Genomic DNA, 57,671 nt, shown 5'->3' with positions numbered 1-57,671 from the left:
TAAATATAAAAGGGTCTATTTCCATAAATCTATTTTATTAAAGTTTTCTCAATTATCTCATCTTCTAAATTAATATTAATCTTTTTATTTTCTTTATCATATAAATTGGATACAAAATTAAATACATTTTTTGAATATAAGTTTGAAGAAGAAACAGGAAGCTTATTTAAAATATTTGTTTCACCCATAATCTTTACTCCATTTTTAACTACAACTTTATCAACTTCAGTAAATTCTGCATTTCCACCCTGAACTGCAGCTAAGTCATAAATAACTGATCCAGAATTCATATTATCAATCATAGAACCTTTAATAATTAATGGAGCTTTTTTGCCTGGAATTAAAGCAGTACATATTACAATATCAATTTTCTTTAAAGTTTCTGCTAAAAGATCCTCTTGTTTTTTTTTAAATTCTTCTGAGGCTTCTTTTGCATACCCCCCTTCAGTCTCTAAATTTTCAGATCCCTCAACAGTTAAAAATTTTCCACCTAAACTTTCAACTTGTTCTTTTGATGCCATTCTAACATCTGTTGCAAAAACTATTGCACCCATTCTTTTCGCAGTTGCAATAGCTTGAAGGCCAGCCACACCCGCACCAACCACCAATACTTTTGCTGCTGGAATAGTACCAGCTGCCGTCATCATCATGGGTATTGCTTTTTCAAAATTTGCAAAAGACTCTATTACTGCTTTATAACCAGCAAGGTTAGCTTGAGAAGAAAGTATATCCATTGATTGGGCTCTAGTAATTCTTGGTAACATTTCTAAAGAAAAAACATTAATATTTTTTTTAGACAAATTTTCTATTTTTTCTTTATTAGCATAAGGATTGAAGACTCCAATAAGTGTTTGGTTTTCTTTTAAATTTGAAAGATTTTCATCAGATAATAAGCCTAACTGAATAATAATATTAGCTTTACTTAATATTTCTGTTTCATTAGAAGAGATTTCAACACCCAACTCTTTGTAGTCACTATCCTTAAAACCTAGATGCTCACCATATTTCTCAACTAAAGTAATTTCAAATCCAAGAGCTACATATTTTTTTACAATCTCAGGAGTGATTGCAATTCTTTTCTCAATATTTTGATTTTCTAAAATTGAAACTATTCTCATAGGAGAACTCTATAGCAAGAATATTGCCATTAAAACTAAAACACCAATAACAGCGACAGTTCCCCACAACACAAACTTTGTGAAATTATTCCAGGTATTTTTATGGTCTTGATTATCCATAAAAATTACTTCTGTCTTGCTTTAAATTTTGGGTTTGTTTTATTAATTATATAAACTCTACCTCTTCTTCTAACTAATTTAGAATTCAGGTCTCTTTTTTTTAATGATTTTAACGAGCTTTTAATTTTCATAACATTTTTTTATAGCCGGCAATGTCCTACTCTTCCGTGTCTTAAGACAAAGTACCATTGGCGCTGAAGGGCTTGACTTCCGAGTTCGGAATGGGATCGGGTATAACCCCTTCGCAATAATCACCGGCAAAAGTGTTATACCTTTTTAATCTATAATGTAAACATAGAAATAATTAAGTTTTATCTGTTATTAACTATGTTTTTTATATATTTGTTTAGTTGAATAGAACCAAATAATTTATAAATTTTATTCGATAAATTCATATTTGCAAGAGCCGAAACATGCCTCTCACCAGGTCTAGCTGGTAAAAACTTTACTTTAGATTTAAACATTTTAGCCACCTGTATTATGCTATAACTCTTCTTATTGGATATGCTGTAATGCCTACATTTATTTTTTTTCCAAGCATGAAAACAAGCATCTACAGTGTCATTAATATGTGTAAATCTTCTTGTTTGCGTTCCAGGCTTTACAATAGTTAAAGGTTTCTTATTATTAAATTGGTTTTCAAAAATTCCTATTACTGTTGCCATATTTCCAGTACCAATCTGTTTTGGTCCATACACATTGTAAAAGTAAATAACTTCATATTTAAAATTAAACCATTTTTTTAAATTTTCTAACATTTCAAGATTTTTAGCTTTTGTAAAAGCATATGGTGATAGGTTTTGGTCTTTTCCTTTATTTCCTAAACTTGCAGATGTGGCTGAATAAATTAATTTAACTTTATTTTTTAGACAATAATTAAAAACTGCCTGAGTTCCTATAATGTTTGAGTCAATACAGTCATTAATGTGTGAAAAGCTTTGATATATTCTAGCAAACTCACCAAAATGAAAGATAGTTTTAATCTTATTTTTATAAGGTTGTAAAATTTTAAAAATATTTTTTGTGTGTTGATTTATATATTTAACTCTTTTATCTTTAATATGATTCTTTTTCTTGCCTGAGGTATAGTTATCAATACTTATTATTTGAAATTTAGTTTTATAAACCATTTGCTTTATTAAATTAGATCCTACAAATCCAGCACCCCCTGTTATAACAATATAATCTTTCACTATTAAATATTCTCTTTTTGTTTTTTTTCCCATTCTAGGGCTGATCTAATTATATTTTCTAAATCATTAAATCTAGGTTTCCATGAAAAATATTTTTTAAATTTACTTGAGTCTGCAACAACAGATTGGCTGTCCCCTGGTCTTCTTTTTCCAATTCTAGTTGTAATCTTAAGTTTTAAAATTGAATTTAAATTTTTTATTACTTCATTGACTGAAAATCCTCTACCATATCCACAATTAAAAATATTTGATTTTTGATTTTTGATTAAATCCTCAGCACACAAAAGGTGTATATCCGCTAAATCACTTACATGAATATAATCTCTCACTGGAGTACCGTCAATCGTATCATAATCATCTCCATTAATAATCAATTCATCTTTTATACCTAATGCCACCTCGCATGCAATTTTAATTAAATGAGTAGATTTTTTTGATATCAAGCCTGTTCTCATTTCTTGGTCAGCTCCAGCTACATTAAAATATCTAAGTATTACGTATTTAATTGGTAGTTCTAATGATTTCTCTTGTAAAAATTTTTCAATCTTTAATTTTGATAAAGCGTATGGATTTAATGGGTTTAGTTTGTCTCTCTCTGATACTTCATTTTTATTTGAAGAGCCGTACACTGAAGCTGTTGACGAAAAAATCACATTATTTAATCCATGCAAAAAGCATGTATTTAAAAATATCTTTGATTTATTAACATTGAAATCATTATATCTTTCAGGTTCATTTACAGATTCTTCGACACTAATTAAGCCAGCAAAATGCATTACTAAATCAAAATTGCCCTCTTGAATAATTTTAGATACCATTTTTTGGTCAGCAATATCGCAAATTATTAGTTTTGCTTCATTTGGAACCAGCTCTTTGTGCCCAGTAATTAAACTATCTATAACCGTGACTGAATGACCATTATCAAGCAATAAATTTACTACATGACTGCCTATATAACCTGCACCACCAGTAACTAGAAATCTATAATTTTTCATAACATTAGATATAATAATAAAACAAAATTTTCATACCTATTTATCTTTATACTTCAACAAGATCTATTAAATATAACAATATTTTCAAGATATGTTTTGTATTAAAGATTTAGTTGCTAGTTATAAAAAAAAACTTAGCTAAATTAACAAATAAACAAATATATAATAATTTTTATACATTATGATATTAATTAAATTAAACATTATATAGACTATCTATAAATTCTCATAAAAAAAATGAATTCCTTAAAAAAAAGCATTAGATCTAACAAATTTTTTATACTAGCCAATATCTTAATCTTAATATTTCTTTTTAGTAATGCTTGGAAATTTTATCCAATTTATGGATCAGATTTATTTATTGATTGGTTGTACATATTCGACTTTAAAAATTGTGAGGACAATACCATGATAACTCCCAAAAATTTATGTGCAAATATATTAGCGAGTGAATTCGTTTATCCAAAAATTTGGCTTATCCTATCAAAAATAACAGATAGTAGATCAAATTTTCAATTTTTAATTTTGCCATTTATATTTATGTACACTTATATTGTTGATTATATTATTCAGAATGAAAATATAATTATCAAAATACTATTTTTATCATCTTCTGCTTCTGTATTATTGCTACAAAGAGGTAATAATGATTTAATTATATTTGTACTAATTTTCATATTTTTTATCACAATGGAAAATAAAAAATATAATTTTTTTTTAGTACCTTTACTAGTTGCTATAAAAGCTAAAATATACCCAATAGCTCTTTTTCCTATTCTATTATTTAAAAAAAATATTAAAAATAAAAAAAGTTATTATTTATTTTTGGCTATTTTATTTTTTATAGTGCTTATATTTTCAGATTATTTTGAATTAAACCAAAATTATAACAGATCTGGTTCTGTATTAGCTTTTAGCTCTTCAATGATATTTAAAATTATTATATTTTTGACGAATATAAAGTTTAATTACACTCTAGTGAGTTTGTTTATATTATTTTTTATTATCATTATATCTTTCTTTGCTAAAATCAATTTGCCAATTATTCAAAACTTTAAAGAAATCAGTTTTTTGATTGGTTCATCGATAATAGTTTCTGGATTTTTTTTAAATGAAGGTTATATATATAAGTTAGTTTTTACAATATTTACGTTTCCACTAATTTTAGAATATAAGAAATTTATCAGTTATAAGTTATATTTATATTTATTATTCACAACTTTAATGGCATTGTGGGCTGAATTCCTGACATTCGGGGTAGAAAATTTATTAAACATAAATCATTCTCATCCAAAAGAATATCCTGGATATAATTTTAACAATATTGTCTATGGAATATCAATAATTTTAAAGAATTTAATTTATTGGGCCTTAAATGTTAATTTGATTTTAATTTCTACAAAAATTTTTATAAAAAAAATTAAAAGTTAAACTTGTATATTTTTTGAAGTATTTAAGTGCCTTGCAATGTCATATTCTTTCGTGTCTTAAGACCAAAGTACCATTGGTGTAGGGCTTGACTTCTGAGTTAGGAATGAGATCGGGTATAGTCCCTTCACAATATTTACCAAACACGTTTATCTATTTAGTTTAGTATCAAAAATAGGTAAAATAATTTTATCTACTTGAGTAATAAAACGTTAACTTTATGAAGAAGTAAGGTCTGTTTAAAGTAAATTTATATGTTTTTTTTTGATGAAATTTTTAGATAACACAAAGCAAGACCCATATTAAACCAAAAGAATGATGCATTAAATGTAGTAAAAAAACTACCTGAGGTTTTTATTGGCCACACATAGATCAATAATATTAAGATATTTCCGTAAAAGTGAAATAAAAAATTATTCTTAATGTAATCGTAGTTATAAATTTGGCTCAATTTAATAAGTAACAAAATAAAAAAAATATAAAACATTACCGTCCCTGTAATTCCTGTTTCGCTTAACATTTCTAGTAAGAAATTATGTGGATGTGTTGAGCAAAATTGTGCTGGGTGCTCAGGTCTAGGATCAATCTGATAGTCACAATCAACTCTATAGTTTTTTAATCCAACACCTGAAATAAAATTATCCATAAATAACATATGGCTAGACTCCCAAAGTCTTCCCCAGCTAGAGTCATGAACATCCATTAATATATTTCCCATATCATTTACTCTATTTTTAAAAATATTATTTGAATTATAGATAATTGTAAAAAAAGTTATAAAAAATAAAAAAAATAAAAAAAATTTTTTGTAGTCAAAAAAAAATAAAAACATTACAAGTGATGAGCCGATGAAAGCCAGTAAACTTATTCTCTCACTAGTCAAAACTATTGCAAGCAATATGATTATATAGACTAATAGATATATAGATTTTTTTTTGAAATTTATCTTATTAAAATTTTGTACATAATAGAAGAAAATGGGTATTGATATATAGGTAAGATATGCGCCAGAAACAACCTCTTCCCCAAAAAAGCTCGAGGGTCTAGATGAGATTGAAATGGGTAAACCAAACAAACTATAAGAAAAAAAATTTTGAAAAATAATATCAATTGCAATAAATAAAATTAGTAATAACCAAATTTTAATCATTGTATCTAAATTTTTTAAACTTTGAATATAATACAATAGAAATATAGAAAAAAAAATAAAACGGAATTGACCGATACTTCCTCTTAAAGCATTGTATTGGTCTGTAGAAAAAAAAGCATTCAATATATTGTAAAAAATAAATAGAATACAAACGAAAAACCATTTAGTCTTTACTAATTCTAAATTAATTTTTTTAAAAATAAAATCTTTTAACAATATAAAACTTGTTAATATTAAAACAAAATTTATTACAATTGGCCCAATGACTAATGCAAAGGGAAAAAATAGAATTAAAAGTTCATTAATTGAAAATTTTTTTAAATCTTTGTAAATACTCAAGCTTATCCTTTATTTGTAAATATTTTATATTTTACTAATTTTCAATAAATTAGACGCAACATATTCAGCCAAATTTGAATTTATTTTTGATGTGTGTAACCCTATGAAAAATCCTAAATTTTCTAACAACTGTGCATTTTTAAACTTTTCTTTTTTTTTATCTAGCCCATATAGTTTTATTGCAGGTTGATTCATAAAATTTCCACTTATGATGGGCCTTGTTTCTATACCTTTTTTTGCTAAATAATTAAGATATTTAAATTTTTGAGCTTTGTATTTATTATCAATAAATACCGCTAAACCAAACCAGCTTGGATACATATTTTTTTCAACATCCAAGAAACTAATTTGATTATTAAAGTTTTTATTTTTATAAGCTTTTTTTATTATTAAATTTCTATTAAATTCTCTATTTTCCTTAAAAATATTTTTTCTTTTAAATTGGCTTAATCCTATTGCTGCTTGAATTTCTGTAGGCCTTAAATTGTACCCTGAATTAACAAATAAAAATCTTGGGTCTAAATTAGCATAATTTTTTTTATATTTTTTCTGAATAAATTTTTCTCTTGCCCAACCATGTGATCTAAGAGAAAGTAAAATTTCATAATCTTGCTTATTGTGACATACAATCATTCCACCTTCCCCTGACGTAATTTGATGTGAATAATAAAATGAATATGTGCCTGCTTCACCAAATGTTCCTAAATATTTATCATTATATTTAGACCCAAATGACTCACAAGTATCTTCAATAATCATTAATTTTTTTTTTTGGGCGATATCTTTTATTTTACGCATGTTTGCAGATAGCCCTAAAACATGAACACAGAAAATAGCTTTTGTTTTTTTTGTAATTGATTTATTTAGTTTATCAATACTGATATTTATATTCTTTAAATCTATATCTACGAATACAGGTTTTAATCCATGCTGTATAATTGGCCACAACGATGTTGACCAACAAACAACAGGAATGATTACTTCATCCCCTGGTTTAAGTTTTTTTTTTCTTAGAGGATTTGTCAATAAGGATAAAGCTAATAAATTAGCAGATGATCCAGAATTAACCATTAATGCATATTTGCTACCAACATATTTTGCAAATTTTCTTTCAAATAATTTTGTTTTAACAGACATTGTTATCTGTTTACTTTTAAGAATTTTTTGTCCCTCTAAAATATCTTGTTTTGAAAAGGCATTTGAAAGTAAAGGATATTTCATATATTGAATAATTTAGTTTATAACAAATTTAATAATACACTAGTGCAATATTTACCTTAAGTAATTTGGTATGTGCTCTAAAAAAAATTCCATTGTGTTTTTAGCTTTTTTTCTTTCATTAATACCAATGTTGCAATCTCTTCTACTCTTAAAAACATCTATACTTTCTTTATTAAATGTTTTTTTATTCATTTTAATTAGTGTATTATTAAAATAATTCCAATAATAAATTTCTTCATAATCATTTAAATTAAATTGAAAAATATGAATTGACAGAATTTCGTTTTTATCGACAGATAATTTCCAGTCCTGAATTGGTAGAAAATTATTTTTTGATAATTCCGGATATAGAAACCTTATTGCAGAATTTAAATCCCAAGTTGCATTAAATATTTCAACTCCATTAAAATAGCATGGACCCTCAAAAAATATTATATAATCATTTTTTGCAACTAAAGCCCCCCACTCTTTGTGCATCACCTTTGCCTAAACCATTATCTAAAATAAATTTCACAGAATTAATCAAGCAAATTTCTTTGGTATTGTCTTTAGATCTACCATCTACAACTACTATATCGTTAGATTTTTCTTTTAATATAGGCAATATATTTTTTAAGTTTTGCGCTTCTTCTTTTGCCGAAACAATAATTGAGAGATTATTAAGCATAATTTTTATCTTAAATATTTTTGTAGGTAAAATTTTTTGAGTATTTTATTAATATCTGAATTCGGTTTCCAATTTATTATTTTTTTAATTTTAGTAATATTTGCTATTATATTATTATCATCATTTATTATATTATTAAGTATTATCTTTTTACTTTTGGTTATTTTATGTATTTTTAAAACAATATTTTTAAGTGATGCTGGTTTTCCTGATGCAATATTAAATATACCTTTACTTTTTTGCATATAAAGCATTCCAATTAGAGAAGTTATCTCATCTACAGATATAAAATCTCTTAACCCGTTATAGTTAGACAGATTAATATCTAATTGTTTGGTATTTAAAATTTTCCTAAATGTATTTGGTATAAAAAATGATTTATCTTGCTTTATGTCTGTAAAACTAAATATTCTACCGATACAAAAAGTGATTATTTTTTTACTCTTATTTTTAATATATTTTTCAGATAATAATTTAGTTTTTCCATAATAATTATGTGGTGACAGCTTATCATTTTCACTGAAAGGTCTTAAATTTTTCCTTACCCCATAAACATGTGATGTCGATGAATAAAAAAACCAAACATTTTTATTTTTATAAAAATTAATTGCATCAATTATATTTTTTGTACCATTAAAATTAATTTTTAAAGCTCTTTTTTTATTACCTTGAACTTTTTGAACTGGAACTATTGCTGCTAGATGAATAAAGGCATCAAATTCATTGTCCTTAATCCATTTAAAAACTTTTAGTCTATGTGTGATATCAATATTGCATTTTATAAATGTATTTTTTTTAAATTTATTTATAAAATTGGTTCCAATTATACCAGTGTGACCTGTTATAGCGATTTTTTTATTAATAATACCTTTTAAGAAATTATTTCTCATGGATAAAAATTTTATTTTTGATCAACCAATTGTCAAAAAAATTAGTGAGATAAACGCTACCTTCTTGACTTAAATGAATTTTATCTCTGAAATATAAAATATCATCATTGTGGCTATAAATACTACATGTATCATGAGGGCACAAATAATCTAAATAGTTATAAATATAAAGATTTTTAAATTTTTTTTCTAAACCCTCTAAATAAAATTTTTTATATTTATTATTTATTAAGATGTTTTCTTTTTTTATTTCACAGTACCTATTACTTATTATGCATGCTTCTGGCGTGTTTTCAAATTCAATATCTGGATATACAATAATGATTTTTATAGACCTATCTATTCTGGTAACTAATTTTTGTAAAAGTTTTTCATACCCAAAATTACTTTCAGAATAAAATGAAACAAATAAGATTTTACTTTCATAATTTTCCTTCATTATTTTTTCACTTATCTTTTTAAAATCACAGCTATCCAGAGTGAAAGAAGAGCAATATTCATTTTTTTCATTCACAATATACTCAACATTATCAGTCATATTGCTCTCATTAAGCATTGGTACATAGTGCAAAATTAGACTGTCTCCTATTAAATATATTTTTTTCTTACTTAGTTTATTAATTTTTTTAATTTCAATATCCATCTTAGATCTTTCACTTATTTTATATTTGTTTTCAAAAAGGTTAAAGTTACTTGAAAATAATTCAATTTTTTTATTAAAAATTGAGAGAACTATTACAATAATTATTGGGACCATGAAAAATGGAATAAGCTGATAAAAAGTTTTTTTTTGATAGGGGTGTTCAACAAATTTAAAGGTCAAATATGAAAAAATAATTGTAATTATAAATGATAATATTTCATACTGATAATTTCCTAAATAATAAAAACTAAAATATAAAACTGGTATGTGCCATAAATAAAAAGAATAAGAGATATTACCTAAACTACAAATTAATTTATTATGAATAATCTCATATATTAAATTTTGCTTTGCATTAATGTTTACTAATATTAAAAAAATTAAAATATTATTTAAAATAATTTTTAAATGAAAATTTAGATCTTCAAAACCTATCGCTACATTGAAGAATAGCAAAAAATATAATATATATAAAATATTATTATCTAGGATAATTTTTCCATGTTTGAATAAAAAAAAACTTAAAACACCTAATCCTAATTCCCAAAAACGTGTGATGATGCTATAAAAAATAAATTTTTCGCTATAAAAACTAGCACTAAAAAGACAAATTGAAATTATTGATAGAACAAGTACTGTTATAATAAAGCCTTTATTTTTTAATTTTAATATTTTAAATAATGAATAAATTAAAATTGCATAAATGAAATAAAATTGTTCTTCTACCCCTAAGGACCATGAGTGATAAAATGGATTTAGCATTTCAATATCAAAATAGTCATGTTTTGAAAAAAGCAAAAACCAATTTGATAATCCAAATAATGATGCTACATACGTTTTTATAACTCCTTTACCCTGAAATAAAAAACCGTATAAAAGATAAACAATAAGTGTAATCGTAAAGATAAAAATTAAAGCTGGCAACAATCGTTTTATTCTTCTTAGAAAAAAATTTTTGATATTAAAATTTATAATAGACTGATCATAGATAGATTTTGTAATTACAAAGCCTGATATTAGAAAAAAAATATCTACACCAAGAAATCCATTTAAGAATAGATCAAGATTTAAGTGGTACAAAAAAACAAATAAAACTGCATAACCTCTTAAAGACTGAATAAATAAAAAATGCTTATTTTTTTTCATTAAAATTTCATTTAATTACACTGTTTTCATATTTTTGGTGTTTGCAAACTTTTTATTGTAACTTATAAGCTGTATTTTATGCTTAAAAACAAATTACTAGTATTTATTGTAACTTACAATTCTTCGTTCAGATTAAAAATAATATTAAGCAAATTAAGAAAAATTCAAAGTCATACTAGTTTTGACATCTTAGTTAGTGATGATTGTTCTAATGATGATACAATTAAGTATTTCCCTACAATAAACAAACGTATTTTTACAAATATAAATAAAAAAAATTTAGGTTATGGTGGCAATGTTAAAAAATGTTTAAAATTTGCAATAAAAAAAAAATATTCTCATGCAGTAATGATACATGGTGATAATCAATATGATGCTCGCTATATTAAAGACCTCTATAACAAAATAAAAGATTCAAAGGTTGATGCTGTTACCGGGTCTAGAATGATCAATCCAATAGATGCTTTAGGGGGTAAAATGCCAATTTATAAATTGATTGGAAACCTAACCTTAACAAAAATTTTTAATTTACTATTTTCAACAAATTTTACTGATGCACATACAGGTTTATGGCTTTACAATATTGCTACAATTAAAAAGATAAATATAAAAAATATAGATAATAAATATAATTTTGATAATCAATTAAGAATTAAACTAATAAAACAAAAAAAAAAATAATTGAAATTCCAATAAAAACTTATTATCGTAATGAAAAATCTTCTTTTCATATAATGTATGCAATTAAATTCATACTAGATATTATAAAACAAAAATTTGTATGAAAAAAATACTAGTAACAGGTGGATCAGGCTTTATTGGAACAAATTTAGTAAATTTCTTGTTAAAAAAAAAAAATAAAGTGACAAATATTGATAAATTATCCAATTTATCAACACCTGAAAGATTTAAAAATAAAAGCGATAATTATAGTTTTCACAAATTTAATATTTCAAATGAAAAAAAGCTTAAGACTGTTCTTTTAAAAAATTTTGATACAATTGTTCATCTGGCAGCTGAAAGTCACGTAGATAGATCAATTGATACACCTAAAAAATTTTTCTTAGAAAATACAAAATCTACTATTTTTTTTTATGATCAAATAAAAAGCCTTGTAGTCAATAGAAAAATTAAGAGTCCTAATATAATTCACATTTCAACTGACGAAGTATATGGCTCAGTAAAAAAAGGTTCTTCAAAAGAAAATTCAAAAATTTATACTAGTTCACCTTATTCTGCCTCTAAGGCATCTAGTGAAAATATTGCTCAATTTTATACGGAAACATTTAAATTAAAGATATGCATATTGAGAATAACAAACAATTACGGTCCTTTTCAATTTCCAGAAAAGTTTGTACCTAAAACAATTCTAAGAATTTTTGAAAAAAAAAAGATACCCCTTTATGGTAATGGTTTAAATATTCGAGAATGGATGTACGTTGAAGATACCTGCGTAGCGATAAATATATTAATAAATAAATTCAAAAATAAAAAAATATATAATATTGGTAGCAATGAAAGACTAAATAATTTGAGTGTGCTTCATAAAATGTTTGAAAAATTGAATTATAAAAAAAATATGATAAGCCTTGTTAAAGACAGACCAGGTCATGATTTTAGATATGCCTTAAATTCTGACTTTTTTAGAAAAGAATTTAATTGGAAACCTATAAATGACTTTAATTCCGGTATAAACAAAACAATTGAATGGTATAAAACTAATCACTCATGGATTAATGAAATTAAAAAAAAATATAAGGACTATAGATTGGGTAATACGTGAAATTTAAAGGGATCATTTTAGCGGGCGGAAAAGGGACAAGGTTAAACCCATTAACAAAATCTGTAAATAAACACTTGCTCCCAATATATAATAAACCATTAATTTTCTATCCACTCTCTATCTTAATGTTGGCAAACATTAAGGAAATATTGATCATTGTTAACGAGGAGGATTATGATTCGTATAAAAAATTATTAGGCAATGGAAGCAGAATGGGTATTAAGATAACCTACAAGATTCAAGAAAAACCAAATGGAATACCTGAGGCTTTCACAATAGGTAAAGATTTCATTCAAAATTCAAATGTTGCCTTAATACTTGGAGATAATTTTTTTTATAGTCAAGGTTTAACTGAAACATTAATACAATCGCAAAAAAATTTTAATGGAGCTAAAATTTTTTGTTATAAAGTAAAAAATCCAAATGAATTTGGTATTGCTGAAATTAAAAATAAAAAGATTATTTCACTCAAAGAAAAACCAAATTATAGTAAATCTAATCTTGCTATCAGTGGCTTATACTTTTTTGACAAACATGTCTCCAGATTAGCCTTGAATTTAAAGAAATCTAAAAGAAAAGAAACAGAAATTATTGATTTAATTAAATCTTACCTAAAAACTAATAAACTAAAGTATCATTTACTTGGTAGGGGTGCGGCATGGCTAGATACAGGTACGCCCGAGGGAATTTTTGAAGCAGGAAACTTTGTATATAATGTAGAGAAAAGACAAGGCTTTAGTATTGCTTGCATTGAAGAAATTGCGTTTATAAAAGGTTGGATTAAAAAAGATGGTATAAAAGATGCGATTAGATTTTATGGAAAATCAAGTTATAGCAAGTATCTTGAAAGTCTAATTTAGTGAAAAATATTTTATTAACAGGAGGTACTGGGTTTATTGGAAAAAATTTTACTAATATTTTAAAAAATAAATATAAAATTTTTCTACTAGTAAATAAAACAAAAAAAAACTTATCTTTTAAAAATGAAAAAAATATCAATTATTTATTTTTTAATGATGTTAATGAAATTAAAAATATTCTTAAAAAAAAAGGATTACATACTTTGTTAATCTAGCAACTCATTACACTCTAGAGGATAAGGATAAAGATATAATTAAAATCATAAATGCTAATGTACTGCTACCAAGCATAGTAATAAGTTCATTGAATAAAAAATATTTAAAAAAAATAATAACTATCGGTACTATGATGGAACACTATAATAATAGTAAATACTATCCATCAAGTTTTTATGCAGCAAGCAAAAGATCATTTGAAGCCTTAATAAAATATTATAAATTGAGATATCCACTTTTAAAAGTCTTTAATCTCAAATTTTATGAAACCTTTTCAGATAAAGATGAAAGAAATAAGATAATACCAACTATAAAAAAAAATTATACAAATAATAAAATTACTAAAATTTCTTCAACTAAACTTTCACTTAACTTTTTGCATGTTGAAGATATCATTAATGCTATTGAAATTATTTTAACAAAAAAAATTATACCAGGAAATTATCAGATTAAAGCTAAGAAATTTACAAAAATTAAAGACCTAATTGAAAAATTTAATAAAAAAAATTTTAAAAAAATTAACTGTAAGTTTGGTAATGAAAAGCTTTTTCAAATCAATTATAATTTGAAAAAATTACCTTATTGGAGGCAAAAAACTTTTATAGAGATAAAGTTTAATAGTATTATTAATGGAAAAAATTAAAACTAATTTCAAGGATTTGTATATTATCAAAAGTGATAATCATGAAGACTCAAGGGGATATCTAAGAGAAATTTATAAAAAAAATTTATTTAAACATCAGTTTATTTTTGATTATTACTCATTTTCAAAAAAAAATGTTATAAGGGGAATGCATTTTCAAATAAGTGATCAGCAAGATAAACTAATAACTGTTATTAAAGGTCATATAAAAGATTTTTGTATAGACTTAAGAAAAAATTCAAAAACCTTTTTAAAAACTTTTGAATTAAATTTATCTGCAAAAAATGGGATGTCACTTTTGATACCTAAAGGCTTTGCTCATGGGTTTTTAGCTCTAAATAAAGAAAATATAGTGTTATATAAAAACTCAAAATACAGAAAATCAGCAAAAGAAATGGGTATAAATATATTTGATAAAGATTTGGGTTTAAGATTAAAAAAAATGAATTATATAGTATCGGACAAAGATAAAAAAAATTTAAATTTAAAAATATTTCTAAAAAAATATAAAAGTTTATGAGAAAAGTGTATTACGCTAAAGCTGTCTATGGTAAAAATGAAATAAATGCTGTCACTAATGTTTTAAAAAATAGTGCCTTATCTCTTATGGATGGCAAAAAAGTTAAGGAATTTGAAAAAAAAGTTTCTGATTTATTTGGAAAAAAATATGGATTAATGGTTAATTCAGGCTCTTCAGCTAATCTACTGGCTTTTGCTTCATTGAATTTAAAAAAGGGTTCTGAAATAATTACACCTACGTTAACTTTTTCAACCACAGTAGCACCTATTTATCAATTAGGATTAAAACCAAAATTTATTGATGTGCAACCAAATAAATATGTTGCTAATATTGATCATATAATTAAAGCGATTACTAATAAGACTAAAGCAATAATAATTCCTAATCTTTTAGGTAATATTCCAGATTGGAAAAAGATACATAATATTTGTAAAAATAAAAAAATTTTCTTGATTGAAGATTCTGCAGATACAATTGGATATAAAATACATGGTAAAACCACAGGACAATATTCAGATATAGTAACCACAAGTTTCTATGCCTCCCACATTGTTACAGGTGCTGGGTTTGGTGGTATGGTTTGTTTTAATGATAAAAACTTTTATAAAAAAGCTAAGATTTTAAGAGCTTGGGGAAGATCATCAGCCACATATAATGAGAGTGAAGATATTAAAAAAAGATTTAAAAAAGATAAGTTTAATTTTAATTATGATAAAAAATATGTTTTTTTAGACTTTGGCTATAATTTTATACCTTCTGAAATATCTGCTGCTTTTGCATTAGAACAAGTAAAAAACTTAAAAAAAAATTTTAGCAGTAGAGTAAAAAATTTTAAATATCTTAAAAAATTTTTATCTAAATATGAACATTATTTTGATCTTCCCATTCAAGATAAATTTGTTAAAACATGTTGGCTAGCATTTCCATTAATAATAAAAAAAAATAATTTTTTTAACCGAAATGATCTTCAAGTTTATCTAGAAAAAAATCAAATCCAGACCAGAGTGATATTTTCAGGAAATATTTTAAAACAACCATTAATGAGAAATAAAATTTATACTAAAATAAAAAATTGTGACATAGAAAGTAACCATGTGATGCAAAATGGGATATTAATTGGGTGTCACCATGGCTTAACTCTTAAAGATTTAGAATATATTACAAATACTTTTAAAAAATTTTTAAAAAGCAAAAAGATAAACTAATATTAACAAAATTTTGTTTAATCTAAAAAAAATAAGTACTAATAAAAATCTGTTAATTGTATTCTTTATTGTAGTTAGCTACAAAATTTTATTATTAGAAAGTCATAATGTAACTTACGACGAGTTGTATTCTTTAATAAACTATACTAATTATTACACATTATTTCTTAAAGATAATTTAAATAACCATATAATTAACTCAATATTTGGAACACTTATTGGCACTTTTTCTTTTGAAATTGTTAATTTAAGATTCATTTCATTTATATTTTTTATATTAGGTTTATTTTATTTAGATAAAACTACAAAAAGTAAGGCTACATTAATTATATTTTTATTATTATTTTTAATTGGAAACAATTTATATGTTTATTCATTTTTATACCGTGGATATCCTTATAATTTTTTTCTATTCGCACTAGCGTTTTATATTTTATTTCAAAAAAATACTAAAAATGATTATCTAGTATTATTAATATTTTCTGCTTTAACTTTTTTTGCTCCATCAAATATATTATTAATTTGGCCATTATTATTTGTTTACAAAAAACAATTTAATATAAAAAAAATATTTTTTTATTACCTTATCCCTGTAGGTATTTTATTAATGATTAATATATTAGTTACTGGCATCTATGAACTGAGGGGTGAAGTGCTTCTTGAAACTATCAATTATCATTTCTTATTCAATATTAATAATTTATGGTTAATTTTTACAAATGGACTAAGCGCTTATGTAAATTTGATATTTGGATTCTATGAAAAACAATCTTTACTAGATCATTATAACATCTTTCTAAGAGATGATAAAATTTTTTTATTAATAACTTTTTTGAATTTAATTTTTTTAATTTATAAATTTTATGAAAAAAAAATTGATAAGTTTGACAAGGTTTTTTTTCTTTTTTTGGTCTTATTTATTTTTTTATCTAACGCACCTTTTGCAAGAGTATACTATCCTTTTTATACATTTTATTTTTTATACTTGGATAAAATAATAAATGAATTAAAAATTGGATATCTCTACAAAAATAATTTTAAAATAATAAGTTTAATAGCAATTATAGTTTTTGTTACAAATATTAGTTTTGATACTAAATTAATAAATAATATTGACATTAATTATCATTATTCAAAAATGAAAAATATAACAGCTAAACATAATGATAGAATATCAAAAGATTGTTCTCTTGATTATTCAATTATCAGCCCTTTAGAAAAAGATTTATTTTATTATAATCGTCTAATAATATGTAATAAAAAACTTGATATTTTTGAAGTTAAAGAATTTCAAAAGCTAAGTGAATAATGTTTATTTAAAGATATTTAAAATTTTTGAAGCTGATTTATCGTTCATAATGTTCATTCTTTTTAATAAATCAAACAATCTCAGTAAATAATTTTCAAAATTAATTAATGCTTTAAACAAAATAGTGTCATTTTTTTTCGAAATATATTTTGTAGATTTACTGTTTATGATTTTTCTTGTATCAACGTAATAGTACAAAGCTAAAGATTTTCTACTAACATTTTTTGGTAATTTCAATTTTTTAGTATGTCCATGATAACTTGTGTTATTTGTAATAAAAATGACAGCTCGATTAAACTTTGGTGATATTGACTTTAAAATTTTTTTTCCATGTTTGTCATACAACTCTAAATTTCCTCCATATTGATCTTTCCAATCATTATTAAAATAAATCAATAAATTTATAACTCTTTTCCATTTTAAATTCTTATGATGAGAGGCAAAATCAGTATGAATATTTAAATAGCCTTTATTGTATACTTGATGTAGTCCAGCACCATCCAAATTATGATCTAGAAATAAATCATTTATATTTGTTATTTTAGTTAAAATTTTTAAAAATTTTTTTTCTCCTAGTTCGCCAATTGTTCTAAGGAGATCTTTTGACATTACACTTTTATCATTTAGTCCATATTTTTTATAGTTATTGATTAAACTATAATTGGTCCATTTTGAATTAAGCTTAAAATTAGATTCAATTTTTTTCGCGACGTCTTTTTTTAGAAAATTATCAATAACTACATACTTAAATTTAGATTCAGTCATGAAATTAGAGAGTTTACTTACTGAGGAATTGGTTAATTTCTTGTAATTAATTTTATTCATTTGTTAAACTTTATTTTATTATTGCTAAACCTTGCTTATAAATTTGTTTTAAAATGAATAAATAAAATATTATTTTATTTAAAAAATTTGTTTTAGGGTTTCTTTTGATCTTATTAATAAATAATTCCTTTAAAAAAGGAATATGCCAAATATTTAATTGTTCAAATTTTGCAATATCTTGCTTCTTAAAAAAGAGACTAAATTTTTTTTTCCAATATATGCTATTAACTTTATTTATCTCTTTTAAAAATTTAATATTAATATGTTTTTGCCACATGAACTTAATTTTCTTGGTTGATGGGTAATTTTCAAAATAAGTAAAAAAATGCATTCTATTAATTGCTGCTAATGATTTATTCTTATTATCAATGTCATTTTTTTCATTTGATATCGCTGAATGACACATATACCAAGCTTGTTTAAATTGATAATATTTCCAATTTACAAATTGAAAATGCATTACTGCACCTTCTTCTCTACTCAACTGTTTAAAGTTATTATTTAATTTTCCAGGTGTTCTACTATAATAAAGATAACTATTTAAAAATTTATCTTTTAAATTATCACAATATACGAAGTCTTTAGACAAATTACTCCAAATACTTTTTTTATCACATCTGTAATGATCAAATTTTTTCCACATTGAAATCCAATCCATAACTAATTTTTCACCTGGCTTCATATTGCTTACATATTTTCTTATATTTTTCATCAATGGATATGTGAAGGCCTCGTCTGAATCTAAAAAAATAAAATGTGTTCCCTTATGTTTTCTACCAAGTTTTAAAACTTCTGCCACAGGTGCATTTGTAATTTTTTTCTTTCTTTTTGAAAAATAAATTGAAATTTTTTTTTTCTTAAAATACTTTAGCAATCTATCATTTTTATTATTTGGAGTATCAAATAAAATTATAATCTCATCTACTGTGTCATATAAACTGGCAATACTAATCTTTAATAAATTAATATTTAATTTATCTTGAAGAGCGCCATATAGAGCGATTAATTTCATAATTTTTTAAATTGATATAACATTAAAGTAATTTTAATAATATATTAATAATTATTATAAAGTAGAAATTCTGAATGAGTCATATTAATGCAATTTTTTTAGATAGAGATGGAGTTTTAATCAAAGCTCCTTTATCAAAAGATCGAAAACCAATTTCAATCAAAAATGTAGAACAAATAACATTTATTAATGGTATTAAAAAGTTTTGTAAAACATTTAAAAAGAAATATCTTTTAATTATCATAACTAATCAGCCTGAATTTATAAGAAAAAAAAATTCTAAAAAAAATATTGAATCTATTAATAATTATATAAAAAATAAATTAAATATAGATGATATATTCACATGTTATTCAGATGATGAAAAAAATATTAATAGAAAACCAAATCCTGGAATGCTATTTGAAGCAACAAAAAAACATAATATTAATTTAAAAAAAAGTTACTTCATTGGAGACAGGTGGAGAGATGTTGATGCTGGTAACAAATCAGGCTGCAAAACTATTTTTATTAATAGGAATTACAACGAGAAATTAAATACAAAACCAGCGTTTATAGTTAAAAAAATATCAGAAATATATAAATGTATTAAGTGATATAACTTCTTCTAAATGACACTATATTTCCAAGATCATATTAAAATTTATTTGAAAAATCAGCATATGAATAATTTTAAAAAATTAATTAAATTTAAAAAATAGCTCATGTTAGCTATAAAAAATTATATCTTTAATTTTTTGTAGTTGAAATGAATTCTATTTTCATTTTATTTTCAATTTTAAATAAAACCCTCATAATTTTATAAGCTAAGTGAATATCATTTCTGTGGTATTTTTTTTTTAAACTTAAATAAAATAATCTTAATAAGTTTTCAAGAGAATCAATTTTACTATAAAAAACCCTCTTAAAATATTTATTATTATTTTTTTTTACAAATATTTCTCTTTTATATCCGTCATATAATAATATTGCTTTTGAACCTTTTATGATTACTCGTTTTTTAGGAATAAGATAACTGTTTGAAAATTTTATATTCACAACTTTATCTTTGCAATATAAATCTATATTGCTCTTTTGAAATAAATATTTTTTTTTTAAGGACAAATTATTTTTTAAGATTTTAATTTTTTTTGGTACTCCAGCTAGTCTAATGGCTATAGCGAGCGGGTGAGGCATCCAATCAAATGATGGTAAAAAAGAATTATTTTTATTAAGAGTATTAAATCCCTTAATTTCTTGATATTTGCCAAAAAACATTTCAATTTTTTTATATTTCCCAATTAATTTTATATTTTTTAAAAAAAATAAAAAAGCTGGATTATATAAATCTGAATGATTAATAAAAATTGATTGTTTGTAATTTTTACATTTCTTATAAAGCTTTTTTAATTCTACAAGATTTGCAACAAGTGGTTTTTCAATAACAAATGGTTTGTTTTGTTTTATAATTTTTCTAGCATATTCATAATGACTTTCTAAAGGTGTGGCTATTATATAGCCATCATTTTTTTTACTTTTTGTAAAAGTTTTAAAATTCGTAAAAAATTTAACATTTAACAATTTAAGATTAGTTATTTTTTTTTTTAGTATTTTATTAATAGAAAGATTTTTTTCTTTTAATGATTTATTAAAGATTTTTTTGCCAATATTGCCATAACCTATTAGAGAAATATTTTTCACTTTTTATTAATAATCTTAATTTTAGGGAAGGGTACTATAAATTTTCCTCCAGAATTAAAAAATTTGTTATGTATTTTAATTATATGATCTGAGTAATTCCAAGCTAAGATTATGATATAATCTGGTTTTGATAAATATATGTGGTTACTTGCTTTTATAGGAATATGAGTCCCTGGCGTAAATTTTTTTTGCTTTAGTGGGTTGTCATCAATTATTGTTTCAATTGAATTATTTTTTATATTAAAATAGTTTAATAAAGTTGTTGTTTTTGCAGCAGCACCATAACCAATTATTTTTTTTTTATCATTTTTTAACTTATCTAATAATTTATTTAATTCTTTTTTTACTTGTATGATCTTCTTTTCAAATATTATAAAAGTCTTGATATTAAAAAGTTTTAATTTATTTCTTTCAAATAATATTTGTTTATTAATCTTATTTTTATTTACTATATGTTTGCCAGTGTGACCAACATATATTCTAATTGAACCACCTTGAGCTTTGACAATTTTAAAATCAAATATTTCTAAATTAAATTTTTTTATAAATTTTATTAATGGGTATAAAGAATGATAATCAGCATGTTCATGATAAATAGTATCAAATGTTTTTTTCTTTATTACGCTTCCAAGATAAGATACTTCAAAAATAAACATTCCCTTTTTGTCTAATAAGTTTGGTATCCCTTTAAAAAAATCATTTAAATCATCAACATGAGCACAAACGTGATTTGCAGTAATAATATCAAATTGGCCATATTTTTTTTTTATTTTAATACTATTATCTAAAGTAAAATACATTACTTCCTGTTTTATTTTTAACTTTTTAGAATATTTTGATAAATTTTTAGCTGGATCTATACCTAACCTATCAAATTTTTTATTATTAAAAAAATTTAGAAAAGTACCATCGTTTGAGGCAATATCTAATATAGAAGCTTTTGACTTAGATATTTTTTTTTTTATCTGGTTCGCATATTCTTCAAAATGATCTCTATTTTGTTTTGATGTGTTTGTTAAATAAAGATAATTATCAAACATTTTTTTAGCTTTAACAATATGAGATAATTGTAGATGAAAGCAATTATTACAGAAGTTTACTTTTAAGGGATAATATTTTTCTTTTTTTGACAGTTCTGATTTTTTTAAAAAGGAATTAGCCAGAGGTGTTGAATTTAAATTTATGACTGTAGTGAGTTTTTTACTATTACATAATCTACACTTCTTTTGACTTCTGCAATCTTTAGTCATGTTTAAAATTACTTACTATACTTTAATATTGCTTTTCTGACATCTGGATAGTTTTCCATTTTAACTCTTATTAAATCATTCTCGTAATCGAATTGTGTTCTCTTTCTTGTACTAAATGCCAAAAAATGTGTTTTTTTTAAAAAGAATGCCATATGTTCTTGCATAGCAGGTGTGAAAAAAAGATCTCCTTTTTTCATTTTTTTAATTTTGACTTTTGAATTTTTTTTTCTATCTTTATATGAGTAAAGTAACTCTCCACTAATTATATACATAAAATGCTTATCTTTTTTATGGTAGTGATTTGCTCTTGTTGTACCTTTTTTTGAATGTACCTCAATACAAGAGGAAAATTCTCCTTCAAGAATTTTTTGCAAGGATCCTCTTTTATCTATAAAAATTTTACCCGTTTTATGTGTTAGTTTAAATTTTTTCATTCACAATTTTTATATAAGGTTAAATTATTCCTATACCATTCAATAATTTTTGGTAAATCTTTAAATAAATTATATTTTGGTTTCCACCCTAGATGTCTAATTTTTTTCGATGACACAGAATATCTTTTATCATTATAAGGTCTATCTTTAACGTAGCTGATAAATTTTTTTGGATCTTTTTTTAAATGTTTACAAATTAAATTTGCTATTTGTGCATTTGAATAAAATTCATTACTACCAACATTATATACACCTTTATTTTTTTTCTTAATTAATAAGACAACAGCTTTAGCAAAATCTATTGCAGATAAATAAAATCTCTCATTTTTACCGTTGCCATGAATTGGAATTTTTTTATTTCTTAATAAGTTAATTATACATCTTGGAATTAATTTTTCAGGATATTGTTTTATGCCGTACACATTATTGCCTCTAATGGTAATTATTTCTTTTTTATATGAGTATTTATAACTATTTATAAAAATCTCTGCTGCGGCTTTTGAAGCAGAGTACGGGTTTGTTGGTTGAATTTTTTGATTTTCATCACAACTGCCTTTTAATTTTTCACCATAAACCTCGTCAGAACTTATGTGGATTAATTTTTTTACTTTTAATTCGATACATTTTAATAAAAATGCATGAGCTCCCACTGTATTTGTAAGAGAAAATGAAAGTGGTGCCTCAAAAGAATTATCAACATGACTTTCTGCTGCAATATTTATTGCAAGGTCAACATTATTGAGTAATTTTGAATAAGTTTTAGGTTTTGTAATATCTACTTTGTAAAACTTAACTCTTTTTGAATGAAGTATGTTTTTTAGATATTTCTTATTTCCTGCATAAGTTAATTTATCAAGTATAATAATTTTGCTTGTAGGAAACATATTATAAATTTCCTCACATACGTGTGAGCCAATAAATCCTGCTCCACCTGTTATTACAATGCTTCTCATGCTCATAAATTATACTTATAGATTAAAAAAATATCAAAAATATAAATGTATTAAGTGACATAATCTCATCTAAATGCAACTATATTTCCAGAATCAAATTTATATTTTTTTTTTATTTTAGTAAAGTTTTCAATATTGAATATAGGACCAATATTATGAGTATAAATCCCAGTTCTACAAAATATAAAGATATGTTTAAACTTATATGTTTTTAGAAATTCAATAATTTGATTTACTACTATTTTATTTTTTACATCAAACTCAATCATGATAGAATTTATTAAAACTTTACTTTTAAGTACGCTTTTAAGCACAATAAAGTCATGCCCTTCAGTATCAATCTTCAAAAAATCAATAGGTTTATCAAGATCAAATTTAAATTTACTTGAGAAATCAACAAATGAATAAGTTGGAAAATTAATTTTTTTTTTTTAAAATTCTGAGGAAATTTTTTTAGCCACTTTTCATCATAAGAAACAAGAGTATCATGATTTCTTACAAAAAAAATTTTGTTATCTGTCTGAGATAAAATAGCTATATTAAATGCTTTTGCTGTAATATTACTAGGTAATTCTTTTATTTTTTTTTCTATTACAGAAAAATTTTTTTTGTACGGTTCTATAGAATAAATGTGATATTTTTGATTATATCTATACTCTTTAAAAATATCTAAAAATTCACCGTGATGCGCGCCTATATCTACTATCCTTAATTTTTTTTTATTTAAGTTTCTTGATACAAAAAAATCTACTTCCATTTTTTCAATAATTAGTGGATTTTTTGTGTTTATTATTTTTTTTAAAAAAAATTGATAAAGACATTATTTGTATATTCCTAATTTTTGATAAATTTTTAATAGCAATCTTTTATTATAATTCTCATTTTGATATTTGATAATTTTTTTAGTGATAATTTTTCGATAATCTCTGAAATAATATTCAATTGCATACTTTTTATTAAAAAAAGAATAGTTTGTATGATCGTAATTGATTAGTGTTGGTAAATAATAAATAGCTTTTGTTACTTTATTAAACATGCCATATCTAAAATGTATAAAATTACTTTCCTCTGCCTGCAAGGATGATGGTCTTGTGCTTGCTCCTTTTCCTTCATTTAAATAATATCCAAGTAATTTTTTTATAATGACTCCTTTAGTTGTGTAAGCAAGCCGTATAGCAAAATCAAAATCTGCACCTGAAAAAAGTTGTTCATCAAAAAAACCCATTTTTTTTACTAACTTTTTTTTAAACATAAAAAAGGGTCCTAATTTCATAGAGCTTTTTAAACTTTTTAAGCAACTTTTATCATGCTTTATAAGAACTCCATTGGTTGACCCAAAACTTTTTACTATTTTATAATCACCAAATGCAAATCCATAATTCTTATTATTTTTTAAGACATTGTATTGTAATTCTAAAGAATCATTAGTTCTGATATCATCAACATTCCATATTGCTAAATATTTTCCTTTTGAAAATTTAATACAATCATTCATTGAATTTCCAATGGGTTTTACTTTTTTTTTGATTATATGCTTAATTCTATTTGGATATTTTCTTTGAAAATGTTTGACTAATTTAATTTCCTTTTTTGTGGGCTCATTGTGATCTAAAATAACTTCTATCTTATTAAATATAGTTTGTTCTGGTAATTTTTTCAAAAAAAGATGAAGGTATTTTTCCATTTTATAACAAGGGGTAATTAAACTTATTTCTGGCTTCATTTTTTTATTTCAAATAAAAACTTATTATTTCAGAAATTCCTTCTTTTAGAGAATATTTTGGTTTCCAGTATTTTAAAAAAAATTTATTTGCTTTGTTTTGTTGATTAAATTGTAAAGTATCTTTTTTCTTAGATTTTATAATCTTAATATTAATTCCTTGTTTTAAAAATTTTTTTTTTATTATATTTGCAATTTCTATTATACTTGTAAAATTTGTTGTAGTTAAATGAATTTCCTTCTCTTTCTTATAGTAATTATAATTATCCATTATTAATTCTAATCCAGCACAACAGTCTTCAGAATATAAGAAATCTCTTTTTTCTTTTCCATCAGTTAGCATATTTATCTTCTTATATTTTTTAGCTTTAATGATAAAATCTGTTATTACATGAGATTTTTCTCTCTCTTTTTCAATTCCATAAACATTCCAAAATTTTACTGTAATTCCCCCCAAACTCTCTGAAAAGCTCTCACCAATCTTTTTTAAAACTCCATAATTTGAATGAATCATGTTTGACATAGTGCTACTGGCAAATACAAATTTTTTGTTATATTTTTTTATTAAACTAAAGACATTGTGCATAATCAAAATATTATTTTCAATAAAGTTGAATTTTTTTTGATTTTTATTTAAATATCTGGATCCACCAACATCAAATGCTAAAAAAAAAACAAAGTCTGAAGCTTTAACTAATTTATCTATTTTTTGATTTTTTTTTCTTAAATCTTCTAATGGACTATTAGCAATATCACACTCTAAAACTGTATATTTTTCTGATAGATAATTTTTTAACGCTCTACCTATCTGTCCTTCAGAGCCAAGAATTAATATTTTTTTCATTTTTTAAAATTACACATTATTTTTAATATAATTTTTTTTATACCAATTCATGGTTTTAATTAGACCCTTTTCTAAACTTGTCTTTGGTCTCCATCCAAGTTTTTCTATTTGTCTAACATCTAATAATTTTCTTGGTGTTCCATCTGGAAAATCTTTATTAAATTTTATTTTTCCATTAAATTTAAATAATTTCTTTAATTTATATGATAATTTTTTAATTGAAATATCCTCTCCAAATCCAACATTTATTGGCTTAATATCGTTGTATTTTTTATCTATTGTCAAAATTGCTTCTGCTAGATCATCTACAAATAAAAATTCCCTCTTAGGTTTTCCAGTTCCCCAAATTTCGACTTCATTTGCATTGCTTTCTTTTGCCTCAGCGAATTTTCTAATTAATGCTGGCATGACATGACTATCATACTTATCAAAATTGTCGTTTATACCATACAGATTGGTAGGCATTACTGAAATAAAATTACAACCATACTCTCTTCTATAAGCTTCGCACATCTTTATACCTGCAATTTTTGCAATAGCATATGGCTCATTTGTTTTTTCTAAATAACCACTTAACAAGTAATCTTCTTTTATTGGTTGTTTTGAATTTCTTGGATAAATACAAGATGATCCTAAAAAAATTAGCTTTTTGATTTTACCTTTATAAGCAGCATGTATTAAATTAGTTTGGATCACTAGATTATTGTAAATAAATTGTGCTGGTTTGGTATTATTGGAATGTACACCTCCCACCATTGCTGCACAATTTACTATGACATCTGGTTTAAATTTTTTTAAATATCTTACTATTTGATTAAATTTTTTTAAATCAAGTTTTTTTCTGTTTGGATTAAGTATTTTATAAATTCTTTTTTTTTTGCTATTCGTAATAGCGAAGAGCCTACCATCCCAGTTGAGCCAAGTATTAAAAGTTTTTTTTTCAATGTATAACTCTATTATAAATGTAAATCATAGCTCTAATAAACAAACTATAATACCTATCATCTAAGTAGATATTTTTGCCATTATTGATCTTATTATTTTTTATATTGCGTTTTTTATTACAAATAAATATTTCCTCTAATTTCTCCTCAACCTGCTTCTTAGCTTCAGATTCAACATAAAAATTTGTAAAGCTTTTACCATTTTGCTTATTATCTGCTTTAAGTAAAATAAATTTTGAATATCTATCTATATAAGCTTTTTTTATGTTGGGTTGATAAAAACTATCATTACAATATTTATCATCATTAATCTCCACAAAAACCTGATTCAAAAGGCTGACTTTATCAAAATAATCAAAGCTATTGTATGACATCAACTCATATATTTTTTCTCTATCCAAAACAATGAATATTATCACTTGATCATCTAATTTAATTTTAGATGATTGAGTATTGTTACTTTTAAATATCCTTTGTTGGACAAGATCATGAGTTAAAATAGCTTGAAATCTTTCTTTAATTAAGTTGTGCTGAAAAAATAAAAAATTAGAGATGAGTATAATAAATAAAATAAAACTCATATTTAAAAGCTGTTTTTTAAAATTATTTTTAATAAATTTTAATGATAGAATGATAATAAATGCAACTATAACTGAGATAGAGGTAAGAGCTCTATTATCATATTTAATGAATTCCATGCCGGTATCTGCAAGTGCGTGCATCAAAATATTTAAAAAGATAACAGAAAATATCATGAATAAATAAATAATAGATAATCTTTTTTTATTAGATTTATTAAATTTAATAAATTTAATTTTTTTATTAGAATTAACAAAAGCAAAATAAAATAAACTTAAAGTTGAAATATGTAATAACAACATGATGTCAAATTTCTTAATGCTATAAAAAATATTTTGAAAAAATATTTCAATTGAATGAAATATTATATTAAAAGTTAACATTATATTTATCAGAATAAGAAACATCAATTTCTTAATATCAAGAGATGAAAATTTAATTCTCGATAAATCAATATCAAATATAGCTGGGAAAACTTTTTTTTGTAAATATAAAATTAATAGCATAATAAAAATAATGATAATTGAATTAAATACAAATAATTTGTTTTTTTTAAATAATAATGGGAAAAAAAAACTAATACCTAATAAAGGAGAAGCACTCTCATAAGTTAAAAACATTATTAATACTAAAAAATAACTTAACGTCAAATACTTGTAACTTTTGTAATCAATATATTTTTTCAAAAAATACAAAGATAGAGACCATAATAATAAAGATAGTGCACCAATGCCTTGCATTGCAGGTGAATAAAAAATTGTGTAAGAAAAAAAAGGAAATATTAAAAAAATTACAAATAATTTTTTTAGAAAAATATCATCTATTAAAAAATTAAAAGTTTTTAACAATATGTGAATGAAGTAAAAGTATATTGTTATGATTAATAAAAAATAAATCCAAAAGACTGGCCAAATTCTTGTAATTAGTGAAAAGTAGGCACAAGATAATGGTCTATTATTATTTACAGTACACATCCATTCAGTAGCATGACCAATTTCTAAACTACGAAACATTACTATGCCAAAATCATCCTGAATAAAATAACCAAGAAATATAATTGGCACATAACCTAATATAAAGAGATAAGCTGTAAATTTAGTTAAGCTAAGATTGCTAATTTCTTCAATTAATTTTTTCATTTATTAAGAATTCTTTTTGAAGATCTATATATCGGTTTAGGCAGTAATAAAAAAGTAATTCTTAATAAAAAAGAAATTAAAGAAATTGGAAAAAAAAGATAATTTTTTTTAATAATTAGTTTGAGTATTAAAAACTCGGAAATTATTGAAGATATACTTTTACGTCTAGAAAACGTTTGATTGTCAATATGGCAACTAACTAAAGGCTCATTTAAGTTAAATATCTTATATTTTGAAAGTTTAGCAAGAAGCCAAAGTGCATAATCTTCTTTATATTTAATATCAGGATAACCACCTAATTTTAACATTTTACTTTTTTTGTACATTATTGACATATGATTTAAAGGATTAAAAAACAGGTAATTAAGCAAACTAGGTTCTACTAACATATTTTTTTTTAATTTCTTATTTTTATCGATCTCAAATATTCCTGTCCCTACAATATCAACTTTATTTTTTTTTAAAAATTTAATCTGTTTATAAAACCTTGAAGGGTCATTTATGTCATCAGAATCTGCTCTTGCTACAATTTCATACTTAGCAATATTCAATCCATAATTTAAAATTTTTGTAAGTCCTAATTTTTTTTTAAACACTAATTTAATTATGTTATTTTTTTTACAAAAATTTTTTAAAAAAAGTCTTTTTTTTTGTGAAATTGGTCCATCGATTAAAATTAAAAACTCATTTGGTAATAAAGTTGATAGCATAACTGAATCTAATGATTTTCTTAAAAGTTTAAATTTTACTTGATTGTGAACAGGCATTAACACAGTAAATTTCATTATATAATCTCTAAAATTTTTACAAAACTTTCTTGACAATTTTTTTTATTAAAGCTTTTTAAATAATTTAGTTTTGCGGTATACTCTAGTCTTTTATTAAAAAAATTATTGTTATTAAGACTTCTAATATTAAATATTATTTGATTCAAATTTTGGTTTATAATCCCCCCTTTTAGTTTATTTATACTACCCACATCATATGAGAGAAAAAATTTTCTCAATGAATTTCCCTCAATCAAACTGAGTGGTGAAACCTCAGTTATTGAAACGTTAATTAAACACCATGAACTAGTTATTTCGTCTACAATAGATACTTCTCCTTCATTAAATAATAAGATATTTTTTAGGTTGTTATCTTTAATTTTTTTTTTTAATAAATTTAAATATTTATGATCATACTTGTTAAAAATTATTTTAATTTCTATATCTAAATCTTTTATTCTTTTTGCTATTTCTACAAGTTCATTTTGATTTTTAATATGGTTTACATAACCTAAACATAAAATTGTTTTCTTATTTTTTTTTTGTTTAGCTTTCTTAAAGTCATAATTTTCAAATCTTGAAAAATTATTGTATGAAATTATTTTTTTTCTATATTTTTTAGCAACGTTAGTATCATAATGTCTATAATCTAAACTATTAAGATCTAACGACATTACAATATCACTATTTTTTAAAATTTTTTTTAAAATTGGAATGTAAATAAGCCAAGCTAAAGATCTTAAGATATATTTAATTTTTAATTTATATGGAAAAACTGAAATTCCATGGCTAATAATTACTGTTTTTATTTTTTTTTTTGAGCTTTCATTAAGAAAATTTCTGATATAATTGTTTGCAGTGATTCAACAATTATAATGTCTGGTTTAATCTTATTTATAATAGTGTCTGTCTTATTTAAGAAATAATTATAATTAGTTAAAAAATTTAGAAAATTTTTTACATCAAAACTAACATCTGTAGATTTATGATTAATACCAACGGTTGTTACATTGCAACCCATATCTTTTAGAATTTTTGCATGACTAAAAGATGAAAAACCTAGACCCGTTTTATTCTCTGGACTCCATTCTTTTGATATTATTAATATTTTTTTATAAATATTTCCAATATGCATTTTATTATTCCCTTAACCTTAAGTTCATTGATTAAATCTATATAACTGTTTTTTTTTAAATAGTGTTTTAAATTTTTTTCTCTAATTTTTTTTAAATTCTGGTTTGCTTCAGTTTTTTTTGAAAAAGAATTTTTTATATCATAATGGTTAATAGTTTTTTTTTTTACTAATTTATATTTATATCCACACCTATAATATTTAGACAAAGTACCATAGTCTTCTGGATGTTTGTCTATATTACAATATTTAAAATTCGTTAAAAGATTTTTATTAATTACCCATGAGCTATGTATCGTTGGATTATCTAAAATTAACGTTTCATCTGTGATACCTTTTGAAAAATATTTAGATGAATTTGAGTATATTAAATATTTATTATTCTGCTTATATTGTTCTATCATAAACCGACTATGATCTCTTTTCCAGGTATCATCTATATCAAGTCTAAAAATTAGGTTTGTCCTTATCTTTTTCAAACCTTTATTTAAAGATGTTAATATACCTAAATTTTTTTTATTTTTTATAAATATTAATTTAATTTTTTTATTTAAAGTTTTATTAATAATTTTTTTACTATTAATTTTTGATATTCCATCATCTACAAAAATAAGCTCATATGGTAATATTTTTTGCTTATTAATAGATTTTAAATATCTATTAATAAATATTAACGAATTTGAGTTTGAAGTGGTAAGTAAACTATATTTCATCTAATTATCGTACCCTCAATTTGCAAATTATGTTTAAAAATATTTTTTTTAGCTAACCATTTGTATGGTAAAATCCAATTTCTTGATTGGGAGATAAATACAGCCCACCAACAAAAAGTTGAATTAGAAGCAATACCACCTGATGCATTTTTAATAATATTAAAAGCGGTATACTCATTACATTCTATTAATTTAGCATTAACCCCAGTATCTTTTATAAACTTTTTAGCGATATCTTTATCATGAGACAAAACGTAAATAGGCTTATCATAAAATAATTCTACATTTTGAATATAATATGTATCTGATAGCACATGGTGAACTTTACTATCAATAAAATCTCCTCTACGTAGATGTATTATATAATATTCATGATCAATGACTTTTTCATAACAATTATTATTTAATACAATTTCATTTCTTAAAAATTCTGCAAAGAAAATATCTTGCCAATAACCATTAAAAGAACGGATAGGAAGACTCAAATTTTTCTTTAAAAGATTACTAATTATAAACTCAGTTCTATAAGCATAAATTCTATCAATTATTTTTGAATCAACATTTGTTATTGGATAATTAAAGTTATTTAAGAAATTATTTAATTCAAATTTTCTTAATTTTTGATTATGAAACCATGAAATATTAAGAGTTATATCAAAATTAAATTTTCTAGATAAAAAATTAGCAAATGCATATTGAAATAATTGATTTCCTAATCCTCCTTTAATATAAACGATTTTAGCTTTCTTATTATCCATTCAAGAGAAATAATTAACAGATAAAGCTTAATAATAAAGCCTAAGTTATGAATGAAATGACCTCTAAATAATGAAATTACCAAAAATATAAATATACATTTTCTAAATTCATGATTGATAGTTACTGTTTTGACTAACATTGTTACAATTAAAGAATATAACAAAAATACTATTGGATAATTAATAATTGAATCTATACCTCTGAGAGAATAAGTCGGTAATTCATTACTCACAAAATAGTTTTTGACTGTATATTTTAAATAGAAAAAATCTTTTAATAAAAAATTAAAATTATCTTTTAACAAAATTGAAAAATTATCAATTGTAAAATTGTTTAAAAATTTAATTGTACTTAAAAACAAGTGCAATGGGTCAACAAGTACATAAACTAATGTCTGGTTTGTATAATAAAATCTATAGAGTATAGAAAAAATTATTAATCCAAATATTATAAAAAATGTTAAATAATTTTTTTTTCTAATTTCTATAATAAATAGAAGCATACTAAAAATCAAAATAAGTTCTATTCTTGAAAGTGACAATAAGCTAAATATAATAATTAAAGATAAGCCAAGTAAAGATAGTTTTCTGTTATCATTATAAATACTTACTGATAACAAGAGCAAGATATTTATATGAGTATTTCTTTTATCTAACAAATCATTATATAGGGTTGCTCTATTAACTATCTCAGTATTTATATAATATTTAATTATATTAAAGATATCTATGATTATAAAAAACATACATATAAAAATCAAAAAATAGAAGGCTAAAATAAATTCTTTTCCCTTCACAGCTTTTATTTTTTGAAAAATAAAATAGTAATAATAAAAAATAATTATAACAGCCAGTATACTAAAAAAATTATATATAAGTAAATTAGTATCAAAATATTGATTTATAAAAGACACCTCACTTAAAAAAATACTATTAGTGGAAATATCATTTTCAAACAAGAATATACCTGGTGTAATAAAATAATAAAATAATAAAGGTAGAAATAAAATTAAATATCTATTTGTCATGTTTTTTTATTCTAATATAGTACATGCCTATCAATAAAAAATTAATAGCTTGTACTAAAATAAAAGATAAACATAATTCTAAGATGTTTTTAGAAAAAATAATCAAAATTATAAAAATAATAAGAGTAATTAAATTGATGTATAGAAGCTTATTTTTAGAAAAGTTTTTGTATATATAATCATATTTTAAACCAGAGATACTATTAATTAAAAAGGCAAGTGAAATAATTACAAACTCAAAGATATAATTTTCTATAATCACAAATAATGAATAAATTAATTCCATGTTCATTTGAATAAGTAATTGTTCTAATAAAAAAATATTCTTAATAAGCAGATAGACTATTCCAATAAAAAAAAGGCATGTAATAAATTTTAAAAATATATTTTTTTGATTAATATTTTTAATACCTGAGGTTATTTCAAATCTTTCTTTTCTATATATAACCTCTGTTAAATATTGAAAAAAAGAAGATATCTTAAATATTATAAAATAATCTGCAGAAAGACTGGATAAAAACTTATTACAATACAGTTTATCAATAGTAGTTAAACTTGTTCCTAAAAAATTATTCAACAAACTTATAATGGAGAATCCTCTTTTTTTTAAATGAAATTTTACAGTAAAAAAAAACATACCTATCATAGAAATAATATTGATTAAAATTATACTGTAGTAAAATCTTAAATCATAAATATAGACTACATATAGTGCGACTGTTTTTAGTAATATTAAAACAAACACATAGTAAGTATTGAGTCTTTGCAAATTAAATCTAGCAAAATATGCTGTGTTTAATAACATAGTTGCCATAGATCCAAGTGCAGTTATAAAAAATAAAAAAAATATGAAATTTTGAATTATATAAAAAAAACTAATTAAGATTATAATAATTGAAAATAAATAAAAAAAATTTTTTTGTATATTTATAATTTTTTGATTTTTATAACTCTCTATATAAAATTGAATTGAACCAAGTATTGATATTATAATTTGAGATAATACAGTAATTTCAATATACTTTAAAAACTCTTCATTAAATTCTTTAAGTATGGATAAAAAAATAAATTGTAAGACAATACTTATAAACGATAAAATATAAAATTCTATTGTTTTTATCATCTTTGCTAATATAAACTCATTTAAATTTTTTAATTATTATTAATATTTGATATGGTTTATATTTTTTTATCTTCATTAACAATCAGCATTATCTTATTCTATTTTTTCAAAAAAATAAGCTTTAAATTTAATCTTGTAGATAAGCCTGATGAGCTTAGTGTTCATAAAAATATAGTACCCACAGGTGCAGGCATTATTTTTTGTATAACTTTTGTCTGCTTGTTATTTTTTGCCAACTTTCTTTCTAATTATAATATTTTAGATATCATACCCCCTAAAAACTTTATTATTTTTCTGTCTTCTCTTTTACTCCTTACAATAATTTCTTTTTATGATGATTTAAAAAAAATACATCCAGTCATTAGATTGTTTTTTCAATTAACAATAATTTTTTTCTGTAGTTCTTTGTTTAATACAAGCATACCAAATATACCTTTAAAACTTTTAATTATTTTTATTGTTTATTTTTGGGTCTACACTATTAATATAATAAATTTTACTGATGGTGTTGATGGCTTTCTTGGCCTTAACTCTTTAAATTATTTTCTTTGTGCTTCAATTTTTTATGCTGTTACTTCTTCAAGTGATTTTGGCTATTTGGTTTCAGTGATATCCGTAGGTATAATGATCTCATATTTATATTTTAATAAGCCAAAAGCCACACTTTTTATGGGAGATACGGGTAGTATATTCTTGGGTTTTTTAATTGGCTATATTTCTATTAAACTTATATTTTTTGGTAGATACGATATTGTTATTTCCTTATTAGCTTATACTTATCTTGACTGTACTATTACAATATTTAAAAAAATACTAACAGGCAAAATGCCATGGGCCAGGTTATTTGATTATTATTTTCTTATACCTGTAAAAAATAATCAACCTCATAAAAAAGTATTTTTAGCAAATCTTGTTTATAATATTTTTATTTTTATTATAGTTTTAGTTCAGATATTATTTCAGATAAAAATTATTTGTATATTATCTTTGCTGTGCGCTATTATTTTGATCTATTATTTCAAGTCTTTTGAGAAAGCTCAATATCTGAAATAACCATATCTTTAATCATTTTTTTTAAAGAAATTTTTGGTTTCCAATTTAGATCTTTTTTAGCTTTAGAAGCATTACCCTCTAAATGATTAACCTCATTTGGTCTAAAATATTGACTGTTTATTTTTACCAAGATTTTATTATCCTTACTATTAAAACCAACTTCATTTAAACCTTTACCTCTCCACTTAATCTTAACATTTACAACATTAAAGGCTTCTTCAACAAATTTTTTCACTGTATAGCTTTTTCCAGTAGCTAAGACATAGTCTTTTGGAGTTTTTTTTTGTAACATTTTCCACATACCTTCCACATAGTCTCTTGCATCACCCCAATCTCTTAAGGCATTTATGTTTCCCAAGATTAAATTACATTTTCCTGTAACATGATATTTTGCTACTGCTAGTGTGATTTTTCTTGTAACAAATGTTTCGCCTCTTATTGGGCTTTCATGATTAAAAAGTATTCCGTTACAAGCAAATAAATTGTAGGCGTCCCTATAGTTCCTTGTTATCCAATAAGAAAATAGTTTTGACGTGCCATAAGGGCTCACAGGTGCAAAAACTGTTTTTTCACTTTGTGGAGCTGGGGTACTCCCATACATTTCAGATGTAGATGCTTGGTAGAATTTTATTTTCTTTTTACTGTTTTTTATCGATTCTAGAATTCTTAAAACACCTATTGCATCAGCATTTGCTGTATATTCTGGGGTTTCAAAGCTTACTTTAACATGTGACTGTGCAGCTAAATTATAAATTTCATCAGGAGATATTTTTTGTATCAATGATTGAACATTAAGAGAGTCAGTTACATCTCCATAGTGAAGATTAAATATTCCATTTTTTTGATGAGTATTATAAATTTTATCTATTCTGCTAGTATTAAAGGATGATGATCTTCTTTTAATACCATGAACTATGTAGTTTTTTTTGATAAGAAAATCACTTAAGTAAGCACCATCTTGTCCTGTAACTCCAAATATCAATGCTTTTTTTTTCATAATTACTTTATTACTTTAATATATATAACTGATTAAAAGACAATAATATTTTATCATTTTTTAATATAAATAGCATCACCCCAATATTCACTTTCTGGGGTAGATGTCATGCATCTATAAAAACCATATATTTCCAAAAAATTATCCAAGTCGTCTGCTAGCGCATAACCTTCATACATTTCTTTAAAATTAATTTCAGTATATATTAAATCAAAATTTTTGAGAATATTAGCTGATCCTTTCAAGACTAACAATTCAGAACCTTGAATATCCATGTTAAGCATGTTGTAATTTTTTATATTATATTTTAAATTGTGACAATAATTTTATAGTTTGTTTTTTCATGCTGTAATTGTCTATTAACCATTTTTTTGGATTTTTATTTTGTTTGATTAATATTTGGATGTTTCTTTTAAAGGTATTAAAATTTTCAAAACCTAGACCATTATATCTTTCATCTAAATACGGACATGGGACAGCCAAAGTAGATAAGCCTTTGGTATAAATTTTTTTTTTATTATAAACTAAAGAAGGTACATTAGCCGCCCACGACTCAAAATACATAATTCCTTGAGACTCGCTTTCAGAAAAAAAAACAGAATGTTTTGATTGAGCTAAAAGAGAATAAAAAAAGTTAATTTTGTATTTTCCATATAAAATAATTTTAATTTTATAATTTTTTTTAAGGTGTGAGAGGCATTTATTTAAAAGAATCTTATCTTTAAAAAATTTTATATAAACTAAAAAATCATATTTTTTATCAATTTTTTTTTTACTATCAAATTGATTAACATCAACAGCAGAGGGCCATACGTAAATTTTATTTTTTAAACTTTTTGATACTTCTATATACTTTTTTTTTACCCATTTTGATGGAACTATTACTCTATCAATACCTGGGGATAATAACAATTTAGAATAATCAGTTGGTAAAATTGAAATATTGGGACCTGCAAATAATTTAAACTTTTTAAATTTTTTAAATGAAATTAATTTTTTAAGAATTTCTTGATCATTTAAAACAATTACATTTTTGTTTAACATTTCAAATGAAGGATTAATATTAAATTTAATTTTATATCTTTTTAGTGGAGTTATTAAACTAGTAACAACCATATCTGGACCACTAATGAAATTTTTACCTAAAATAATTTCTTTTAACTTGTAATAAATAATTTTTATTAATGATTTTTTTTTATAAAAAATTGAATATTTCATTTAATTTTTTTGAATAGTTATATTGCCATTATTAAAATGGACTATTTTATCAAAGTTATCGAAATTATTTTTTTTATGAGATACTAGAATTATAAGTCTATCATCAAGACCATTTATACAATCAATTATTGCTTTTTCATTTTCCTCATCTAAAGCTGAAGTTGGTTCGTCTAAAATAATAATTTTTTTCTCATGATATAAAGCCCTTGCTATACATAATCTTTGTTTTTCACCACCAGAAATTTTATGTCCATTCTCACCTATTCTGGTATTTAAAGTATCTGGCAATGAATCTATGAGTTCTTTTATTTTTGTTTTTTTAATTGATTCATCTAGTCGTTGATAGTTAATATTTTCATCATCAAAACAAATATTTTTAATTATTGAGTCATCCATTATAAAATTATCTTGTTTTAAATAAGATATGTTGTCTTGCCATTGTCTTAAGCCTTGAAATATATCTTTCCCATTAATATTTATCAATCCAGAGCTTGGGTTTATTAAGCCTGAAAATATTTTTAAAAATGTAGTTTTTCCAGAACCGCTTGGTCCATATAAGCCAATCTTCTCTCCAATTTTAAAATTTAATCCAATGTTGTAAATAATTGTTTTTTTATCGATATTATAAGACAATTTTGATATAATAATTTCTGAGTTTTTATTTATTTCTAATGTTGAAATGTTATTGTTGTTATTATTATTAACAATTATTTTATTTTCTATTTTTTTCATTTGATTATTTAATAAAATAGACGTTTCTCTACCAAATCGTATGTTTTGAATTGAAACTGTAATTCTATTAAAGATTGGCATAAGTCTTAAAAGACATATTACAAACAGTGATATTTTTGGAAGCACAGACTGAATTTTGAAATCTCCATCAAACTGTTCATAAGTAAAATAAAAGATAATTATTATAACACTTATCAATTCAAAAAATATTCTTGGAACCGATTGCAAAAAACTATGTTTTCGCATTACCTCATTATTATTCCTATTATTTATTGAAAAGTTGTTTTTAAAAAACTTCTTTTTATTTAATAAATTAATTTCTATAAATGATCCCAATGTATTATTGAGAGTTTTATATATATTTTCTTCAAAAATATATCTCTTGTTGCCTAATTCTTTAAATCTTGTTTTAAAAAATTTATAATAAATAAGTGTTGCTATTACTAAAATAGAAAAAGCAATTAATGTAATATAAAAATCAACAAATAAAAGCATACAAAATACAAAGAAAAGAACAAAAAAATCTGAATAGAGGATAATAAGCATACCTATGCATTGAGTAATTTGACTCGTATCCCCAATTAAATTTTTTACATACGATGAAGAGTTTATTTCAACAAATGCATTATATGGTGATGAAATTATTTTACTAAAAATATTATCTGTAAGTTTAAATTTAAAATCAAAGAGAAATTTATTTTGATAGTATGTAATTAAGAGCAAATATATATTTTTAAATAATACAACACCAAGAAATAAAGTCATTACTTTGTATAAAAAAAAATTTTCACCCAACAGATCATATATAAAAATTAAATAGTCTGATTTAGTTTCTCTATAATTTAAAAGATTTTCTAAAATAGGTAATATTAAACTTAGGTTTAAAACTTCCAAAAGTGAAAAGAAACCGAACAAAAAGATCATTAAATAAAATAATTTTTTTTCTTTAGTGTTTAGTAATTTAAGCATATTGAAAGATAAGTATTTATTTTATATATTATAAAGTTAAATAATGTAAAAATACATCAAATAAAATTAAAACTTTTAAAAAAATTATAAAGTGAATAATCAAAAAAATAATTTTGAAGAATTTATACATAACTATTCATATAATTTTAATAAAACATTTAGAAAGATTGATTTTAAAAAAATAAAAAAAATTACTTTAATAATAGAAAAAACAATTTTTAAAAATAACCACATATTCCTAGCCGGAAACGGCGGCAGTGCTGCAGTAGCAAATCATTTTGTGACTGATTTCAATAAGGGCATCAAATTATCAAGTAAAAAAAAAATAGTTCCTAAGATTATTTCTTTATCTAATTCAGCTGAATGGATAACGGCAATAGCAAATGATATTAGTTTTAAAGAAGTATTCGTGCATCAATTAGAAAATTATGCAAAAAAAGGCGATTGTATAATAATTTTTAGCTGTTCTGGTAAATCTGAAAATATAAAAAAAATAATTAATTATGCTAACGAAAGAAATTTAACTTGTGTTTTTTTTACTGGTTTCTTATTCAAGGATCTTTCCTCAAAAAATATCATACATTATGATCTTGGAATAAAAAATTATGGTATTTCAGAAGACATATTCTCATGTATTATGCATATAATTTCGCAGTATATCAGAAATAAATATAAAAATAAAAATGAGATTTTATAATCTTCTTAATTAAGCTTTTTATTTCTTTTAAATAACTTTTTTTAAGTATCTAGGAGACAAGCATAAATGATTATCAAACAAACCTAAATGCATTTCATTAAGAATGCTTTTTGCTTTTTTATGATAAATAGTATTTTTTATAATTTTATTATTACTTAAATCACGCAAAAAAAAATTTAATTCCCTCATCTTATCTTGTGTTGGAACCAGTTTAGATTTCCAGTTACTAGTTTGCAGAGTTTCATAATTAAAAAAACTCTTATGGAAAATTAATTTATTAAGTTTTATGATTTTATTATTCTTTTTATTAAAAATAAGTTTTGGATAAACTCTTATTTTCGTATATTTCCAGTAATCCCATAAAGGTAATCCATCAAAAATTAACATTGGTACATCAAATGCTGAGGCCAAACTTGAAGGTCCACTAAAATTTCCAATAAAAAATCTACATTTATTTATTAATAATATATCATTTTCTAAATTTTGATATTTACTAAATTTATAATTAATAACTGAATCACTTAAAAGTTGATTTGTAATGGAACTATCAGAACTGGAGCCTAAAATAACTATTTGATAATTTAATTTAATTAAATAATTAATTAATATTTTATATGAAGAAATGTCATGAACAGTTCGTTCATCAGAATAGGACAATTTAGCATTCAATATATTGGTATTTCTAATATGAAGACAAATAAAATTATCATTTAATTTAAGTTTTTCTTTTAAATTTATCCAATTTTCTTCTTTATAACCAATGCATTTTTTTAAATTAATATAAGAAATATTTTTTCTTAAATAAAATAAATATTTAATATTTTCAAATTTATTATCATTTTTTCTTAATTTAACATAGGCACTAATAGCACTTTTCTTAAAAAAAAGTTTATTTTTTGACAAAAAAGAATCTTGATCCTGATTATAAATTTTATACATATTAAATTTAGAAAATCTTTTTAATAAACTTTCTAAGATTAAATGATCAAAAATCTTAATTAAATTTTTTTTTTTATAAATAGAGATAAATCTACAAATAAAAAGATAGAACTTTTCATCGTAGAAATAATAATTTTTTTTTTTAAATAAAAAAGGTAATAAATAATTACTAGGGAAAGAATTGGTTGATATAATTAAATAATTCTTTTTTTCCAAAATACTCTTTAATCTTATCAAGTCATAATGATTTATAGGATCTCCATAAGTATTTACAGCGGGAACCGTTACTAAATCAAATCTTAACCTATAAAAAGAAAAAATTTTTGTAGAAAATTTAGCAAAATTAGAGAGGATAAATAAAATAAATAATCTGAAGTTTTTATACATTAGAATATAAAATTATAATTTTTGAGGAAAAAAATTCATATTTAAAATATTTCTTAAAAGTAATTTTAGAAAAAAAAATACTCTTTTAAAATAATTCATAAATAAAATTATTGGTGCGAAAGTTAAAAATAAAATTTTATCAAATACGTACAAAGTTTGAATAATTTTATTTACTAAATATTTTTTATTATAGTTTTTAAATAAGCGGTAGACAAGATAATATAATTTTGTGTCTAATTTGTAAACTAAACTTGTCCATTTATAATTATAAAACAAATTATTACCATGATACCTCTTTATAATTTTTTGTATTTTTTTTGTTTCTATAAAAATTGAATTTTTAAATTTTTGAAGATTTTTTAAATTATAAAAAAATTTAAAACTCCATAATTCCCTGTTGAAAAAATAAAAAATTTTTAAACAGTATTCAAAATTTTTAAAGGTAGTGTATTTTTTATTAACTTTATAATAAAAATTATAAAAGTCTTTATAAATAAATTCTATTAATTCTTTTTCTTTTTCACTTAAAATTAATGAATAATTGATAAGATCATAAAATTTTTTAACAGAATGCTTTGAAATATCTTCTTTATAATAAGTAAAATTCCATTTTAACGAGCCAAAAGTAGGAGTGTTATTTATTTTTTTTTTATACGAAATGTCTAGAAATTTACAAATTTTCGGCATAATTTTTGATATATTATTTTTTAAGTCATTATACATTACTGCCCTGACATTTTTTGAACCAAAAATTTTTAGAGACTGCAAACCTTCAGTCATAAGATTAACATTTTGATAAAATGTATAAAAAATTGATATAATAAAATCTGAATAAAAAAACTTATTGAAATTAGGTCTTAAATATGAATTTTTGTCCCTTCGTAAAAAATGAGCAATTGGATCATCTATCATTACAATAATCTTTGGCTCATTAAATTTATTATAAATATATTTAGGAAAATATTTAAAAACATGCACGTGAGAAATTATTACTTTTTTATTAAAATTTTTTTTATTTGCAGAAAAATATGCAAAATGGATAGCTTTAAAAATCTCAGTAATATTTTTTTCTTTTTTTTTAAGTAAAAATTAAAATTATTTTTAAACTTTTTTTTATTAGTAATAAGAAAATTATTTTTATTTTTTCCTAGAGTATCTAGACTTTCGCTTCCTGGGTTCTTTCTGGTATCAAATATACTATCAAAATATTTATAGAAATTATTTAATATTTCATTTGAATCTGTTTTCTTTTTGTATTTTTCTAAAAATGGAAAAAAGTACATGCATGCATACCCAGGTAGCATTAAAACATCCTGCCCACCGTCTAAATGGGCTTGCAACAATTTGCTTCCTCTGCCATTGCCCTCATGAATAAAACACCAATCTAATTTATCAAAATCAATTATCTTATCTTCTGTCATAATAAATATAATTCAGGGACTAAAGTTATCATATTTGCTAAATAAGTTTTTTAAATATTTCTTCCACTGACTTAATTGAGTTTAATGAATCTGAGCAAGAAGAAATTGGTTTTTTTTTTAATTTTATTGATTTTAAAAAATCTATATGCTGATTATAAAATGACCATTTAGAACTGATATTTTTCAATTTTTTTTCTTCTAAAATTCCACTATTGCTAAAACTAGAAATTTTAATACTGGCATTAACGTTTCTTAAAAATGCAGGTGTCAATTCAACAAAAATATAACCTTTTTCAAAATAAATTGTAAATCCTTCGTACCAGTGATTTTTATCAATTTTTCTCCATTTAAAATTTATTAAATATTTATTTTTATTCTCGAATGTAATATTGCTTAATTTATATTTATTATAATTGACATTTTTAATTACTAAATCAGATCCCAAAACATATCTTATTAAATCAATAGTATGTATATTAGTATTTAGAAATTCTTCGTAATACTTTCTTAAGCTTTTTGACAACCATTCAGGATAACTTGTTGAAAGATTGTTAATTATTCTAGGCTCTTTTGTCTTAACATAATTGCCAATATTGCAATAATCTCCTCCTGCGTGACAAAAAAAATCTGCTCCAATAATATTTCCCAGTTTTCCATGTAACAAATTATTTTGAACAATATTTTTTACATACTTAATACCTTCATCATGTCTGCGCATAAGTCCGCTGCAATAAATTAAATTATTCTTTTTTGCTATATCAACTAAAGTTTTTGCTTGTTTATATGTTGACGCTTGTGGTTTTTCGGTAAAAAGATTCTTTTTTCTTAATAAAATATTTTTAGCATGGTAGGCGGTATCATTTCTATGAACAATAAGAACTACACCATCGAGTTCTTCTTGGTCTAACATTTGTAGATAATTATTATAAAATTTTTTTATATCGTATTTTTTTTGCACTCTAGTTGCAAGATTTTTTCTTAATTCTGATAAAGCAACTATATTTGCAATACTAATATCTTCATAAAGATTTAAGTGACCTACCTGACCAACAAACCCTGACCCAATCCATCCAATTTTTAAAGTAGACATATATATATTTATGTAATAATTTAACTTTGTATCATTAATAAATTTAACTTTATATCATTAATATAATTTATGTTCTTTAAAATAAAAAAATGTAGATCATGCAACTCTACCAAATTTATCAATAGGATTAATATTAAACCTATGCCACTCGGTGATAAATATTCAAAAAAAAAAAACCAATACAATAAACATGTAGATCTTAATGTCATAGAATGTAAAAATTGTAATCACCTACAAACTAATACTACTGTAAATCCTAAAATACTTTATTCTAATTACTTGTCTAGACCAGCGGCAGTGAATTCAAAATTATCTAAAGACTTCAGCTTATATGCGCAAGATCTGATTAGATATATCAATAAAAAAGATTCCATACTAGAGATTGGAAGTAATGATGGAAGTTTTTTAAAATACTTTAAAAACAAAGGCTATAAAAACATAACTGGCATTGAGCCGGCTAAAAATCTAGCAAAGATCTCTAATAATCAAAAAATAAATACTATAAATGATTATTTTTCAAAAAAATTAATAGAAAAATTATATTTAAAAAAAAAAAGTTCAAACTTATTATTAATAATCATTCACTATCAAACATTCATGATATTAATGAAGTTTTTGATGGAGTAAAATTTTCATTAGAAAAAAAGGGAGTGTACTCTATACAAACATTTTACGCAGCTGATGTTATAAAAAAAAAACTACTAGAAAATTTTAATCATGAACATATTCACTATTTTTATATAACTACGCTAAATAAATTAGTTAATCGACATGGACTTGAAATATTTAAAGCATTTCATGTTAAGGCAAAAGGTGGTTCCATTAGAGCTTACGTTTCGCACATTGGAGATTTTAAGATAGATAAATCTGTTAAAAAATTTTTTATGGAAGAAAAAAATTACATAAAAAATAAAAAATTATTATCTTCAGTAGAAAAATCTATTAAGAAAAACTCAAAATTAATTAATAAAATTATAAAAAAAAATCATTATAAAAAAATATATGCCTACGGAACTTCTATTGGAGCCACTGTATTTATTACGCAATATAATCTTAAAAATTCTATTAAATATCTCATAGATGACGACTCATACAGGCAAAATCTATATTCTCCTGGATATAATATTTTTGTTAAAAGCAACGATATAATCAAAAATAAACCAGATTTAATAATAATCTTAGCTCCACTTTATACTAGACAAATTATTGAAAAAGTTAAAGAAAAATTTGGAAATAAAAATTTCTTGAAAATATGGCCAAAAGTAGAGTTGATAAAATAAACATTATAAATGCAGATTATATAAATCTTCAAATAAAAAAATTTTCAAAAATAAAAGAAAATTTTTTTAGAATTAACCTCCATAAATCTGAAAAAGAAAAAATTCAATTTATGCTTATGTTTTATAAGAGGGGGTTTTTTTACCCCCCTCACTACTCTAATAATGTTACAGAATCATTTGCTCCAATAAAAGGTAGATTTAAAGTAATTTTTTTTAATAATAGGGGAAATATAAACAAAAAAATTTTATTAAGTGCCAATAAAAATATCTCTTATAAAATTAATAGTAAAATATTTCATATGATTATTCCAATTACTAAAATTGCACTAGCGATAGAGGCAATCGATGGCCCTTACAAAAAAAATTCTGTTAAAATACCTATATGGTATGTAAAAAATAAAAAAAGGTTTATTAACATGCACAAAAATGAATCATTTTAATAATTTAAAAAAAATTTTTATAGTAAATGAAGATACTATTAATAAATTAAAAATTAATTCGTTTAATAATACTAAAAGGTTTAGACAAAATTTACACTTAACAAAAAATTCTAAAATACAAGACATGATTATTTGTTTTAAAAAAAATTCAGAATTTGGACCTATTAAAGCTAAAAAGAAAACTGTTTTTAAATTGATAAATGGGGAAGGATTGGTTAATGTTTATGATAAAAAAAAATTATTATCAAAAAATAAATTAAACAAAAATAACTTTATAATTATAGTGAACAAGAATACATTATACAAAATTAAGGCAACCAGTAAATTCATGATAATTAATGAATTTATAGAAGGTCCCTATAAGCAAAAAAAAATTCTATAAATACAGATTTGCAAAATTATTTAGTTGATTTGTCACGTAAACAATTTCAGAATATTTTAAATTTTCATGAACTGGTATTGATAAAATTTCACTAGCAATTTTTTCGCCAATTTTAAAAAATTTATTATTGTACTTTTTAAAACCACTATGATGATTCAATAATCTTTTTTGTTGTATTTTAGTTTCTATTCCTTTCTTATTAAGAAAATTAATTAAATCTTTCCTTTTTGAACATCTAATTGAATAAGTATAATATACATTCTGAAAATTATTATAAAAAATTGGTTTTTTAAACTTATCACTTAAATTGATATTGTAGTAAGAAGCATTTTTAATTCTTTTTTCTATAACCTGACTTAAAGTTTTAAGCTTATTATTTATAATTAATGCCTGAAACGTGTCTAGTTTATGATTCAAATCAGGGTAAAAACATTCATCTTTCCTCATGTCAACTCCAGCGTATCTAAGGATTTTTAATTTTTGATATATTTCATAATCTGAGGTTGACACTGCTCCTGCATCACCAAATGCACCCAAAACTTTCATTGGATTCATACTAAAAGCAGCTAAATCTCCGAAAGATCCTGCTTTTTTATTATTATAAATAGCTCCAAAAGCTTGTGCGCAATCTTCTATTAAAAATATTTTTTTTTTCTTACAAAAATTACTTATCAGATCCATATTTTGTACTAAACCTGTAAAATGAACAACAATAATAGCTTTTGTTTTTTTTGTTACTTTCTTTTTAATATCATTGAAATTAATTAGATAATCTTCGCCAATATCTGCCCCGACAGGCTTAGCACCAGCCATCGTCACGGCTGTAAAAGTTGAATACCACGATAAGCAAGGAACAATAACTTCATCATCACTTTGAACATTCAAAGATTTTAAAGCTAAATATAAGGCATTTGTTCCTGATGAAACTCCTATTGTATATTTCTGACCAATATATCGGCTAATTTTTTTTTCAAGATTTTCAACTTCCTTTCCAAGAACAAAAGTACCATTAGACAAAAATTTTTCGAATAACTTTATATATTTATTTTTTTCAATTTTATTATTTATGGATAAATTTAAAAATCTAACTTTCATAAATTATTACTATTTAATCATATGACTTAGTGTTTTAAGCATTCCTTTAGAACTTATAAAAGCACTATTTGAAATATTCATTATAGAATTTGCTGCCGCAATAGAACCTAATACTAGAGTTAAGTCTAAATCTGATTTAACTTTAGTGAAAATAGACATTATTGATAACATACTATCTCCAGCTCCTACTTTATCAACAACTTTTTCGCAGTATCCTGGGCAATAGTAAAATTTATTATCTCTCGCATTAAACAATACTGCTCCATCTTTTCCTCGAGTAACTACAACTATTTTAATGCTGTTTAATTTTGATAATTTTTTTATTAAAAATTTTATATTATTATTTTTATCTCTAAATTCTTGTCTAATCTCACTTTCGTTGATTATTAAGAGATTGATCTTTTTGTACTTTTTAAAGCTGTGATAACCAATGCTTGAAGCATTAATTTGAGCATTTAAAGAAAGAAAATTAGATTTACTACAAATAACTTTTGCAATTTTTTCAGTTATAAGACCATGACTATAATCAGACACAATAACAAGATCATAATTAGAAATATTTTTATTAACCAATTTTAAAAATTGATTTTCTTCATTTTTATCTAAAAAATCATCATTTAAATCATAAACAGCAAAAAGTTTTATTTTATTTAATTGGTCAAAATATCTTTTTTTTACAATAGTACTTCCGTTTTTTTTTTTAATGTAATTTAAGATAATATTTTTTGATAATTTCTTTCTAATAAAATTTAGATATTCTTTTTTATTACCTAAGTAAGTTAATATTTTAATTTCAGAACAAAAATCTGATATATGCTGTGCTACGGCAAGACTGCCTCCTAAATACATATGTTCGCCATGATTTTTAAAAACTAGTAATGGTTCTTTGCCAGATTTTCCCATCGCAGTGCAATAGTGATAATTATCAATTATAGCTTCACCTATGACCAAAACTTTTAATTTTTTTACTTTTAAAAATTGCTGATATACTTTTTGTAGTCCATAATTAGTAATATTCTTTAAATTATTTTTTTGATTATCAGTAAAATTATTAGTATAGTTATTTATAAGATTGCTAGAACTGAAGGTTATATCTCTTGTATACTTAATAATTCCCCCTACCGATTTAACTTCTCGAATTTCTTTTAATATATTTCTGGTGATATCTTTATTATTTTCTTTATATTCAATGCCTTTACAATAAATATTTGGCTTTAAATTTTTTATGACTTCACAAGCATCTACTTTTTTAGAAATCACAACATAATCAACTGCACTAAAAGATGAAATTAATTCTGATCTAAATTTACTACTAAAGATGGGTCTTTTTGGTCCTTTGTTAATAAAAGAATCATCTGTTATTGATACAATTAATATATCGCCCAATTTTTTTGCTGACTCAAAATGTCTTACATGACCTATGTGGATTAAGTCAAAAACACCATGACATAAAATTATTTTTTTTTGTCTTCTTTTTTCTTGAGCAATAATGCTTTTAAGTTCTATTAAATCAAAAATTTTTTTCACAGGACAATTAAATTAAAAATAAATAAATTCATAATCGCCGTTATATCCAAACTCTTTAAATAACCAAAGCCATTGATCTATTGAAAAAAAAGATTTGCAAGTTAATGCCCAGCACTGTAAATTAAATAATTCTTGTTCGTTTCTATAGCTTTCCGTAGCTATATAAGAACTTTTTCCAACTCTTTCGCATTCTTGCAAAGCATTCTTTAATCCAGAAATTTCAAGATTATGCAAAGCATTAATTGAAATGACTAGATCAAATTCTTTTTTATCAAAAGGAAAAACATTTGCAGCATTGTGGATAAATAAATCTTTTTTTATTTCTCCTGGTGCATGATCTATGCCGTAAGACGATATATCAAAACCTTTAATGTATAAACTGGGAATTAGTAATTTTAATTCATATAACAAAAAAGCTTTTCCACACCCAACATCAAGAATCTTTGAATCTTTATTTAATTTGTAAGTTTCGATAATTTCTTCGGCAATTGGCTTCCATCTTCCTGCAATATATTTATAACCACCATAACCAAACCTTCTATCTCCATCCCAATATTTTTCTGAATATTGTGATGCAATTTTCATACACTCAATTTTATCATCATTCATTCTCGCGAGGTAATCTCTGTTCGTAGAAGTATGTAGTTTAGTAATGAATTGTCTAGGTTTTTTCATGTTTTTTTTATATTTTTAATAATATTTTTTAAAATAATACTCTCACTTATTCCGTGTTTTTTTAACAAATCATCTTGAGAACCATAGCACTTAATAAATTTATCTTGTAGTGAAAAAATTAATATTTTTTCATTATACGAAAAATCAAAAGCATTTGATTTAACAATGGAACTTAATCCTCCTATTATAGAGTGATCTTCTATCACTACTATCATGTCAAATTTTTCAAAAATTTTTTTTAAACCTAGGGTATCAAATGGTTTTAGGGTATGACAACTGTATATAGCAGCGGTAATTCCTAATAATTTTAATTTTTCTCTAATATTAAAAGCTTTATTAATAATAGGTCCAAAAGATAAAAAACATATGTTTTGTCCATCAGCAATCTTTCGTATTTTTCCAAATTCCCATTTTTTTACATTTTTATTATTTGTTAGTATTTTTTCCCCTACCTTGCCTATTCTTAAATAAACTGGGGATTTTGAAATATTACAACAATATTTAACTGCCGATTCTAATTCTAAAGGGTCACAAGGAGCTATTATATTTAAATTTGGAACTGATCTAGCTATAGATATATCTTCCTGGGTTAAATGAGTGCCTCCTAAATTTGAGTAAACAGTTCCAGCACCCATACCTACAACGGTTACAGGTAAATTTTGATAACACAAATCAACTCTTATCATTTCGAATGGCCGATATAATGCAAAAGTAGATATAGTATAAGCAAAAGGACGCATACCAACCATTGCAAGTCCCGCACACATTCCTATCATTGTTTGTTCCGAAACCCCCACGTTAAGAAATCTATTAGGAAACTGATTTTGAAATTGCAGCATTTTACCTGCGGGGGATATATCTGCTACCAAAACATAAATTTTATTATTTTTTTGTGATTCTTTAAAAATTGTCTCAGCAAAAGTATTTCTCATTGCTAAATTTCTTTTAATGCCAATAAAAACTCATCTTTATTAGGTGATCTATAATGCCATATAGGATTATTTTTCATAAAACTAACTGGAAAACCTTTTATGGTTTTGGCTACTAAAGCAAATGGTTTTCTTTTAGATCTTTTGGAAATATTTTCTAAAATTTTTTTGCTATTATGACCATTGCAAGAACCAACTTCCCAGCCAAAAGAAGAAAATTTTTCTTCTATTGGATAAAGAGTGGGATGAGTATCTTGAGTTCTTGTTGAGCTTTGAAAATCATTATTGTCAATAATTAACACAATGTTATTTAAAGACAGAGACGATATTATTAAAGCCGACTCCCATACTGAACCTTCTTGTAATTCTCCATCGCTTAACAAAATATAAATTTGATTTTTTTTGTAATTTGAAAAAGACATGCCTGCGGCTATAGCTAATCCATGTCCTAAAGATCCAGTGGAAGCCTCAATTCCTTTCACACCATAGTCAGGATGAACTCCTAAAAAACCATTTTTACTTGAATAGCCTCTCAAATCACTATCTTTAATTATGCCTAAGTCATTTAGCACAACATATTGAAGTATACCTGCGTGACCTTTTGAAAGAATAAATTTATCATTTTTTTTTAATAACAAATTATAAATACAATCAACAATTTCGACACTTGAGAAAGAGCCGCCTACATGCAAAGCTGAGACGGTTTGTGAAATCTCTAAGATTTTTTTCCTATATTTTGAGCATCTAAACTTTGAATTTTTTAATTTTATCATAGCACTCTATTTTTTATGAATATAAATTTGATCATTTTTGTTAAAATAATTTAAATTATTTTTAATCCAATTTATACAACTTAATAAACCTTTGTCTAAAGTTATTTTTGGCTTCCAATTAAATTCATCCATCATTTTTTTAGCTGACAAAGAATAAAATTTATCTTTCCCTTTTCTTTCAGATGACTCTATAACCAAGTTTGAATAAGAATAATTCATTTTGCTACAAATTTTTTTTACTAAATTTTTTATAGAAATCATTGTATTTCCGGCTACATGATAGATTTCTCCTGATCTACCTTTTTTCATTATTTTATAAGTGGCTGCTGAAACATCATCAATATGTAAAAAATTTCTCATAGAAGCACCACCACCATCTAATGTAAATTTAGTATTATTCAAAATTGAAAAAATTGTTTTAGGTATAATTCGATATAATCTTTGATATTCACCATAAACATTTGATGCTCGAATGGAACAAAAATTTATCTTATTTTGATTAAAAAGTATTCTTAAAAACTGATCCGCAGTAACTCTTGAAACGGCATAGGGAGTTGATGGTTTGTATAATTCATTTTCTTTAGTATTCTTTTTTAAACTACCATAAACTTCAGGGGTAGAAATATGTATTAATTTAAATTTAAAATTAAGTTTTGAAATATTATAATATAACTGAACTAAACCAAAAGAATTTGTACGAAACCAATCGATTGGGTTATCCCAGCTTTGTCCAACCATACTTTGAGAAGCATAATTAATTATATATTGCGGTTTTGTTTTTTTTAATAGAAAAAATATTTTTTTATGATCTTTATTTATATCTAATTTTCTAAATTTAAAATTAGTAGAATTATTATTAAATGCTAAAAAATGATTTTTATTAATTTTGGACCTCCCAACTCCAATTACTTGGTAACCTTTTTTTAATAAAAGCTTTATTAAAGATCCAGCTGAAAAACTGTTAGAACCGATAACTATGATTTTTTTATTTTTTTTTTTAACCATTGAATAGAATGAAAATTTGATTTTTCTATAAATTTACCTGTATTATAAAAATTTTTAAATTCTTGAATTGCATCTATAATTTTTTTCTTCGGAACAAAACCTAATTTTAGTAATTTACTAGAATCTAAGTTATAGCTTCTGGGGTCGTTAGTATTTCTAATAATTTTTATTTTAGATGTAATATTTGCAGATATTAACCTTGCAATGTTCAAGATTGATAAATTCTCAAAACCAGCATTATAAATACCGAATTTAACCTCCTTTTTTAAAAAAAATATATATAAGGAAATTACATCATCTATATGAATGTTAGGTCTAGTTTGTTTTCCTCCAAAAACTGTAATTATTTTTTTTGTTAAAGCTTGAAAAGTTAATGCATTTACAGTCACATCCAACCTCATTCGATGGGATAGGCCGCAAATTGTTGCTGGTCTAATAATAATGATGTCTAATAAATTTTTATAAGAAATCAAAACTCTCTCAGTAACCATCTTAACCTTATTATATGTGGAAATAGGATTTAAACTTAATTCTTCTGTAACTTTTTTTTCTTTTTTTATTCCATAAACAGATCCGGAAGATGCATATATAATTTTTTTTACTTTATTATTAATTAAATGTTCTATTAAAATTTTGGAACCCAATGCAGAAGTATTCCAGCTTAAAGAGGGATCTAAATCTGTCATTGGATCGTTAGCAATACTTGCTAAATGAATGCAAGCAAATACACCTTTAATGTTAATTTTCTTTATATCTAAAATATCTGACTTAATATTAATTAAATTCTTATGTTTTAAGTGAAAATTATTAAACAAATTCAAATCTACATTAATTACAGAATAATTTTCTTTTAATAACTTTTTAATTAATTCAGTGCCAACATAACCTGAGCCACCAGTAACTAAAATTTTTTGATTCATAAATTTATTTAAATTTAATTAAAGCTTTACCTATAATTTTTCTTTTTTTATAATCGTCAATTAGTGTATTAATATTCTGTAGATCATAAACTTTGTCTATATACTGATTAAAATTAAATTTACTTTTTAGTAAAATATTCAAGTATCTTACAAGATCTTTCTTCGGATTAAAATTTCCACCATACGATCCTAATAATTCAAGGCCATAATTAATTTTTAAAGAATTAAAACTAATTTTCTCATTTAACTTCGGGACGCCTAAAAAAGCAATTTTGCAAATGATTGGATAAGCCAATAAATGATTTAATAAATGAGAAGAGCCGGTTGTGTCTGCAATGTAATCATAAAAATTATTTTTTAGATTATTTATTAAATTTATATCATTGAGTGATAAGAAAATATTGTCTGCGCCAAATATATTTGCTTTTTTTATTACTTGAACATTCTTATCTAAAACGTCTATATTTTTAAGACCAATATATTGTGCATAATGTATCATTGGCAATCCCAATGCCCCCGCTCCAAGAATTAAAATATTTTTATTTTTTTTTATTTTTAAAATTTTCTCTAAAGTTGAAATGGCCACTGGGATTGAACATCCCATTAATGGTAAAGTTTTAATTTTGTATTTGTTTTTTATAACTCTGGTCAGTCTGTTTCTTGAAATAATTGAATATTCTGAAAAAGTAGTAATTTGACCAGAATTAATTACTTTATTAGAGTTCTTTTCCTTATATTCAATTTTATCACAATCTTTACCAGTAGATTTCATCCAATGAAGCACCACTAAATCATTTATTTTAAGATTCTTAACATGATGACCTATTCTTTTAACAATACCGCACGCTTCATGACCTAAACAATGAGGTAAAAAGTTATCTTTACCTTTAATACCAATTATTTCACCGTATTGAGAAGAGCAAAAACCAGAGTACAAAATTTTTACTAAAACTTGATTTTTTTTTAGTTGATCAAAAAATAAATTTTTTATCTTTAGGGGTCTATTATTTTTAATCAAAACTGCCGCTTTAAATGATTTCATCTAATTTTCGATCTCCCCATTTTTAAAAAAAGTGATTTAAATCTCATTATGCTATATCTATTACTTTATTTATTATCATAAAGTTAGTAAAATAATTAAATTAAAAAATTGACAAAGTATGAAAAAAAACCTCAATAACAAAGAAGGAATTCTATTCTGGATAACTGGACTTTCTGGATCTGGGAAAAGCACTATTGCTTCATCTATATATCGCAAAATAAATCAAATATACGGGCCGACAATCGTTTTGCATGGCGATGATATTAGGAAAATATTTAAGTTAAATTCTTATGACAAAGATTCCAGATTAAGAATTGGAAAAATGTATATCAATTTAGCAGAACTTATAATTAAAAAAAAAATTAATGTAATATTTGCAGTAGCATGTTTATTTGATGAGGCAAGAAAGATTAATAGATTAAAATTTAAAAATTATATTGAAATTTTTATAAAATCTGGAGTCAAAAATATTATAAAAAATAAAAAAAAAGGATTACTTTACACTAAAAAAAATGTATGGGGCATAGATATAAAACCTGAATTTCCTAAAAAACCAAACATAGTATTAAAAAATAACTTTAAAAAAGAAAAAAATAAATTAGCAGAAGAACTTATTAAAAAAATTGCAAATACTATTTGAGTAATAGAATTGCTCTACAAATATTTGGTCTTTGATTTTTGAATAAAGCAAAATTAAAGCTAGACATTATTTTAAGTATCTTAAATTTATTTTTAGAAATTTTTTTTTTAAAAGTATTTACATTAATAAACCTTCTATAATGCGTATACAATCTTTCATTCTTACTAATTTTTCTACCTTTATTTATTAAAGGATCTTTGTCAGTTCTAAATTCCAAAAAAATTTTAGAATCTTTGCTTGCCATTTTTTTTAAATTTTGAAAAAAAATATTCTCTTGTTTTTCATTTATTGTATGTAAAAAAAATCTTGCATAAATAACATTGTATTTTTTTCTAACAAAAAAATTTGTTTTACAAACGTCTTTTTTATGGAAGAAATCTGAAATTAATTTATTTTTTTTAATAGCGGTTCTGGAAATATCGATCCCCTCAGCTTCTATACCATTTTTTCTAAAATAAAATGTATCTCTTCCGTTTCCACAAGCAACATCTAATAATTTAACATTTTTTAGTTTGCTAATATCTTTATATACAAATCTAGCAAAGCCACTTTCTACACAGGTGTTAAATTTATTGTAAAAATTATCCCAGTATTCTTTATTTTTTATCATAATTTCTTATTTAATATTTTAAATATAAAAGGGTATATTGCTATGAAAAATTTATAACTGAATTCACTATTGGAGAATAAATATATTTCATAACTAAAAATTTAATATTTATTATCAGCATAAAAAGTTATTAAATTATTATTTAATAAAAATTAATAATAGTGTCTCTTTTCTTTTTAGCATTGTAATTTGAGAAAACATTTAATCTAAAAATTTTTTTCAGTGCATAAATCAAGCCAATTGAGCTATTAGTACTGGTCAGCTACACGCATTACTGCGCTTCCACATCCAGCCTATCAACGTGGTGGTCTACCACGGCTCTATAGGAAGAACTAGTTTTGAGGTGAGTTTCCCGCTTAGATGCTTTCAGCAGTTATCTCTTCCATACTTAGCTACCCTGCACTGCGGCTGGCGCCACAACAGGTCCACCAGTGGTATGTTCAACCCGGTCCTCTCGTACTAGGGTCAACTCCTCTCAATTCTTCTACACGCATAGCAGATAGGGACCGAACTGTCTCACGACGTTCTGAACCCAGCTCACGTACCACTTTAATTGGCGAACAGCCAAACCCTTGGGACCTGCTCCAGCCCCAGGATGTGATGAGCCGACATCGAGGTGCCAAACACTGCCGTCGATATGAGCTCTTGGGCAGTATCAGCCTGTTATCCCCGGCGTACCTTTTATCCGTTGAGCGATGCCCCTTCCACTCAGAAGCACCGGATCACTATGACCGACTTTCGTCTCTGCTCGACTTGTCAGTCTCACAGTCAGGCAGGCTTATGCCATTGCACTCTACGAACGATTTCTGACCGTTCTGAGCCTACCTTCGCACGCCTCCGTTACTATTTGGGAGGCGACCGCCCCAGTCAAACTACCCACCATACAATGTCTCGCTGCCGGATGACGGCTAGCGGTTAGATGTCAAGAAAAACAAAAGAGGTATTTCACTGGTGACTCCACAAAAGCTGACGCCTTTGCTTCAAAGTCTCCCTCCTATGCTAAATATGTTTTTCCTAACACCAATGTAAAGTTGCAGTAAAGGTGCACGGGGTCTTTCCGTCTAACTACGCGAACTCCGCATCTTCACGGAGAATTCAATTTCACTGAGTTGATGTTGGAGACAGCGGAGAAATCGTTACGCCATTCATGCAGGTCGGAACTTACCCGACAAGGAATTTCGCTACCTTAGGACCGTTATAGTTACGGCCGCCGTTTACTGGGGCTTCAGAAGTTAGCTTGCACCAACCGCATTAACCTTCCAGCACCGGGCAGGCGTCAGACCCTATACATCCACTTACGTGTTAGCAGAGCCCTGTGTTTTTGATAAACAGTCGCTTCTCCCTGGCTTGTGCCACCCTTCTATAGTTGCCTACAAAAGGGTCTTCCTTATCCCGAAGTTACGGAAGCATTTTGCCGAGTTCCTTCAACATCATTCTCTCAAGCGCCTAAATATACTCTATTAATCTACCTGTGTCGGTTTCGGGTACGGTCTTCATGATGGAGCTATTTCTTGGGACCCCTTCGCGGCAAGTTCAATCCATTAAGAACTCACAACTTACGGAATCCGTCACTACCATCAGGTCAAGGAATATTAACCTTGTTTCCATCGACTACGGCTTTCGCCCTCGCCTTAGGTGCCGACTAACTCTACGCGGATTAACCTTGCATAGAAACCCTTAGATTTTCGGCGACGAAGTTTTTCACTTCGTTTATCGTTACTTATGTCAGCATTCGCACTTCTGATACCTCCAGGATCCCTCACGGGTATCCCTTCACAGGCTTACAGAACGTTCCGCTACCCCTTACAAAGTTCGAAAACTTTGTAAAGCCACAGATTCGGTACATGATTTTAGCCCCGTTACATCTTCGGCGCAGAAACTCTATTAGACCGGTGAGCTGTTACGCTATCTTTAAAGGATGGCTGCTTCTAAGCCAACCTCCCGGCTGTTAAGGAATTTCCACATCCTTTCACACTTAATCATGATTTTGGGACCTTATCTGGTGGTCTGGGCTCTTTCCCTCTCGACCATGGACCTTAGCACCCACAGTCTGTCTGCCGAAGAACAATGTCTAGCATTCGGAGTTTTATTAGGTTTGGTAAGAATCTCTTCCCCCTAGCCCATTTAGTGCTCTACCTCTAAACATCTATTTATTCGACGCACTACCTAAATAGTTTTCGCGGAAAACCAGCTATCTACGAATTTGGTTGGCCTTTCACCCCTTACCACAAGTCATCCAAAGACTTTTCAACGTCAACTGGTTCGGTCCTCCGGTTGGTGTTACCCAACTTTCAACCTGCTCATGGTAAGCTCATTCGTTTTCGGGTCTAATTCATTAAACTAATCGCCCTATTAAGACTTGCTTTCGCTGCGCCTACACCTAGATGGCTTAAGCTTGCTTAATAAATTAAGTCACTGACCCATTATACAAAAGGTACGCCCTCACCCTAAAAAGGGCTCGGACTGATTGTAGGCATGCAGTTTCAGGTTCTATTTCACTCCC

Annotated in this window: 62 protein-coding genes, 3 rRNA genes and 1 pseudogene (2 of these 66 cut by a window edge); 16 read left to right on the top strand and 50 right to left on the bottom strand. The window is 24.3% G+C overall.

All coding sequences use genetic code 11. From position 1 onward, the window contains the following. From AC5SLY_RS00925 to galE, 7 genes are all read right to left on the bottom strand, one after another. Positions 1-25: the 5' end (the start) of a proton-translocating transhydrogenase family protein gene (locus AC5SLY_RS00925; RefSeq protein WP_020169127.1), read on the bottom strand. The gene continues 284 nt to the left of window position 1, outside the view; the window shows 25 of its 309 coding nt (coding positions 1-25); the start codon lies at positions 23-25; its stop codon lies off the left edge, out of view. Between the two features lie 4 nt (positions 26-29). Further along, entirely contained in the window at positions 30-1,118 is a 1,089-nt protein-coding gene (locus AC5SLY_RS00920) for a Re/Si-specific NAD(P)(+) transhydrogenase subunit alpha (protein WP_494598920.1), read from the bottom strand. A gap of 9 nt (positions 1,119-1,127) precedes the next feature. Further along, positions 1,128-1,238, bottom strand: coding sequence for an aa3-type cytochrome c oxidase subunit IV (locus AC5SLY_RS00915; protein ID WP_018413861.1), 111 nt, complete (start codon positions 1,236-1,238; stop codon positions 1,128-1,130). A gap of 5 nt (positions 1,239-1,243) precedes the next feature. Continuing rightward, positions 1,244-1,369, bottom strand: a complete 126-nt coding sequence (gene ykgO, locus AC5SLY_RS00910; protein ID WP_006997331.1) for a type B 50S ribosomal protein L36 — start codon at positions 1,367-1,369, stop codon at positions 1,244-1,246. Positions 1,370-1,382: 13 nt separating this feature from the next. Beyond that, positions 1,383-1,497 (bottom strand): 5S ribosomal RNA (rrf, locus tag AC5SLY_RS00905). A gap of 52 nt (positions 1,498-1,549) precedes the next feature. Beyond that, positions 1,550-2,431 carry an NAD-dependent epimerase/dehydratase family protein gene (locus AC5SLY_RS00900; RefSeq protein WP_494598919.1) on the bottom strand — a complete coding sequence of 294 codons (882 nt, stop codon included), beginning with the start codon at positions 2,429-2,431 and terminating at the stop codon, positions 1,550-1,552. A gap of 2 nt (positions 2,432-2,433) precedes the next feature. Then, positions 2,434-3,426, bottom strand: a complete 993-nt coding sequence (galE, locus tag AC5SLY_RS00895; protein WP_494598918.1) for a UDP-glucose 4-epimerase GalE — start codon at positions 3,424-3,426, stop codon at positions 2,434-2,436. Positions 3,427-3,663: 237 nt separating this feature from the next. Between galE and AC5SLY_RS00890 the strand changes: the two genes are divergently transcribed. Beyond that, complete coding sequence (locus AC5SLY_RS00890) at positions 3,664-4,857, top strand: hypothetical protein (protein ID WP_494598917.1); 1,194 nt, start codon at positions 3,664-3,666, stop codon at positions 4,855-4,857. 28 nt (positions 4,858-4,885) lie between these two features. Here the strand turns inward: AC5SLY_RS00890 and rrf (AC5SLY_RS00885) are convergent. From rrf (AC5SLY_RS00885) to AC5SLY_RS00855, 7 genes are all read right to left on the bottom strand, one after another. Next, positions 4,886-4,998: ribosomal RNA gene (gene rrf, locus AC5SLY_RS00885) — 5S ribosomal RNA — on the bottom strand. 106 nt (positions 4,999-5,104) lie between these two features. Beyond that, complete coding sequence (locus AC5SLY_RS00880; protein ID WP_494598916.1) at positions 5,105-6,004, bottom strand: O-antigen ligase family protein; 900 nt, start codon at positions 6,002-6,004, stop codon at positions 5,105-5,107. A 363-nt stretch (positions 6,005-6,367) separates the two neighbouring features. Then, positions 6,368-7,564 carry a DegT/DnrJ/EryC1/StrS family aminotransferase gene (locus AC5SLY_RS00875; RefSeq protein WP_494598915.1) on the bottom strand — a complete coding sequence of 399 codons (1,197 nt, stop codon included), beginning with the start codon at positions 7,562-7,564 and terminating at the stop codon, positions 6,368-6,370. Between the two features lie 51 nt (positions 7,565-7,615). After that, a complete protein-coding gene (locus tag AC5SLY_RS00870; protein WP_494598914.1) occupies positions 7,616-8,041 on the bottom strand; it encodes a hypothetical protein in 426 nt (141 codons plus the stop codon). Further along, the gene (locus tag AC5SLY_RS00865; protein WP_494598913.1) at positions 8,004-8,231 is read right to left on the bottom strand and encodes a hypothetical protein; all 228 of its coding nucleotides are present in this window, start codon (positions 8,229-8,231) and stop codon (positions 8,004-8,006) included. The genes AC5SLY_RS00870 and AC5SLY_RS00865 overlap by 38 nt, the downstream gene beginning before the upstream one ends. Positions 8,232-8,236: 5 nt before the next feature. Then, entirely contained in the window at positions 8,237-9,121 is an 885-nt protein-coding gene (locus AC5SLY_RS00860) for an SDR family oxidoreductase (protein ID WP_494598912.1), read from the bottom strand. Continuing rightward, on the bottom strand, positions 9,111-10,910 hold the full coding sequence (locus AC5SLY_RS00855) for an acyltransferase family protein (protein ID WP_494598911.1): 1,800 nt from the start codon (positions 10,908-10,910) through the stop codon (positions 9,111-9,113). Before AC5SLY_RS00855 ends, AC5SLY_RS00860 begins: the two co-directional genes overlap by 11 nt. A 78-nt stretch (positions 10,911-10,988) precedes the next feature. On the opposite strand from AC5SLY_RS00855, the gene AC5SLY_RS00850 reads away from it, so the two are divergent. The 7 genes and pseudogenes from AC5SLY_RS00850 to AC5SLY_RS00820 all read left to right on the top strand — a co-directional run bounded on the left by AC5SLY_RS00850 (position 10,989) and on the right by AC5SLY_RS00820 (position 17,446). Next, positions 10,989-11,591, top strand: a complete 603-nt coding sequence (locus tag AC5SLY_RS00850; protein WP_494598910.1) for a glycosyltransferase family 2 protein — start codon at positions 10,989-10,991, stop codon at positions 11,589-11,591. A 100-nt stretch (positions 11,592-11,691) separates the two neighbouring features. Next, complete coding sequence (locus AC5SLY_RS00845) at positions 11,692-12,693, top strand: dTDP-glucose 4,6-dehydratase (protein ID WP_494598909.1); 1,002 nt, start codon at positions 11,692-11,694, stop codon at positions 12,691-12,693. After that, positions 12,690-13,553: a glucose-1-phosphate thymidylyltransferase RfbA gene (gene rfbA / locus AC5SLY_RS00840; protein WP_494598908.1), complete on the top strand. Its 864-nt coding sequence runs from the start codon at positions 12,690-12,692 to the stop codon at positions 13,551-13,553. The genes AC5SLY_RS00845 and rfbA overlap by 4 nt, the downstream gene beginning before the upstream one ends. Next, positions 13,553-14,412, top strand: a pseudogene (locus tag AC5SLY_RS00835) (NAD-dependent epimerase/dehydratase family protein). Before rfbA ends, AC5SLY_RS00835 begins: the two are co-directional and overlap by 1 nt. Continuing rightward, positions 14,399-14,932 (top strand): dTDP-4-dehydrorhamnose 3,5-epimerase family protein, encoded by a 534-nt coding sequence (locus AC5SLY_RS00830; protein ID WP_494598907.1) that lies wholly within the window; start codon positions 14,399-14,401, stop codon positions 14,930-14,932. The pseudogene AC5SLY_RS00835 and the gene AC5SLY_RS00830 overlap by 14 nt, the downstream one beginning before the upstream one ends. Beyond that, a complete protein-coding gene (locus AC5SLY_RS00825; RefSeq protein ID WP_494598906.1) occupies positions 14,929-16,137 on the top strand; it encodes an aminotransferase class I/II-fold pyridoxal phosphate-dependent enzyme in 1,209 nt (402 codons plus the stop codon). Before AC5SLY_RS00830 ends, AC5SLY_RS00825 begins: the two co-directional genes overlap by 4 nt. A 13-nt stretch (positions 16,138-16,150) precedes the next feature. Continuing rightward, positions 16,151-17,446: a hypothetical protein gene (locus AC5SLY_RS00820; RefSeq protein ID WP_494598905.1), complete on the top strand. Its 1,296-nt coding sequence runs from the start codon at positions 16,151-16,153 to the stop codon at positions 17,444-17,446. Positions 17,447-17,449: 3 nt separating this feature from the next. On the opposite strand, the gene AC5SLY_RS00815 is transcribed toward AC5SLY_RS00820, so the two are convergent. Together AC5SLY_RS00815 and AC5SLY_RS00810 are read right to left on the bottom strand one after the other, a co-directional pair. Next, positions 17,450-18,271 carry a 2OG-Fe(II) oxygenase gene (locus tag AC5SLY_RS00815; RefSeq protein WP_494598904.1) on the bottom strand — a complete coding sequence of 274 codons (822 nt, stop codon included), beginning with the start codon at positions 18,269-18,271 and terminating at the stop codon, positions 17,450-17,452. Between the two features lie 10 nt (positions 18,272-18,281). Beyond that, the gene (locus AC5SLY_RS00810; RefSeq protein WP_494598903.1) at positions 18,282-19,283 is read right to left on the bottom strand and encodes a hypothetical protein; all 1,002 of its coding nucleotides are present in this window, start codon (positions 19,281-19,283) and stop codon (positions 18,282-18,284) included. A gap of 74 nt (positions 19,284-19,357) precedes the next feature. Here AC5SLY_RS00810 and AC5SLY_RS00805 point away from each other — a divergent pair, with 74 nt between their 5' ends. Continuing rightward, positions 19,358-19,879, top strand: coding sequence for an HAD-IIIA family hydrolase (locus AC5SLY_RS00805; protein WP_494598902.1), 522 nt, complete (start codon positions 19,358-19,360; stop codon positions 19,877-19,879). Between the two features lie 133 nt (positions 19,880-20,012). Here the strand turns inward: AC5SLY_RS00805 and AC5SLY_RS00800 are convergent, their stop codons facing one another. The 16 genes from AC5SLY_RS00800 to AC5SLY_RS00725 form a co-directional block, all read right to left on the bottom strand. Then, on the bottom strand, positions 20,013-20,963 hold the full coding sequence (locus AC5SLY_RS00800) for a Gfo/Idh/MocA family protein (protein WP_494598901.1): 951 nt from the start codon (positions 20,961-20,963) through the stop codon (positions 20,013-20,015). After that, a complete protein-coding gene (locus AC5SLY_RS00795) occupies positions 20,960-22,213 on the bottom strand; it encodes a methyltransferase domain-containing protein (RefSeq protein ID WP_494598900.1) in 1,254 nt (417 codons plus the stop codon). Before AC5SLY_RS00795 ends, AC5SLY_RS00800 begins: the two co-directional genes overlap by 4 nt. Before the next feature lie 8 nt (positions 22,214-22,221). After that, positions 22,222-22,647: a cupin domain-containing protein gene (locus AC5SLY_RS00790; protein ID WP_494598899.1), complete on the bottom strand. Its 426-nt coding sequence runs from the start codon at positions 22,645-22,647 to the stop codon at positions 22,222-22,224. After that, positions 22,644-23,600 carry a GDP-mannose 4,6-dehydratase gene (locus tag AC5SLY_RS00785; protein ID WP_494598898.1) on the bottom strand — a complete coding sequence of 319 codons (957 nt, stop codon included), beginning with the start codon at positions 23,598-23,600 and terminating at the stop codon, positions 22,644-22,646. The genes AC5SLY_RS00790 and AC5SLY_RS00785 overlap by 4 nt, the downstream gene beginning before the upstream one ends. A gap of 65 nt (positions 23,601-23,665) precedes the next feature. Further along, entirely contained in the window at positions 23,666-23,914 is a 249-nt protein-coding gene (locus tag AC5SLY_RS00780; RefSeq protein ID WP_494598897.1) for a hypothetical protein, read from the bottom strand. A gap of 29 nt (positions 23,915-23,943) precedes the next feature. After that, a complete protein-coding gene (locus AC5SLY_RS00775; protein WP_494598896.1) occupies positions 23,944-24,357 on the bottom strand; it encodes a class I SAM-dependent methyltransferase in 414 nt (137 codons plus the stop codon). A 63-nt stretch (positions 24,358-24,420) separates the two neighbouring features. Next, positions 24,421-25,323 carry a glycosyltransferase gene (locus tag AC5SLY_RS00770; protein ID WP_494598895.1) on the bottom strand — a complete coding sequence of 301 codons (903 nt, stop codon included), beginning with the start codon at positions 25,321-25,323 and terminating at the stop codon, positions 24,421-24,423. 4 nt (positions 25,324-25,327) lie between these two features. Beyond that, complete coding sequence (locus tag AC5SLY_RS00765) at positions 25,328-26,164, bottom strand: NAD-dependent epimerase/dehydratase family protein (RefSeq protein ID WP_494598894.1); 837 nt, start codon at positions 26,162-26,164, stop codon at positions 25,328-25,330. 9 nt (positions 26,165-26,173) lie between these two features. Further along, positions 26,174-27,022: a GDP-L-fucose synthase family protein gene (locus AC5SLY_RS00760; RefSeq protein ID WP_494599119.1), complete on the bottom strand. Its 849-nt coding sequence runs from the start codon at positions 27,020-27,022 to the stop codon at positions 26,174-26,176. An 82-nt stretch (positions 27,023-27,104) separates the two neighbouring features. Then, complete coding sequence (locus AC5SLY_RS00755; RefSeq protein ID WP_494598893.1) at positions 27,105-28,826, bottom strand: hypothetical protein; 1,722 nt, start codon at positions 28,824-28,826, stop codon at positions 27,105-27,107. Continuing rightward, positions 28,823-29,611 (bottom strand): glycosyltransferase, encoded by a 789-nt coding sequence (locus AC5SLY_RS00750; protein WP_494598892.1) that lies wholly within the window; start codon positions 29,609-29,611, stop codon positions 28,823-28,825. The genes AC5SLY_RS00755 and AC5SLY_RS00750 overlap by 4 nt, the downstream gene beginning before the upstream one ends. Next, complete coding sequence (locus tag AC5SLY_RS00745; RefSeq protein ID WP_494598891.1) at positions 29,611-30,267, bottom strand: glycosyltransferase; 657 nt, start codon at positions 30,265-30,267, stop codon at positions 29,611-29,613. The genes AC5SLY_RS00750 and AC5SLY_RS00745 overlap by 1 nt, the downstream gene beginning before the upstream one ends. 131 nt (positions 30,268-30,398) lie before the next feature. Then, positions 30,399-30,728, bottom strand: coding sequence for a hypothetical protein (locus AC5SLY_RS00740; protein WP_494598890.1), 330 nt, complete (start codon positions 30,726-30,728; stop codon positions 30,399-30,401). After that, complete coding sequence (locus tag AC5SLY_RS00735) at positions 30,695-31,438, bottom strand: glycosyltransferase family A protein (protein WP_494598889.1); 744 nt, start codon at positions 31,436-31,438, stop codon at positions 30,695-30,697. The genes AC5SLY_RS00740 and AC5SLY_RS00735 overlap by 34 nt, the downstream gene beginning before the upstream one ends. Next, positions 31,435-32,196, bottom strand: a complete 762-nt coding sequence (locus AC5SLY_RS00730; protein ID WP_494598888.1) for an alpha-1,2-fucosyltransferase — start codon at positions 32,194-32,196, stop codon at positions 31,435-31,437. Before AC5SLY_RS00730 ends, AC5SLY_RS00735 begins: the two co-directional genes overlap by 4 nt. Positions 32,197-33,213: 1,017 nt before the next feature. Beyond that, on the bottom strand, positions 33,214-34,347 hold the full coding sequence (locus AC5SLY_RS00725; protein ID WP_494598887.1) for a hypothetical protein: 1,134 nt from the start codon (positions 34,345-34,347) through the stop codon (positions 33,214-33,216). Positions 34,348-34,398: 51 nt separating this feature from the next. On the opposite strand from AC5SLY_RS00725, the gene AC5SLY_RS00720 reads away from it, so the two are divergent. Then, entirely contained in the window at positions 34,399-35,400 is a 1,002-nt protein-coding gene (locus AC5SLY_RS00720; RefSeq protein ID WP_494598886.1) for a glycosyltransferase family 4 protein, read from the top strand. On the opposite strand, the gene gmd is transcribed toward AC5SLY_RS00720, so the two are convergent. Genes gmd through AC5SLY_RS00700 form a run of 4 tightly spaced genes read right to left on the bottom strand, consistent with a single transcriptional unit; the run spans position 35,366 to position 39,316 of the window. After that, positions 35,366-36,397: a GDP-mannose 4,6-dehydratase gene (gmd, locus tag AC5SLY_RS00715; protein WP_494598885.1), complete on the bottom strand. Its 1,032-nt coding sequence runs from the start codon at positions 36,395-36,397 to the stop codon at positions 35,366-35,368. The genes AC5SLY_RS00720 and gmd overlap by 35 nt on opposite strands. Positions 36,398-36,450: 53 nt before the next feature. Then, complete coding sequence (locus AC5SLY_RS00710; RefSeq protein ID WP_494599118.1) at positions 36,451-36,696, bottom strand: FkbM family methyltransferase; 246 nt, start codon at positions 36,694-36,696, stop codon at positions 36,451-36,453. Between the two features lies 1 nt (position 36,697). Next, positions 36,698-37,615 carry a glycosyltransferase family protein gene (locus tag AC5SLY_RS00705; RefSeq protein ID WP_494598884.1) on the bottom strand — a complete coding sequence of 306 codons (918 nt, stop codon included), beginning with the start codon at positions 37,613-37,615 and terminating at the stop codon, positions 36,698-36,700. Beyond that, positions 37,616-39,316 carry an ATP-binding cassette domain-containing protein gene (locus tag AC5SLY_RS00700; RefSeq protein ID WP_494598883.1) on the bottom strand — a complete coding sequence of 567 codons (1,701 nt, stop codon included), beginning with the start codon at positions 39,314-39,316 and terminating at the stop codon, positions 37,616-37,618. Positions 39,317-39,407: 91 nt separating this feature from the next. On the opposite strand from AC5SLY_RS00700, the gene AC5SLY_RS00695 reads away from it, so the two are divergent. Continuing rightward, positions 39,408-40,013: an SIS domain-containing protein gene (locus tag AC5SLY_RS00695; protein ID WP_494598882.1), complete on the top strand. Its 606-nt coding sequence runs from the start codon at positions 39,408-39,410 to the stop codon at positions 40,011-40,013. A gap of 27 nt (positions 40,014-40,040) precedes the next feature. Here AC5SLY_RS00695 and AC5SLY_RS00690 read toward each other — a convergent pair whose 3' ends face one another. The 4 genes from AC5SLY_RS00690 to AC5SLY_RS00675 form a co-directional block, all read right to left on the bottom strand. Continuing rightward, entirely contained in the window at positions 40,041-41,339 is a 1,299-nt protein-coding gene (locus AC5SLY_RS00690; RefSeq protein WP_494598881.1) for a TIGR04372 family glycosyltransferase, read from the bottom strand. A gap of 12 nt (positions 41,340-41,351) precedes the next feature. Further along, positions 41,352-42,251 carry a hypothetical protein gene (locus AC5SLY_RS00685; protein ID WP_494598880.1) on the bottom strand — a complete coding sequence of 300 codons (900 nt, stop codon included), beginning with the start codon at positions 42,249-42,251 and terminating at the stop codon, positions 41,352-41,354. 77 nt (positions 42,252-42,328) lie between these two features. After that, positions 42,329-42,760: a hypothetical protein gene (locus AC5SLY_RS00680; protein WP_494598879.1), complete on the bottom strand. Its 432-nt coding sequence runs from the start codon at positions 42,758-42,760 to the stop codon at positions 42,329-42,331. Positions 42,761-42,797: 37 nt separating this feature from the next. After that, positions 42,798-43,850, bottom strand: coding sequence for a Gfo/Idh/MocA family oxidoreductase (locus AC5SLY_RS00675; RefSeq protein WP_494598878.1), 1,053 nt, complete (start codon positions 43,848-43,850; stop codon positions 42,798-42,800). 69 nt (positions 43,851-43,919) lie between these two features. Between AC5SLY_RS00675 and AC5SLY_RS00670 the strand changes: the two genes are divergently transcribed. The 4 genes from AC5SLY_RS00670 to AC5SLY_RS00655 are packed head-to-tail and all read left to right on the top strand — an operon-like array spanning position 43,920 to position 45,952. Next, positions 43,920-44,477: a hypothetical protein gene (locus AC5SLY_RS00670; RefSeq protein WP_494598877.1), complete on the top strand. Its 558-nt coding sequence runs from the start codon at positions 43,920-43,922 to the stop codon at positions 44,475-44,477. Continuing rightward, the gene (locus AC5SLY_RS00665; protein ID WP_494599117.1) at positions 44,375-45,130 is read left to right on the top strand and encodes a methyltransferase domain-containing protein; all 756 of its coding nucleotides are present in this window, start codon (positions 44,375-44,377) and stop codon (positions 45,128-45,130) included. The genes AC5SLY_RS00670 and AC5SLY_RS00665 overlap by 103 nt, the downstream gene beginning before the upstream one ends. Next, on the top strand, positions 45,103-45,570 hold the full coding sequence (locus AC5SLY_RS00660) for a WbuC family cupin fold metalloprotein (protein WP_494598876.1): 468 nt from the start codon (positions 45,103-45,105) through the stop codon (positions 45,568-45,570). The genes AC5SLY_RS00665 and AC5SLY_RS00660 overlap by 28 nt, the downstream gene beginning before the upstream one ends. After that, the gene (locus AC5SLY_RS00655; RefSeq protein ID WP_494598875.1) at positions 45,557-45,952 is read left to right on the top strand and encodes a WbuC family cupin fold metalloprotein; all 396 of its coding nucleotides are present in this window, start codon (positions 45,557-45,559) and stop codon (positions 45,950-45,952) included. Before AC5SLY_RS00660 ends, AC5SLY_RS00655 begins: the two co-directional genes overlap by 14 nt. On the opposite strand, the gene AC5SLY_RS00650 is transcribed toward AC5SLY_RS00655, so the two are convergent. From AC5SLY_RS00650 to AC5SLY_RS00615, 8 genes are read right to left on the bottom strand one after another with little or no spacing between them, the layout of a single operon-like run. After that, positions 45,947-47,047, bottom strand: coding sequence for a DegT/DnrJ/EryC1/StrS family aminotransferase (locus AC5SLY_RS00650; protein ID WP_494598874.1), 1,101 nt, complete (start codon positions 47,045-47,047; stop codon positions 45,947-45,949). The genes AC5SLY_RS00655 and AC5SLY_RS00650 overlap by 6 nt on opposite strands. A gap of 9 nt (positions 47,048-47,056) precedes the next feature. After that, complete coding sequence (locus tag AC5SLY_RS00645; RefSeq protein WP_494598873.1) at positions 47,057-48,574, bottom strand: PfkB family carbohydrate kinase; 1,518 nt, start codon at positions 48,572-48,574, stop codon at positions 47,057-47,059. A gap of 12 nt (positions 48,575-48,586) precedes the next feature. Next, positions 48,587-49,249, bottom strand: coding sequence for a class I SAM-dependent methyltransferase (locus AC5SLY_RS00640; protein WP_494598872.1), 663 nt, complete (start codon positions 49,247-49,249; stop codon positions 48,587-48,589). Beyond that, positions 49,246-50,181 (bottom strand): transketolase family protein, encoded by a 936-nt coding sequence (locus AC5SLY_RS00635; RefSeq protein ID WP_494598871.1) that lies wholly within the window; start codon positions 50,179-50,181, stop codon positions 49,246-49,248. The genes AC5SLY_RS00640 and AC5SLY_RS00635 overlap by 4 nt, the downstream gene beginning before the upstream one ends. 2 nt (positions 50,182-50,183) lie before the next feature. Beyond that, positions 50,184-50,951, bottom strand: coding sequence for a thiamine pyrophosphate-binding protein (locus AC5SLY_RS00630; RefSeq protein WP_494598870.1), 768 nt, complete (start codon positions 50,949-50,951; stop codon positions 50,184-50,186). A gap of 6 nt (positions 50,952-50,957) precedes the next feature. Continuing rightward, on the bottom strand, positions 50,958-51,956 hold the full coding sequence (locus tag AC5SLY_RS00625; RefSeq protein WP_494598869.1) for a GDP-mannose 4,6-dehydratase: 999 nt from the start codon (positions 51,954-51,956) through the stop codon (positions 50,958-50,960). Next, positions 51,926-52,876 carry an NAD-dependent epimerase/dehydratase family protein gene (locus tag AC5SLY_RS00620; protein WP_494598868.1) on the bottom strand — a complete coding sequence of 317 codons (951 nt, stop codon included), beginning with the start codon at positions 52,874-52,876 and terminating at the stop codon, positions 51,926-51,928. The genes AC5SLY_RS00625 and AC5SLY_RS00620 overlap by 31 nt, the downstream gene beginning before the upstream one ends. 4 nt (positions 52,877-52,880) lie before the next feature. Continuing rightward, on the bottom strand, positions 52,881-53,918 hold the full coding sequence (locus tag AC5SLY_RS00615; protein WP_494598867.1) for an alcohol dehydrogenase catalytic domain-containing protein: 1,038 nt from the start codon (positions 53,916-53,918) through the stop codon (positions 52,881-52,883). Between the two features lie 118 nt (positions 53,919-54,036). On the opposite strand from AC5SLY_RS00615, the gene AC5SLY_RS00610 reads away from it, so the two are divergent. Next, a complete protein-coding gene (locus tag AC5SLY_RS00610; protein ID WP_494598866.1) occupies positions 54,037-54,558 on the top strand; it encodes an adenylyl-sulfate kinase in 522 nt (173 codons plus the stop codon). On the opposite strand, the gene AC5SLY_RS00605 is transcribed toward AC5SLY_RS00610, so the two are convergent. Continuing rightward, a complete protein-coding gene (locus tag AC5SLY_RS00605; protein WP_494598865.1) occupies positions 54,551-55,168 on the bottom strand; it encodes a class I SAM-dependent methyltransferase in 618 nt (205 codons plus the stop codon). The genes AC5SLY_RS00610 and AC5SLY_RS00605 overlap by 8 nt on opposite strands. A gap of 227 nt (positions 55,169-55,395) precedes the next feature. Next, positions 55,396-57,671, bottom strand: a 23S ribosomal RNA gene (locus AC5SLY_RS00600); it runs 478 nt beyond the window's last position.

This window comes from Candidatus Pelagibacter sp. PS_23 (assembly GCF_059417905.1).
The sequence above is the reverse complement of the archived record's forward strand: the minus strand, read 5'-3'. Positions and strand labels throughout refer to the sequence as shown.

What these genes read in the sequence shown, in the direction of transcription:
- AC5SLY_RS00920 (WP_494598920.1), bottom strand. Translation starts at nt 1,118, where the DNA reads ATGAGAATAGTTTCAATTTTAGAAAATCAAAATATTGAGAAAAGAATT.
- AC5SLY_RS00915 (WP_018413861.1), bottom strand. Translation starts at nt 1,238, where the DNA reads ATGGATAATCAAGACCATAAAAATACCTGGAATAATTTCACAAAGTTT.
- ykgO (WP_006997331.1), bottom strand. Translation starts at nt 1,369, where the DNA reads ATGAAAATTAAAAGCTCGTTAAAATCATTAAAAAAAAGAGACCTGAAT.
- galE (WP_494598918.1), bottom strand. Translation starts at nt 3,426, where the DNA reads ATGAAAAATTATAGATTTCTAGTTACTGGTGGTGCAGGTTATATAGGC.
- AC5SLY_RS00890 (WP_494598917.1), top strand. Translation starts at nt 3,664, where the DNA reads ATGAATTCCTTAAAAAAAAGCATTAGATCTAACAAATTTTTTATACTA.
- AC5SLY_RS00880 (WP_494598916.1), bottom strand. Translation starts at nt 6,004, where the DNA reads ATGATTAAAATTTGGTTATTACTAATTTTATTTATTGCAATTGATATT.
- AC5SLY_RS00875 (WP_494598915.1), bottom strand. Translation starts at nt 7,564, where the DNA reads ATGAAATATCCTTTACTTTCAAATGCCTTTTCAAAACAAGATATTTTA.
- AC5SLY_RS00870 (WP_494598914.1), bottom strand. Translation starts at nt 8,041, where the DNA reads ATGCACAAAGAGTGGGGGGCTTTAGTTGCAAAAAATGATTATATAATA.
- AC5SLY_RS00865 (WP_494598913.1), bottom strand. Translation starts at nt 8,231, where the DNA reads ATGCTTAATAATCTCTCAATTATTGTTTCGGCAAAAGAAGAAGCGCAA.
- AC5SLY_RS00860 (WP_494598912.1), bottom strand. Translation starts at nt 9,121, where the DNA reads ATGAGAAATAATTTCTTAAAAGGTATTATTAATAAAAAAATCGCTATA.
- AC5SLY_RS00855 (WP_494598911.1), bottom strand. Translation starts at nt 10,910, where the DNA reads ATGAAAAAAAATAAGCATTTTTTATTTATTCAGTCTTTAAGAGGTTAT.
- AC5SLY_RS00850 (WP_494598910.1), top strand. Translation starts at nt 10,989, where the DNA reads ATGCTTAAAAACAAATTACTAGTATTTATTGTAACTTACAATTCTTCG.
- AC5SLY_RS00845 (WP_494598909.1), top strand. Translation starts at nt 11,692, where the DNA reads ATGAAAAAAATACTAGTAACAGGTGGATCAGGCTTTATTGGAACAAAT.
- AC5SLY_RS00830 (WP_494598907.1), top strand. Translation starts at nt 14,399, where the DNA reads ATGGAAAAAATTAAAACTAATTTCAAGGATTTGTATATTATCAAAAGT.
- AC5SLY_RS00825 (WP_494598906.1), top strand. Translation starts at nt 14,929, where the DNA reads ATGAGAAAAGTGTATTACGCTAAAGCTGTCTATGGTAAAAATGAAATA.
- AC5SLY_RS00815 (WP_494598904.1), bottom strand. Translation starts at nt 18,271, where the DNA reads ATGAATAAAATTAATTACAAGAAATTAACCAATTCCTCAGTAAGTAAA.
- AC5SLY_RS00810 (WP_494598903.1), bottom strand. Translation starts at nt 19,283, where the DNA reads ATGAAATTAATCGCTCTATATGGCGCTCTTCAAGATAAATTAAATATT.
- AC5SLY_RS00805 (WP_494598902.1), top strand. Translation starts at nt 19,358, where the DNA reads ATGAGTCATATTAATGCAATTTTTTTAGATAGAGATGGAGTTTTAATC.
- AC5SLY_RS00795 (WP_494598900.1), bottom strand. Translation starts at nt 22,213, where the DNA reads ATGACTAAAGATTGCAGAAGTCAAAAGAAGTGTAGATTATGTAATAGT.
- AC5SLY_RS00790 (WP_494598899.1), bottom strand. Translation starts at nt 22,647, where the DNA reads ATGAAAAAATTTAAACTAACACATAAAACGGGTAAAATTTTTATAGAT.
- AC5SLY_RS00785 (WP_494598898.1), bottom strand. Translation starts at nt 23,600, where the DNA reads ATGAGAAGCATTGTAATAACAGGTGGAGCAGGATTTATTGGCTCACAC.
- AC5SLY_RS00775 (WP_494598896.1), bottom strand. Translation starts at nt 24,357, where the DNA reads ATGGAAGTAGATTTTTTTGTATCAAGAAACTTAAATAAAAAAAAATTA.
- AC5SLY_RS00770 (WP_494598895.1), bottom strand. Translation starts at nt 25,323, where the DNA reads ATGAAGCCAGAAATAAGTTTAATTACCCCTTGTTATAAAATGGAAAAA.
- AC5SLY_RS00765 (WP_494598894.1), bottom strand. Translation starts at nt 26,164, where the DNA reads ATGAAAAAAATATTAATTCTTGGCTCTGAAGGACAGATAGGTAGAGCG.
- AC5SLY_RS00755 (WP_494598893.1), bottom strand. Translation starts at nt 28,826, where the DNA reads ATGAAAAAATTAATTGAAGAAATTAGCAATCTTAGCTTAACTAAATTT.
- AC5SLY_RS00750 (WP_494598892.1), bottom strand. Translation starts at nt 29,611, where the DNA reads ATGAAATTTACTGTGTTAATGCCTGTTCACAATCAAGTAAAATTTAAA.
- AC5SLY_RS00745 (WP_494598891.1), bottom strand. Translation starts at nt 30,267, where the DNA reads ATGTCGTTAGATCTTAATAGTTTAGATTATAGACATTATGATACTAAC.
- AC5SLY_RS00740 (WP_494598890.1), bottom strand. Translation starts at nt 30,728, where the DNA reads ATGCATATTGGAAATATTTATAAAAAAATATTAATAATATCAAAAGAA.
- AC5SLY_RS00735 (WP_494598889.1), bottom strand. Translation starts at nt 31,438, where the DNA reads ATGAAATATAGTTTACTTACCACTTCAAACTCAAATTCGTTAATATTT.
- AC5SLY_RS00730 (WP_494598888.1), bottom strand. Translation starts at nt 32,196, where the DNA reads ATGGATAATAAGAAAGCTAAAATCGTTTATATTAAAGGAGGATTAGGA.
- AC5SLY_RS00725 (WP_494598887.1), bottom strand. Translation starts at nt 34,347, where the DNA reads ATGATAAAAACAATAGAATTTTATATTTTATCGTTTATAAGTATTGTC.
- AC5SLY_RS00720 (WP_494598886.1), top strand. Translation starts at nt 34,399, where the DNA reads ATGGTTTATATTTTTTTATCTTCATTAACAATCAGCATTATCTTATTC.
- gmd (WP_494598885.1), bottom strand. Translation starts at nt 36,397, where the DNA reads ATGAAAAAAAAAGCATTGATATTTGGAGTTACAGGACAAGATGGTGCT.
- AC5SLY_RS00705 (WP_494598884.1), bottom strand. Translation starts at nt 37,615, where the DNA reads ATGAAATATTCAATTTTTTATAAAAAAAAATCATTAATAAAAATTATT.
- AC5SLY_RS00700 (WP_494598883.1), bottom strand. Translation starts at nt 39,316, where the DNA reads ATGCTTAAATTACTAAACACTAAAGAAAAAAAATTATTTTATTTAATG.
- AC5SLY_RS00690 (WP_494598881.1), bottom strand. Translation starts at nt 41,339, where the DNA reads ATGTATAAAAACTTCAGATTATTTATTTTATTTATCCTCTCTAATTTT.
- AC5SLY_RS00685 (WP_494598880.1), bottom strand. Translation starts at nt 42,251, where the DNA reads ATGATAGATGATCCAATTGCTCATTTTTTACGAAGGGACAAAAATTCA.
- AC5SLY_RS00680 (WP_494598879.1), bottom strand. Translation starts at nt 42,760, where the DNA reads ATGACAGAAGATAAGATAATTGATTTTGATAAATTAGATTGGTGTTTT.
- AC5SLY_RS00675 (WP_494598878.1), bottom strand. Translation starts at nt 43,850, where the DNA reads ATGTCTACTTTAAAAATTGGATGGATTGGGTCAGGGTTTGTTGGTCAG.
- AC5SLY_RS00670 (WP_494598877.1), top strand. Translation starts at nt 43,920, where the DNA reads ATGTTCTTTAAAATAAAAAAATGTAGATCATGCAACTCTACCAAATTT.
- AC5SLY_RS00660 (WP_494598876.1), top strand. Translation starts at nt 45,103, where the DNA reads ATGGCCAAAAGTAGAGTTGATAAAATAAACATTATAAATGCAGATTAT.
- AC5SLY_RS00655 (WP_494598875.1), top strand. Translation starts at nt 45,557, where the DNA reads ATGAATCATTTTAATAATTTAAAAAAAATTTTTATAGTAAATGAAGAT.
- AC5SLY_RS00650 (WP_494598874.1), bottom strand. Translation starts at nt 47,047, where the DNA reads ATGAAAGTTAGATTTTTAAATTTATCCATAAATAATAAAATTGAAAAA.
- AC5SLY_RS00640 (WP_494598872.1), bottom strand. Translation starts at nt 49,249, where the DNA reads ATGAAAAAACCTAGACAATTCATTACTAAACTACATACTTCTACGAAC.
- AC5SLY_RS00635 (WP_494598871.1), bottom strand. Translation starts at nt 50,181, where the DNA reads ATGAGAAATACTTTTGCTGAGACAATTTTTAAAGAATCACAAAAAAAT.
- AC5SLY_RS00630 (WP_494598870.1), bottom strand. Translation starts at nt 50,951, where the DNA reads ATGATAAAATTAAAAAATTCAAAGTTTAGATGCTCAAAATATAGGAAA.
- AC5SLY_RS00625 (WP_494598869.1), bottom strand. Translation starts at nt 51,956, where the DNA reads ATGGTTAAAAAAAAAAATAAAAAAATCATAGTTATCGGTTCTAACAGT.
- AC5SLY_RS00620 (WP_494598868.1), bottom strand. Translation starts at nt 52,876, where the DNA reads ATGAATCAAAAAATTTTAGTTACTGGTGGCTCAGGTTATGTTGGCACT.
- AC5SLY_RS00615 (WP_494598867.1), bottom strand. Translation starts at nt 53,918, where the DNA reads ATGAAATCATTTAAAGCGGCAGTTTTGATTAAAAATAATAGACCCCTA.
- AC5SLY_RS00610 (WP_494598866.1), top strand. Translation starts at nt 54,037, where the DNA reads ATGAAAAAAAACCTCAATAACAAAGAAGGAATTCTATTCTGGATAACT.
- AC5SLY_RS00605 (WP_494598865.1), bottom strand. Translation starts at nt 55,168, where the DNA reads ATGATAAAAAATAAAGAATACTGGGATAATTTTTACAATAAATTTAAC.